The following is a 56959-nucleotide window of genomic DNA, read 5'->3' as shown; positions in this document are numbered from 1 at the left end:
GCACTGCTATGCAATATCATAATATGAAGCTGGAATTTAGGGATATGCTTAAAGAACACTTTGAAAAGATGGAGAAGAAATTTGACATAATAGTAATGGAAGGGGCAGGAAGTCCTGCAGAAATAAATTTAAGAGATAGAGACATTGTGAATATGGGTATGGCAGAATCAGTAGATGCACCAGTACTTTTAGCAGGAGACATAGACAAAGGAGGAGTATTTGCATCCATTGCAGGAACAATGTTGCTTTTTACAGAGGATGAGAAAAAAAGAGTAAAGGGTACTATAATAAATAAATTTAGAGGAGACAAAGATATACTGGAGCCTGGCCTTAAGATGCTTGAGGATATAGTAAAGGTACCTTGCCTTGGCGTCATACCTCATTTTAGATTGGCCCTTGAGGATGAAGATGGAGCTGTAGAATTCAATAAAAAGGTTACAGCACCTATTGACATAGCTGTAATAAAGCTGCCTCATATATCTAATTTTACAGATTTAGATGCACTTAAAAGTGAAGAAGACGTTTCCGTAAGATTTATAACATCTGTAGAAGAGTTTGGGAATCCGGATTTAGTCATTATTCCAGGAAGTAAAAATACTATAGAAGATTTACTTAAAATTAGGCAGTGCGGCCTTGAAGACCGTATAAAAGAATATAGTAAAACTGGACTTGTCATAGGACTGTGCGGTGGATATCAAATGCTTGGTAAAGTCATAGAAGATCCTTATGGAGTGGAGACAGATGTAGGAAAAGTAGAAGGTATAGGACTTTTGGACATAGAAACTATATTTGAAAAAGAAAAAGTTACAACTAGAGTAAATGCAAAAAGCGAAATTGACTTCCCAATGAAAAAGGACGGCGAATCCTTAACTAATAGAAAATTGGATGTATACGGATATGAAATACATATGGGAATATGCAAATATGGAAAAGATGCAAGACCATTATTTAATATAACTGATAAAAATGGTAAAAAGGTTGACACAGAAGATGGTGCCATAAATATGTCAGGAAATGTAATTGGATCTTATATACATGGAGTTTTTGATGGAATTGACTTTAGAGAATTCATTGTGAATAAAATAAGGGAAAATAAAGGATTAGGGTATAAAAAATCAAAAGCATATGAAAATCTCAGAGAAGGAGAATTGGATAAGTTAGCAAGCATAGTGCGAAAGAATTTAGATATAGATAAGATATATAGTATTATGGGCATTAAAAGATAATAATTAATATTAGAAAAGAGGGGTTAAATTTGTCCAGTTCTTTTGTATTTATGAATTTAATAGATATTGTGATAGCAGTTGTAATTGATTGGATAATTGGAGATCCCTATTGGTTTCCCCATCCCGTTATATATATAGGAAAACTTATATCTTATTTAGATAAAAAGGGAAGAAAGCTTTGTAAAAAAAATGAGAGCTTAAAGGCCTTTGGTGGTTTGATAGTATTTCTAGTAGCAATGGTTAGTTTTATTGTGCCTTTTGCAGTGCTGATGCTTTTAAGAAAAAATGTTATTTTATATAACATATTAAATACATTTATTATTTGGACAACTATTTCTGCTAAATGCCTTGCTGTAGAGGCGAAAAAAGTATCCTATGCCCTTAAAAAAGAAGATATTGAAGATGCAAGGACCAAGCTTTCTTATATAGTTGGAAGAGATACATCCTCTTTAAGCAGTCAGGAAATAATAAGGGCAGATGTGGAAACTGTGGCGGAAAATACTTCCGATGGAGTAATAGCACCACTTATATATGCAGCTATTTTTGGAGCACCACTTGCTATGCTTTATAAGGGGATAAATACCATGGATTCCATGCTTGGATATATGAATGAAAAGTATAGGTACATAGGATTTTTCCCTGCAAAGGTAGATGACGTATTTAACTTTATACCTTCTAGAATTACAGGGGTACTTATGTGTATATCAGCTTTTGTAGTAAAAGGAAATCCTTTTAAGTCTTTTAAAATAATGATAAGGGACAGGAAAAATCACAAGAGTCCTAACTGTGCCTATCCTGAGGCAGCAGCAGCTGGGGCTATGAGAATACAGCTTGGTGGCACAAATGTTTATTTTGGCCAAGTAGTATATAAACCTACTATAGGGGATAAACTTATGGAACTAAGTTTTAAACATATAGGACAGTGCATAATAATTATGTATTTTACTGAAATACTTTTTATGATTTTATGTGGAATAGTTATAATTGGATTACCCAGAGCGTAATTTAGAAAATTAATGATATAGGGATGTGTTATTATGGAACATGGTGGAGATATATATACAGAGGGACTTTTAAAGGGAAGAAAGCTTTTGGATTTCAGTTCAAATATAAATCCACTAGGAGTACCTTTAAGTTTCAAAGAAAATATAGAGAAAGCATTAAAAGATGTAGAAAAATATCCTGATGTGGAGTATAGACAACTTAAAAATTCAATAAAAGAGTACATAAATTTCTCGTTAAGTTATTTTTATATTGAAGAAGAAAAAATATCAAGCAGCATGGAAGATACAAACATTGTATTAGGCAATGGAGCTGCAGAAATAATAGATCTTGTAATAAGTTCTTTTAAAAGCATCTGCATTGTAGTACCTTCTTTTATAGAATATGAAAAAAATGCAGCAAAATGGAACTGCCAAATAATACATTCACATTTAAAAGAGAATATGGAGTATGATTATAAAGATATCAGACAAAAAATCACAAAGTCAGAAGCATTAATTATAGGTAATCCCAATAACCCAAATGGCGGCGTAATAGATAAAGAGAAGTTTAAAGAAATACTTGATTACTGTGAGGAAAATCATAAAACAATAATTATAGATGAAGCTTTTGTGGAGTTTACAGGAAAAAGAGGATGTTCTTTTTTAAGGGAAGTTCAGAAATATAAATGTGTATTTTTAATCAGAGCTCTTACTAAATTTTTTGCACTTCCGGGAATAAGAATGGGATATGGTCTTTGTAAAAATAAAAATTTAATAAAAAGTATAAAATCCAAACAAAATCCATGGAACATAAACTCTTTTGCGGAAATAGCAGCTGAGAATGTTTTTAAAGATAAGAAATACATAGAAGACTCCATTTGCTGGATAGAAAAAGAAAGAAAATTTATGATAGATGAGTTAAAAGAAATCCCTTTGTTTGAAAAAGTGTATGATAGCTACAGCAATTTTGTATTATGCAAAATGAAATATGAAGATTGTGAGAAGCTATATGATAGATGTTTAAAGGAAGATATTCTCATAAGAAGATGCAGTAATTTTAAGGAACTTGATAGTAAATTTATAAGATTAGCAGTAAAAGATAGGCGGAGAAATGAAAGAATACTACAGGTGTTAAAAAAAATAAGTAAAGATGTAACTACTTAAGTTTTAAGGGGAGAAGGAGAGATGAAGGTAAACAATTTAGAAAATAATAATATGCTTGTGTCACTGCTATCTCCTAAAATAAAAGTAATTATATTAGGTGGAGGACATGCAGCTTACATTAAATCAAAAACCTTTTCAAAAAAAGGATGCCAGGTTTATATATTGTCTAAAAAGTTTATGGATGATTTTGAAAATATATCTGGTCTCTCTAATGTAAATATAATTAATGCAGAGTATGAAAAGAAGTATATAGAAGACAAGCACCTTGTGGTAATAGCTACAGATGATGTGAAAGTAAACAACAGCATAGCAGAGGATTGTAGAAAGTTATGTAAAATATATATAGATGCAACTAAGCCTGAAAATGGAAATTGCATTACACCCTGCCAGAGAAATACTAAAAATATTTCAATTGGGATAAATACAAAAGGAGTATCACCTGTAACTTCTGTATTTATTGCAAACAAGCTGGTAAATTATATAAAAGGCTATGATGAATTTGTAGAATTTACTTCTCATATAAGAAACAGCATTTGTAGTATAGATGATAAGAAAAAAATTATGAAGTTTATATGCACAGAGGATTTTTACTTTTTTTATAAAAAGGGAAAGGCCCTAGATGTAATAAATATGTTTTTTACAACAGCAAATTTAAGGATAACACAGGATGGTGATAACATTTGAATTTTAAAATTGCAACTCGAAAGAGCAAATTAGCCCAGACTCAAACTGAAATAGTAATGGATATACTGGAAAAAGATTATAATGCAAAATGTGAAAAAGTGCTTATAGAAACAATGGGAGATAAGAGACTTGACATAGCTTTAAACAAAATAGGTGGAAAAGGTCTTTTCTTAAAGGAAATTGAACTGGCACTTCTCAAAGATGAAGCAGATGCGGCAGTTCACAGTATGAAAGATGTACCTTTTGATGTGCCGGAAGATTTTGAAATAGCTGCTATTATGCAGAGAGAAGATGTAAGAGATGCCTTTGTATCTAAAGATAAAGTACCTTTTAATGAACTTCCTAGAGGAGCTAAAATAGGGACAAGTAGCAATAGAAGAGCAGAACAGTTAAAGATATTAAGGCCGGATATAGAGATAGCTCCTATAAGGGGAAATATACAGACTAGAATAAGTAAAATAGAAAGCCAAAATTTAGACGGTATAGTTTTGGCAGCTGCAGGAATTAAAAGATCTCACTTAGATGAACTAGTTACTGAGTATTTTAAAGTGGAAGATATGGTACCTGCAATTGGACAAGGAGCTCTCGGCATAGAAACAAAAAAAGATAGTAAAAATAAGAGCTTTTTCAGTAAATTAGACGATGAAAATACAAGAATTTGTGTAGAAGCTGAAAGAAGCTTTATGAGGACATTAAATGGAGATTGTCATTCCACCATAGGTGCTTATGCAAAAATAGATAAAGATACTATAAATATCATGGGAATGTTCATGGTAGGAAATAAACTTATAAAAAAAGATGTAACAGGGAACAAGGAAGATTATATGGTTTTAGGTGAAAAACTTGCAAAAATGATATTGAAAGCTTAAGGAGGATACTATGGGTAAAGTTTATCTTATTGGTGCAGGACCTGGAGATGAAGAACTTATAACTTTAAAGGCAGTGAGAAAACTAAGTGAATGTACTGCAGTTATGTATGACAGATTGGCAGGCCCTGGAATTTTAAAATATGTAAATGAGGACTGTGAAATATATTACTGTGGTAAGGAACCAGGTTGCCATTATAAAAATCAAGATGAAATAAATAACATGTTAGTTGAACTTGCTAAAAAGGGACATGTAGTAGGAAGAATTAAAGGCGGAGATCCCTATGTATTTGGAAGAGGAGGAGAAGAAGCACTGGCTCTTTTAAAAGAAAATATAGAGTTTGAGGTCATACCGGGAATAACTTCTCCAATATCAGCCTTAAATTATGCAGGAATACCTGTAACTCATAGAAAGGTAGCTCGAAGCTTTCATATCTTTACAGGAAAGACTGCTGAAAAGCTGGATATAAATTGGGAAGCTGCAGCTAAAATAGGAGGAACACTGATTTTCTTAATGGGATTTAGAAACTTGGAAGTAATATGCAGCAAGCTTAAGGAAAATGGTATGGATGAAAATACTCCTTGTGCAGTAGTTATGAGGGGAACTACTTCAAAGCAGAAAAAAGTTGTAGGAAAAATAAAAGATATAAAAGAAAAAGCTGAAGAGGCAGGATTAACTTCTCCCTGCATAATAGTCATAGGAGATGTTATAAAATTCAATGATCAGCTTGATTGGTATGAGAAAAAGCCTCTCTTTGGGAAAAATGTATGTATCACAAGATCAAAGGCCCAGTCTCGTGAAATGAGAGAAAAACTTCTTGATTTAGGAGCTCAGGTTACTGAAATACATTCTATAGAAATAAAATATACTTCAGAAAATATCAAAGAGTATTTAGATAAATTGCCGGAGTATGATTATATTATTTTCACCAGTGTAAATGGGGTGAATAGCTTTTTTGAAAGGCTTCTAACTGAAAATTATGATATTAGAAATATAAAAGGAAAATTTGCAGCTATAGGTCCTGCTACAGAAAGAGCCATAAAAAATAAGGGAATTATACCTGAAATAGTGGCAGAAAAGTTTGTAGCTGAAAGTCTCCATGATAAAATGAAAGGTTTCATAAGAAAAGGAGACAAAGTATTTATTCCAAGATCTAAAAATGCAAGGCCTTATTTGGCAGAAGCCTTGAGAGAAGAAGGCTGCATAGTAGATGAATGTTATACTTATGAGACAATAGCTGGTAGCTTAACTGATAAAAATTGTTTTAATGATGTAGATACAGTTATTTTTACAAGTCCAACTACAGTTAGAAACATGATAGAACTTGTAGGACTTTCTGCTATAAGGGAAAAGCAGGTAATTTCTATAGGACCTATAACAGGTAAAGAGCTGAAAAAGCATGATATAGATTATGAAATGTCTGAAGAATATACTACAGACGGAGTTATAAAACGACTATTAGAAGGGAAGTAAAAAACATGTTTAGAAGACACAGAAGACTTAGAAAGAATCCAATTATAAGAGATATGGTTAGGGAAACTGTACTCAATCCAAGCGATTTTATTTACCCATTATTTGTGGTAGAAGGAGAAAATATTAAAGAAGAGATATCTTCACTGGACAATAATTACCACTATTCTATTGACAGACTTCCTGAAGCTGTAAAAGAAATTAAAGATGCGGGAGTAAAGAGTGTAATTTTATTTGGAATTCCAGATCATAAAGATGAGGTGGCAACTTCAGCTTTTGAGGAAAATGGAATAATTCAAAAGGCAGTTAGAAAACTAAAAGAATTAGACTCAGAACTTTATGTAATTACAGATGTATGTATGTGTGAGTATACAAGCCACGGCCACTGTGGAATACTCAACGGACATGAAGTAGACAATGATGAAACACTTAAATATATAGCTAAAATAGCACTTTCTCATGCACAAGCTGGAGCAGATATGGTAGCACCATCTGATATGATGGATGGAAGAGTTGAGGCTATTAGAAACATATTAGATGAAAATGGATTTAAAAATGTAGCCATAATGGCTTACAGTGCCAAATACTGTTCTGCATTTTATGGACCTTTTAGAGATGCAGCGGATTCAGCACCTAAATTTGGTGACAGAAAGGGTTATCAGATGGATCCAGCCAATGTAAGAGAAGCTATGCTGGAAATAGAAGATGATATAAAAGAAGGGGCAGATATAATAATGGTAAAACCAGCTCTTCCTTATCTAGATGTAGTGAGACTTGCCAGGGACAAATTTGATTTGCCAGTAGCGGCTTATAATGTAAGTGGAGAATTTGCCATGGTTAAAGCAGCAGCTAAAGCTGGTCTTATAGACGAAAAAGCCATAGTAAAAGAAATGCTAACTTGCATAAAGAGGGCAGGAGCAGGAATGATAATTACTTATTATGCTCTTGACATATGCAGGTGGATTAAAGAAGACTTCAAGTAAAAAATGAAATAGGGTGATGGGTATTGAAAAGTATTATTGTATCATCAAACAGTAGTGGAGGCGGAAAGACTACAGTAACTATTGGACTTATGAAAGCACTTATGAAAAAAGGTTATAAAGTTCAAGGTTACAAAGTGGGACCGGATTATATAGATCCTGCATTTCATAGAAGTATAACTGGAACTAGTTCTAGAAATTTGGATTTATACCTTATGGGAGAAGAGGGAGTAAAGGCTTCTTTCAGTAGAGGAAAAGGAGACCTAGGAATAATTGAAGGTGTTATGGGATTATATGACGGCAAGGGGATAGACAGCAAGTATTCTACAGCTAATATAGCTGAGGTACTGGACTTGCCTGTGGTACTTGTTATGAGCCCTAAGTCTCAAAGTACTACCTTATGTGCTGAAATAAATGGAATAGTGAACTTTGAAAATTTAAATATAGCAGGAGTTATATTTAATAATATAGGAGATAGTTACTATAAACTTTTGAAAGCTGCTGTAGAAAAAAATTGCAATATAAAGGTATTTGGCTACATTCCAAAGGATGAAAGGCTTTCCCTTAAGAGTAGACATTTAGGACTTGTCCAAAGCAGTGAAGTAGGTGACTTAAATGAAAAAATAGACCTATGCAGTGAACTCATTTTAAAAAATGTGGATGTTGAAATGCTGCTGGGATGTTTTAAGGAAAACAAGAACTTTAAGGACGACTATCATATTGAAAATAGGAAGATAAGAACGGCAGTAGCTTACGATAAAGCCTTCAGCTTTTATTACAAGGAAAATATAGAACTTTTAGAGGAACTAGGTGAAACTACATTTTTTAGTCCCCTTGAAGATAAAAAGTTACCTTCTAATATAGATTTTTTGTACATAGGAGGCGGATATCCTGAAGTTTTTATAGAAGAGCTTAGCAATAATAGATCTATGATGGAAAGTATAAAAACAGAATTAAAAGCGGGACTTAGGTGCTATGCTGAATGCGGCGGACTTATGTATTTGACAGAGGGTATGGAAAATGTAGATAAAAGTGCTGTTTTTGATACAGTTGGATTTTTTAAAGGAAAGGCTCACATGACTTCAAGGTTACAAAACTTTGGATATGCAGAGATAGAAGTGGCTGAAAAAAATAACATTTTACCTTTAGGACTTAAAGTAAATTGTCATGAGTTTCATAAATCTTATATTGATTCACAGGAACAAAAAATTTACAACGTCACTAAAGATACTTACGATGGAAAAATAAAAAAATGGAACTGCGGCTATGTTAAAAACAATACTTTAGGAGCTTATGCCCATGTCCATTTTTTCGGAAACTTAGATATGTTACAAAAGATTTCAGGGGCATCAAAAAAATAAAAATAAAAAAGTTTTAAAAAATGCGTTACTATTTTTGTGTTTTTAGTGTCTTATATAGTAAAGGGTCAATTTAATAATTTTAAAAGTAAATTTGGGGGTATGTATTATGAGTTTATTTGAAGAAACTTTAAAGTGCATAGAGGGAAAAGATGAAGAGGCTGTAAAAAAGGCATGGAAAAGATTGGACAGCTTGACAAAACCTATAGGAAGCCTTGGAAAACTTGAAGAAATAGCTGCCAAGATGGCAGGAATTACAGGAAAAATACATAATAAAATAAATAAAAAAAATATAGTTATTATGTGTTCTGATAATGGAGTAGTAGAAGAAGGGGTAAGTAACTGTCCTAAAGATCTTACAGTAACAGTTACTAAAAATTTTGCAAGAGGTATAACAGGAGTTTGTGTGCTTTCAGATTTTGCCAAGTCTGACATAACTGTAGTAGATGTAGGAGTGGATTATGACTTTGATGATCCTAAAATAATAAATAAAAAAGTAGCCTACGGTACTAAAAACATGGTTAAAGGACCAGCCATGACTAGAGAAGAATGCATAAAGGCCATTGAAGCAGGAATAGAGTCAGTAGATGATCTTGTAAAAAAGGGATATAACCTTTTTGGAACAGGCGAAATGGGTGTAGGTAATACTGCCACTAGTTCTGCAATTTTAAGTGCAATCACAGGTTTACCAGTAGACCTTACAGTTGGAAAAGGTTCTGGAATAACAGATGAACAACTTAAAAGTAAAAAGAAAGCTGTACAAGCTGCTATTGATGTAAATAAACCAGATCCAAAAGATATTATTGATGTATTGTCAAAAGTAGGTGGGTTTGATATAGCAGGAATGTGCGGGTGCTTTTTAGGAGCTGCAAAAAATAGAGTACCTATTGTAATTGACGGATTTATATCTTCGGCAGCTGCCTTATGTGCTTTTAAATTAAACGAAAAGGTAGGAGATTATTTATTTCCTTCTCATCTTTCTGCAGAACCAGCTATAAGCTATGTGATGAGGGAACTGGGATTAAAGCCTATGTTAAATTTAGATATGAGACTTGGAGAAGGTTCAGGATGTCCTTTAGAGTTTTCAGTAATAGAGGCCGCACTTTATACTATGGACAATATGGCAACTTTTGAAGAAGCTGATGTAAAAAATTCAGATAAATTTATAGATATAAGGGAAAAGTAGTTTTTAACTTCATATAAGGAAATGGAGAATAGATTATTATGGATTATATAAAATCACCTATGGGAATAGAGAAAAGAAGTTTTGAAATAATAGGAGAAGAAATGGGAGAATGTAATTTCCCTGAAAGAGAACTTTCTATAGTGAAGAGGGTAATACATACTACAGGAGATTTTCAATATAAAGATATACTCTATATAAGAGAAGGAGCTGTAGATAGTGCCCTGGAACTTTTAAAAAAAGGTGTTACCATATATACAGATACAAATATGGCTGCAGCAGGAATAAATAAAAAGGCTCTTGCAAAGCTAAACTGCAAAGTAGAATGTTTTGTAAGTAGAAGTGAAATAGCAGATATAGCTAAAGAAAAAGAAATAACTCGTTCTATGGCAGCTGTAGAAAAAGCTGTAGAAGAAGGTGTGGAGTTTTTTGTATTTGGAAATGCCCCTACAGCACTTTATAAATTAAAGGAGCTTACTTTAGCCGGAAAGGCAAAGCCTAAATTTATAGTAGGAGCACCAGTAGGATTTGTAGGAGCTGCAGACTCCAAAGAGGAAATAGAAAAACTTGATGTACCTATGATAACTATAAGGGGAAGAAAAGGTGGCAGTAACATAGCAGCTGCTATAGTAAATGCACTTATGTATATGATAACTAGATAATTTAGCACTTTTAGGTGGTGATATTGTGCTTGACATGTATGTAAATTGTGATGGAAAAAGACTTAGATGTGGATATACTACAGGTTCTTGTGCGGCAGCAGCTGCAAAGGCTGCTTCCACTATGCTGTATTTTAAAACTGATTTAAAAGAAGTGAAAATAGATACTCCAAAAGGTATTGAACTTGTGATACCTATTGAAAAAGTAAAGCATGGAAAAGATTTTGTAGAGTGCTGTGTTTTAAAAGATGGTGGAGACGATATAGACATAACAAATGGCATAGAGATATGGGCAAGAGCAAATAAAATATCTAAAGGATATAGATTAAAAGGCGGCATAGGGGTTGGAATAGTTAAAGGTGAAGGACTATATGTGAAAAAAGGTGAAGCTGCTATAAACCCTGTGCCTAGAAAGATGATTGAAAAAGAAGTAAAAGAAGTACTTCCCGAAAACTCAGGTGTAGAAATAACTATATTTGTGCCCGAAGGTGAAAAAATAGCAAAGAAGACATTTAACTCAAGGCTTAATATAGTAGGAGGAATCTCTATACTTGGAACAAGTGGAATTGTAATGCCTATGTCTGAGGAAGCACTTAAACAGTCTGTGGAACTTGAGATAAATCAAAAGATAGCTAAAGGGTGCAAAGATCTTATACTTCTCTTTGGAAACATGGGAGAAAATATGGCAGCTAGTTTGAAGCTGGATAAAAACAAGATGGTTATAATGTCTAACTATGTTGGCTTTGCACTGGGATGCTGTATGAACAAAAACATAAAGAAAGTACTTGTAATTGGACATATAGGTAAGATGAGTAAAATTGCTTCAGGATGTTTTAACACCCACAGCAGGGTATCAGATGTAAGACTTGAGACAATGGCACTGGAACTTGCTTTAATGGGAGAAGACTTGCAACTTGTAAAAAAAGTGTATAATGAAAAAACTACAGAAGGAGCTGTGGAACTTCTAGGAGATGGATATGACGAGCTTTATGAAAATATAGGTATTAAGGTAAAAAATAGAATAGAACAGTACACCTATAATTCAATCGAAGCAGATGTTATAATGTATTCAATGAAAAGAGGAGTTCTCTACAGCAGTCTTTCTAAGTAAAATTTTAATAGTAGGTGTGGTTATGAATACAAAGGTTTTTATAGTAGGCATAGGACCTGGAAATAAAGATTACATACTTCCAAAGGCTGCAGCTGTAATGAAACAGTCGCAGGCTATATTGGGTTTTGAAAGAGCAGTAGATAGTTTGGACTTTATAGAAGGCAATAAGATAAAGGTAAAAAAGTTAACGGATATACTTGATATTTTGCAATCTGGAAAATATGAAAGCGTATCTGTTACAGCTTCTGGAGATCCACTTTACTATGGTATAACAGAGTATTTAAAAAAGAATTATGATGGTGACATAGAAGTTATTCCAGGTATAAGCTCTTTTCAATATATGATGGCAAAAGTAAAACTTAGCTGGCAGGGAGCCTTTTTAGGAAGTCTCCACGGCAGAGAGGAAGATTTTTTAGGCATAGTGAAGGAAAATCATATTTCTATATGGTTTACAGATAAAAAACATTCACCAGATTATCTGTGCAGCATTCTAGAAGAAAATGCTGTAGATGCAGTAGTGCATGTAGGAGAAAATCTTTCTTACGAGGATGAGAAAATCACTTCAGGAAGTGCTGCAGAGCTAAAAAATAAAGACTTTGGAGGTCTTTGTGTAGTTGTAATTGAAAATAAAACTCTATAAAAGTGGGAGAAATTTTTATGAGATATATAAAAGATGATGAATTTATAAGAGGAAACTGTCCCATGACAAAAGAGGAAATTAGAATACTCAGCATTGCAAAACTTGGCGTTGAGTCAGATTATAGGGTGCTGGATGTAGGTGCTGGGACAGGTTCTGTAAGTGTGCAGATGGCTAAGATATGCTCTAAGGGACAGGTAGTTGCCATTGAAAAAAATGAAGAAGCACTTTCTGTAATTGAAAAAAATATAGAAAAATTCAATGTAAACAATTTAACAGTTGTAAAAGGAGAAGCACTTGAAGTAGAGAGCAGTATAAAGCCTTATTTTGATGCTGTATTTATAGGCGGCAGCGGAGAAAATATAGAGGAAATAATAAAGAGATATGGTGCAAAGCTAAAAGAAAATGGAAAAATGGTGCTCAATTTTATAACCTTAAATAATTTATATAAAACTTTGGATACTTTAAAAAGTATGAATTATGAAGTAGAATGCATACAAGTATCAATAAACAAGACCAGGGCAAATAGCTATATGATGACTTCTAATAATAGTATATTTATAGTAAGTGCAATTCGTAATTTATAATTTGTTAAATAACAAATAACAGATAATGACAATTTATCTTCTAATATCACAAAACATTAAAATTATAGATTTGCTGAGGTGCGAAGGAAGTCATCATTATTTGAACTTTGATATTTGGACTTTAAACTTTGTATTATGTAGTGAGGATGTGAAAACTTATGGAAAAAGATACCTTAAAGATGGGTACTCTCTATGGTATAGGAGTTGGACCTGGAGATGAAGAATTACTGACGCTAAAAGCTGTAAATGTAATAAAGAAATGTGAAGTAATAGTTGCACCTTCAGCAAAAGATGGAGATAGAAGCATAGCTTTTGATACAGCTAAAAATTTTGTAGATGAAAGTAAAGAAGTTATAATAAAACACTTTCCAATGGGTGGAAAAGAGCAGGAAGGAAAGATATTTGAAGCTTTTAAGACTATAGAGGAAAGATTAAATGAAGGTAAAAATGTTGCATTTTTGACTATAGGTGACCCTTTTGTATACAGCACCTATATATATCTTTTGGAGCATATTAAAAACAAGGGGTATAAAACAGAAACTGTGCCTGGAATAACATCTTTTTGTGCTGCTGCAAGTCTGGCAGGACAGAGCATTGTTATAGGAGATGAAAGGGTCTTGATCCTTCCTGCATCTCAGGTAGATAAGATAACAGATGAAAAATTTGTAGTAATAATGAAAGTGTATAGAAAAGAAGAAAATGTGTTAGATGTATTAGAAGAAAAAGGATTCAAGTATGTATGTGTAAAGAGAGCTTATAGAGAAGGACAAGAAATACTTAAAAATAGAGAAGATATACTAAAAAGCAGAGATTATATGTCTCTTATAATAGCCCAAAGAGATTAAAGGAGGAAGAACATGACAAATAAAGTTTACTTTATAGGAGCAGGACCGGGAAATGCTGATTTAATAACAGTTAAAGGAAGAGATATATTAAAAACTGCAGATGTGGTTATATATGCAGGTTCACTCGTAAGCAAAGATCATTTGGAATACTGTAGAGTTGGAGTAAAAATATATAATTCTGCTTCCATGACCTTAAATGAAGTTATCGATGTTATAAAAAAATATCATGGAGAAGGAAAGAAAATAGTTAGACTGCATACAGGAGATCCAACCATATATGGGGCTATAAGAGAGCAGATGGATGAACTAGACAAGCTTGGAATAGATTATGAAGTTGTTCCAGGAGTAAGTTCCTTTACGGCTGCAGCAGCTGCTATAAACAGAGAATTTACCCTGCCAAGTATAAGCCAAACTATAATTCTTACAAGAGTAGAGGGAAGAACTCCCGTACCAGAGAAAGAAAATTTGGAAAGATTAGCTTCTGTAGGAGCTTCCATGGCACTGTTTTTGTCTGTAAGCATGATAGACAAGGTAGTGGAAAAATTAAAGAAAGGCTATGGTAGAAATGTGCCTATAGCAGTTATTCAAAAAGCTACCTGGGAAGATGAAAAGTGTGTTATAGGAACTTTGGATGATATTGTAGAAAAAGTAAAGAAGGAAAATATAACAAAGACAGCGCAGATACTTGTAGGAGATTTTATCAATTGCAAATATGATAAAAGCCTTTTGTACGATGAAAATTTTACCCATATGTTCAGAAAGGCAAAAAATGAAAATAGCGGTAATTAGCGTTACAACTGCAGGAGATAAAATAAGTGATAAGATAAAAAAGCATTTTCCTATAGATCTTTATTCTAAAAATAATATGGAAGGTTTTAAACTTAAAGATGCAGCGGAAACTGCCATGTCAAATTACAAGGCAGTTGTATTTATAAGTTCTACGGGTATAGCTGTAAGAGCCATAGCAAGCTTTATAAAATCAAAAGATAAGGATCCTGCAGTAGTTGTCATAGACAGTTCCTGTAAATTCATAATCAGCCTTTTAAGTGGTCATTTAGGCGGGGCAAATGAACTTACATGCAAATTGGCAAATATCCTTAAAGCTGTTCCTGTAATAACTACAGCTACGGACAATATTGGGGTAAAAGCACCGGATGTTTTTGCAAAAGAAAATGGACTCATTATAAATGATTTAAAAGATGCTAAATACATAGCTGCCCTTTTGGTGGAAGGCAAAAAAGTAGGATTTATAGATGAGGATAAATTGTTGGATGCTCCCAAAGGTTACAGCATCAATTCAGACGATATACAAGGACTTTTGTATGTTACAAATAAATGTAAAGCCTTTGGCAAGGAAAATTTTAGAGATATAAAAACATTAAAACTCATAAGAAAAAATATTGTGCTGGGAGTTGGCTGTAGGAAAAATTTCGATTCGAAGCAGATGATAGAAACAGTTAAAAAGCTGCTTTTAGATTATAATATAGATGAAAGGGCTGTAAAGTATATTTCTACTGTGGAAATAAAGGCAAAGGAAGAGGCCATATTAAAACTTGCAGAATATTTCAAATGTGATTTGAAAATCTATTCTATAGAAGATATAAAGAAGGTACATCACAACTATAAAGGCAGTGACTTTGTTGAAAAAACCATAGGTGTAAGGGCAGTGTGTGAGCCTTGCACAGAACTTACGGGAGCATCTTTAATTACGGATAAAATAAAGGCAAATGGAATGACCTTGTGTATAGGTGAAGTACATCAATGAATCTTACTTAGTGGGAAAAGCAGATATCTCAAATCTTTGATTTGATGATAGTCGCTTTCTCTTTAGAGTTTTGTTTCTCCCACTAAGTTTAGATGAATTATCTAGGGGCGTAGCTACTGTTATCTCCCACTTTGATAGAAGTGGGAGTGTTACAGTAGGTAGCCATCAGATAAAAAAATTATTGATTTAAAAATTGTGCATTGTAAATTGTGAATTGTGCACTGGATAAAGGATGTGTGTAAAATGGGTAAACTTTATGTAGTAGGAATTGGACCAGGTGGATATGAAAATATGACTTTACGTGCTGTAAAGGTAATAGAAAATAGTGAAATAATTGTAGGATATACTAAGTATATAGAGATGATAAAAGATCTAATTAAAAATAAAGAGGTAATTTCAACAGGTATGAGAGCTGAAGTGGAGAGATGTAAAAAAGCACTTGAACTTTCAAAAGACCACGTAGTTTCCATAGTGAGTACAGGTGACCCAGGAATATATGGTATGGCAGGGCTCATCTTAGAAATGAGAAAAGATGAAGATGTAGAAGTAATTCCAGGACTTACAGCTTCTTCTGCAGCAGCTTCCATAGTTGGAGCACCTCTTATGCATGATAACTGTAACATAAGTTTAAGTGATCTTATGACTCCCTATGAGCTTATAAAAAAGAGAATTGAACTTGCAGCTTCTGGAGATTTTGTAATATCACTTTATAATCCTAAAAGTAAGGGTAGACCTCATTATTTAAAAGAATGTATTGATATTGTGAAAAAATACAGGAAAGGCGATACCCCTATAGCCGTAGTTAAAAATGCACTTAGAGAAGGTCAGGAGCATAAGCTTTTTACACTTGATTCTTTTGATGATAGCGTAGTTGACATGATGTCTGTAGTTATAATAGGAAACAGTAACAGTTATATAAAAGATGGGGTATTTATAACTCCCCGTGGTTACAAAATTCCACAGTAGAATTAAAAACTATTCTTAAAAGAGGTGATAAGATTTGAAGGAAGCAAAAAGAGGAATACTTGTGGTAAGTTTTGGTACGAGCATATTGGAAACACTTAAAAACTGTATTGAAGACACGGAAAATGAAATTAAAAATGAATTTAAGGGATATGCAGTTAGAAGAGCTTTTACCTCCGGAATAATAATTAAAAAATTAAAAAATCAAAAGGGAATTTATATAGACACAGTGCCTGAGGCCCTGGATAAAATGAAAAATGAAGGCTTTAGAGAAGTTTATGTTCAGCCACTACATATAATGCCAGGAGATGAATATGACAAGGTAGTTCGCTGTATAAATGAATATCAAGGGTCTTTTGGTAAACTGGTTTTAGGTCGCCCTGTACTTTATAGGCAAAGCGATTATGTAATAGCTGCAAGGGCATTAGAAAAGCAGCTTCCACCTCTTAGTCAAAATGAAGCTGTAGTGTTAATGGGACATGGCTCTTCGCATCATAGTAATTCTAGTTATGCTCTTTTTCAATATGTATTAGATGATTTGAAAATAAGAAATATTTTTATAGCTACTGTAGAGGGGTATCCTGAAATTGATAATGTAATACCTAAGCTGAAAAAAAACAATATTGAGAAAGTAACATTAATGCCTTTTATGTTAGTAGCAGGAGATCATGCCACAAATGACATGGCAGGTGAAGACAAGGATTCTTGGAAACAAATACTTGAATCTAAAGGATTTGAAATAGATACATATCTTCATGGACTTGGAGAAAACAAGGCTTTTCAGAAGATATATGTGCAGCACATTAGAGATTGTATAGAAGGCAATCCTCTTATGGATGAAAAGATGAAAGTTAGAATGTAAGGAGATTTTCATATGATAGGATTAATTCTTGGAACTTCTGAAGGTAGAAAAATACTTTCTTTGCTAAATGAATTTACTTCTGATATATTTGTATCTACAGCAACGGAATATGGTGGAGAGCTTCTTAAAGAATATAAATATGCTTATATGAATAATAAACCACTTGATCTTCATGATCTTATAAGTGAATTAAGGGAAAAAGGTGTAAAAGTACTAGTGGATGCCTCACATCCTTATGCAGTGGAAGTTACTAAAAATGTAATTAAGGCATGCAATGAGCTAAATATACAGTATATAAGATATGAAAGGCCCTCTTGTATAGAAAAATTTAAAAATGAGGCTAAAGTTGTAGAAGTAGAGGATTATAATGAGCTTAAAGTGAAGCTTAAAGAGATAAAGGGAACTATATTAAATACTACAGGTAGTAAGAGCTTAGATAAGGTGTTGGGCCTAAACCTTAAAAATAGAATAATTTATAGAGTTTTACCTTCTGTTAAAGTTATAAAGGAATGTAATGACAGAAAAATAGACCTAGGGGATATAATTGCCTTAAAGGGGCCTGTCAGCTATGAACTAAATTGTGCCTTTATAAAAGATTATGAAGCTGAAGCCATGCTGCTTAAAGACAGTGGAAGGGAAGGCGGAACTTATGAAAAAATAAGAGCCTGTCTGGATTGTGGAATATATGCTTTTATAATTGGAAGAAAAAAAATGAATTATGATAATATTAATGTTTTTTACAATGTAAATGAACTTGTGAAATATATAAAGACAATAAAAAATTTGTAAAGGGTGTATTTTATGGAGACTTCAACAATTTATCCTGGAAGTTTTGGAGAGATACTTCAGGGAAAAATAGAAAATAGAGATCTTTTATTGTCTTGTCCAGTAAATATTTATACTAAAGTTAAGCTTATAGAATGTAATAATCCCATAAGGAAAAGGTACTTAAAGAAGTCTTCTAGTTTTTTGTACAATATTCTTAAATCCTGGGGATATGAAAAGTATTTTGATAGTCTAGATATAGAAATAAACTCCGAGATTCCATATGGAAAGGGACTTGCCAGTAGTACGGCAGATCTTTGTGGAGTTTATTATTGTCTTATTAATATGTTTAATAAAAAATTCAATGAGGTAGAACTTGTGAAAAACTGTATAGATATCGAACCTACGGATAGTATAGTATTTAATAAGATGACTTTATTTGATTACAAAAGTGGTAATTATAAATTCACCATAGGAGATTATTTATCTTATAATATACTTGCTTTTGAAGGAGATAAAACAGTAGATACAGTTGAATTTAATCACAAAAATTTACCTAATTTATGTGATGTTAAAGACTTAGTTCCAATACTTAAAGAAGCAGTGAAAGAAAAAGATTTACATAAGCTAGCCTATGTATCAACTGAAAGTATAGTGAAAAATCAGGAGCGGCTTTATTATGACTTTTTAAACTTAGTGATGGATATAAAAGAAAAAACTTCAGGCCTTGGAATAATAGGTGCACATAGTGGAAATGTTTTAGGAATAATATATGATGATGCAGAAAAGTTTAAATTTGAAGAAAAGTTCCTAGGAGGATTAAATTTAAAAAATATAAAGATATATAAAGTAAAGGCTTTAAGTGAAATTTTACTGCCAGTGGAATGTATTTAGTATGATTATGTGATTGAAAAAATTCTATTTATAATAATTATTGACATAATATATGCATACTAATAAACTTAAAGTAAGAGAAAGAATTTAGGCATTTGAAAGAAAATAACTTATTATAAGGAAGAGGGTTGTTTGTTATGGATAAAGGATATATTCAAGTTTATACTGGAAACGGAAAAGGTAAGACTACGGCTTCACTAGGTTTATCTCTTAGAGCTGTATGTGCTGGTAAAAAAGTATTCTTTGGACAATTTGTTAAGGGAATGGAGTACAGCGAGTTAAAGGCAAAAGAATATTTACCTAATTTTACATTAGAACAGTTTGGAAGAAATTGCTTTATATGCGGTAAACCAAGCAAAGCTGATATAGAAGCAGCTAAAACTGGACTTAAAAAAGTTGAAGAAATAGTTACAAAGGGAGATTATGATGTAGTAGTATTGGATGAAATAAATATAGCTATATTTTATGAGCTATTTACAGTAGATGAAGTTTTGCAAATTTTAGATAAAAAGCAGGAAAAGACTGAAGTAATACTAACTGGAAGATATGCAGATAAGAGAATAATAGAAAGAGCAGATTTAGTTACAGAAATGAAGGAAATAAAGCATTACTATACTGAAGGGGTTCCAGCAAGAGTTGGAATAGAGAATTAACCTATAGAGTTTCTAAACAAAAAATCAACTTATACAGGTCATGTAATGACAAATTTTAGCACCATAAAAACTTTTAATAAGTCTAGAGCTTGGTATTTTGAAAATCTAAGAACCTTAGCTAAACTCGTGCCTCAAACATATCTAAGTTCCTAAGATTTTCTAAAATACCTCGCTAAGACTTATGGAAAAGTTTTTAAAGGTGCTTTCAATTTTGTCATTACATTTTATGTATAAGTTTAAATTTTAGTTAGAAGCTCTATATAAAGTTTACAAAACAATAGCATTTCTAAGATTATCAATTAAAACTATTCGATGAGCAATTTCTTACAACCTTCAGCTCGTTAAATTTTTCCCTAAGACTTATATACAAAGTATTTAAAAGAGCTTCACTATTGTAAAAATATTTCTACGTATAAGTTGATTTTTAAGTTAGAAGACTTATATAGAGTTTTTAGCTTAGTCGCAATATAAGGTTTACAAAATAGTGATATCAGTTTATAATTGATTATGAGAATTAATATCAATTATAAATTGAGGAGGAATTAATTTATGAGTATTTTAGTAGTAGGAGGAGACCGACTTGGAAATATAGAAGATAAATTGAGAGAAAAGGGATTTAATGAAATTGGCCATGTTACAGGAAGAAAAAAAGGTGATAGAAAAATAAAAATTCACGAAAATACAGATTTGGTATTGGTGCTTATAGATTATATAGGACATAATATGGCTAACATAATAAAAGAAAGATCAAGGAGAAATAATGTAGAAGTAATGTTTTGCAAACGTTCCTGGCCAAGTATAAGAGAGAATATAGAAAATTATACTACAAAAATAGTAAACCAATGAGCTTAAGATATGCGTAAGTATTTAAATTTATAAATACCTAAACATATCTGAGAACATAGAAAGTTATTTATTGAATAACCTTTTACCTATAATAACAACTAAAAGCAATACAACTGAAGTAATTGCTATAGTACCACCAGGGGCACTATTTATATAATAGGACAAGAATAATCCAATCATTATATCTAGAAATCCAAATATTATTGAAAATAAAAATGTAATTTTAAATCCTTTGTGAAGTTGAAGGGCTGCAGCCACGGGCATAGCTATCATGGATGAAATTACAAGAATCCCAAGAATTCGTATAGAAACAGAAATTGTAGCACCTACCAAAAGGGCAAATATGTAATTTATAAGCTTTACTTTTATTTTGCACACTTTTGCTCCATTTTCATCAAAGGTTATATACAATAATTCATTATGTAAAAGAGTTAAAGTTATAACAGAAATTATGCTTAATATAACTACTGTGTAAATGTCATTTTCAGATACAGTAAGTATACTTCCAAAAAGAAAGGAGTTTACATCTGCATTGGCTTTTCCAGTACTTATAAGTACAATGGCAATACCAACGGATAATGTAAGGACTATAACAAGTATTAATTCAGCGTATTTCTTATAATAATCTCGTAAAAACTCTATTACGAGTCCTGCAATGGAAGTAAATATAAAAGCAGTTAGTATTGGATTGAATCCGAAAACTAGACCTATTGCAACTCCAGCGAGGGATGAATGAGATAGGGTATCTCCAATCATAGAATATCTTTTTAAGACTAAAAATATGCCTACAGCAGGACAAAGTATAGATATAAATATACCTGCAATAATTGCATTTTGCATAAAACCGTATTGTAACATGATTTTCCTCCAGTAAAATTTAATTAAAATCAGATAGATTATGTACTTGTTGTTTGTATTCTTCAACAGTATACATTTTTAAATTGCCATCCTTCATGGTACAGATATGGGTAGAATTTTCCAGAGCAGCTTTTAAGTTGTGTTCTACAGCTAGAACCGTTATGGATTGGTGCCTATTTAAATGTTTTATTATACTGTATATTTCTTTTTGGCTTGGAACGTCTATTCCAGTAGAAGGTTCATCAAATATTAGGAGTTTAGGGTAGCCAATGAGAGCTCTTGCTATAAATATTTTTTGACGCTGGCCGCCAGAAAGATTCCCTATCAGTTTATTTTTAAAATCGCTCATTCCAACAGAACCAAGACATATATTTGCAGATTTTTTATTTTTTATTTTTAAAACTTTACTATGACATCTCATTAGTTCTGAAACTGTAATTGGAAATTCAGAATTAAAATTATCTACTATTTGAGGTACATATCCAATTCTTTCAGCTGCTATGTGTATACTGCCGCTTAAAGGACTTAACAGTCCTAAAATCAATTTTACAAGGGTGGTTTTAGCGCTGCCGTTTTCGCCTAAAATTGAAACATAGCTTCCGTCTTGAATATTTAAGTTTACTTTATTTATTAAATAAGGACATTTACCTGTATAGGAAAATGTCAGATCTTTAATTTCTATCATTAATGATTTCCTCCATTTATATTAAATGTACACGATAGGTGCAGTACATATAAGACCGACATATACTATTATATAACTAGTTGCGAACTAGTTGCAACTAAAATATTAATTTCTAATTCAATCTTTAATGTTTTTAATTGTGTATCTAGAATGGATGCTATCTAAAATAAAGTTTTTAGAAAAAATATTGAATAAAAAATGAAAAAAGTGTTGACTAATTGCTGATCAGGATATATAATATTAAATGTTGATTGCGAAAATTAAATATGGTCCCTTGGTCAAGCGGTTAAGACGTCACCCTCTCACGGTGAAATCAGGAGTTCGATTCTCCTAGGGACTACCAAAGATCAAAGAATGGCTTAACTACAATAGTTAAGCCGTTTTTATTTTTTGATTTAAGGTGTGCTTTTTTAAAATTTTACACCATTTTTACACCATAGTTTTAATGTCAGGTAAAATATCAGCTCATTTCTCTTTTTCTTTTTTTAAAACATGAGTATAAATATTAGCAGTTATTTCAATACTGCTGTGACCTAATAGCATAGAAATAGTTTTTAAAGGCATATTATTTTCAAATTGCTTAGTAGCATATGTATGTCTTAAAGCATGAAATTTTTTGTGAGGAATATTTAAGGACCTTAAGAATTTTGACCATGTTTTGTCCAAATTTCCAGCGTTAATTAAGTTACCTTGTTCACTTAGAAATATGTAGTCTAAGTTGTCTTTGCAATAGCTACTACCAGCTTTTAGTTTTTCCGATTTTTTAATTTTAATTGAAGCTTTGATTATTTCTACTAATGATGCTGGAAGTGGAATTGTTCTTTTAGAGTTTTTGCTTTTTGGTTCTTGAACTATAGTTTGTTTACTTTTTTTATTGTTATTATCAAAAATTGTAGTAGTTGCCACAGATCTTCTAATATGAATTTCTTTTAACTTATAGTCAATGTCATTTTCTTTTAAGCCAATTATTTCTCCACGCCTCATTCCTGTTGATAAAGAAAATAAAGCAATGTATTTAATTTTAGAGCTTTCAGCTTTAACTATTTTTGTTAGATCTTCATTATTGAATACAAGGATATGCCTTTCAGATACTTTATCTGAGTTCTCTTTTGGAATAGCAATCTTTTTCCCACTACATGGGTTCTTGAGAATATATCCACAGTCAACCGCATAATTTAAAAATTGTTTTAAAAATTTATTTACATAGTTAATTTGATTGCTGCTTTTGCCTTGCCTAAATAGCTTATTATAATATCTCTGTATTTGTATTGACTCCAATTTATCTAAACTCATACATCCTATAGGAGAATTTTCTATGTAATTTCTATGTAATTTCTATGTAATTTCTATATAATCCTTCATATCTTGCAAATGTAGTTGGTTTTATATTACCAGACATTTTTACAACTTCAAATAACCAACTTTTTAATGTTTGTGCAAGCCACATATTTTTTGTATCTTTTAAACCAGCATTCATGTTATTTATGTAGTCTAGTTTCTTTTTTTCAGCTCCTTTTCTACTTTTACCAACAAATTGTTTCCTAATTCTTTTCCCATCAGCATTCATACCAATATCATAGTTTATTCTATAATACTTTTTCCCATTAGAAATAAAGTTTGTTTTTGTTGCCATTTAAGTACCTCCTTGATATAATTTTTGTTCGATATAAAATTAAAAAATATATAGGAGACATTGCTCCTGATAAGATTTTTACTTATGCATGGATTTTTGTTCCATTTCAGCATCATAGTAAAGCACTTTTTCTGATTTAAACCCCATAGGAGGAGGCTCACCTAACTAACGGCCCGTTTTGCCAATTCAATCATATTATCACGTACACGTTCAGCAATGGTTTCACGCTCTAATTGTGCGAATACAGAGGCTATATATACCATAAGCCTTACCCATAGGAGTACTTGTGTCAAACTGTTCCTTTATGCTTATAAAAAATATATCATGCTGTTGTAGTAGTTCAAGAGTGGTAGAAAAGTCAGCAACATTTCTACTTACACGGTCAAGTCTATAACATACTAGAGCATCAAATTTCTCATTCTTTGCGTCTTTTATCATTTGTTGAAACTGAGGCCTGTCTACATTTCCACCACTAAAACCTTCATCTTCTATATAATAAACTCAATTTCTTCATCAAAATTTTTATTGCAGTATTCTTTACACATTTCAATCTGATTTTCTATAGATTCACCTTTACTAGTGAATTTTGATTTCCTGCTATATATTGCTGCTTTCATTAGTAAATACCCCCAATATTAGTATTTAATAAGTTAATTCTAGCAAACACTTGTTTGCATGTCAAAATAGATTACGTAATGAAAGTTATATATAAAGCCTTACCTTTTATATATAACAGTGTGTTTTGATAAGCATATAAAGTAATATAGAAAAATAATTAAAACGTTAATTGGAAGCCAATGAAATGTATGGAGTGCTTAGAAGTATTGCTTACAGGATAAGAAAAGAAGTTATAAATTACATATTAGAGTTAGGTGTGGTCAAAATGACTACGCCTAAAGTTATTTGAAGAATAAGCAGACATTTATTTTAGGTAAAAATTAGAACAATATAAAGATATATAAATACAATGATATTAAAAAACAAGTCATATGTTGACGAACGAAAGTTAAAGGATATTGATTCATATTGTAGAAATATTATCTAAAGAGTTGATGTAGGTAACATTATATATGAGTATAGAATTTGGTGAATAAAAGATAACCTTAAAATAGAAAAATTATTTTTATATACTGAATATTAATTTTTAAGAGGTGAGTAAAAGTGTTTCTGAAAATTGAACCAGGAAATGGAGCTGTAATAGGTGCTATAATAGCTGCAGGAATTTCTCTTATAAGTGCATTTATAAATATTTTTATTGTAATTAGCCAGTCTAAGAAGCAAAGGACTGCTGAAATTATAACAAGTAATAGAGTTGAATGGATGCAAAAACTTAAAGATTATATATCTGAATACTTAAGTAAAGTTAGATATTTTTATGATACGACTTTTCCTGAAAATCTTAATGAGTACTTTGGTGACTTGGGAAATATAACTGCAAAAATTGAATTACATTTAAATTTTAAAGGAAAACAAGATAAAAAAATTATAAATATAATTCAAGAATTAAATAAGTCTTTAGAAACATTTCTACAACTAAAAAAGTATAATATTTACAGTAATGATGAAAAAAAGAAATTTGAAGGACGCAAAAAACTTATTCAGTTCTATTTTTATAAGGATAAAGATTTGGAAATGACAAAGAAGACGTTAGTTAATGTATTAATAAAGAATAAAATTATTTTTAAGAGTGAAAAAGAATTTAAACAATATATTAAAGATATTGTTCAAAAAGAAGACTTTGGTAAATTGGGTTTTGATATATGTAATGAATTGGCTAGTTATATTAATAATGATATAAAAAAATGTGTTAAAAAAGTAAAGTATAGTTCACAATTAATAATGCTATTAACTCAAGTATATTTAAAGACTGAGTGGGAAAGAGTTAAGGTTGAATCAAAAAAAGGAGATGCAAGTAAATTTAATTTTGATGAAAAATATAATGAAATTAAGCAAACAGTAAAAGATAAAATTTCAGAGTTGGAAAAATTAGTAGAATGAATTGTAGGGTACTCTTGATGTCTCAAAATAAATATGAATGGAACCAATATATATATTATACATATTGGCAAGGAATTAAGAGTACGTAAAAGGAGATCATATTTAATGAAATTTTTGAAATAGTAAGGATATTACAAATAAGGCCTAGAGCAGTGGATTTGTTTTAAGTTTTATTTTTTTGTAAAAATTATCAGGAATATATAAATTATTGGAGAATATATGTTGATAAAGGGGGGTATTTATTATGAGTAATTATTTTGAAGATGATGTACCAGAAAAATTAGAAATAGGTAAAAGTTATACAGAAAAGGAATTATTGATTTTTGTTGTTGAAAATGAAGACTCAGTTATTCTTTGTGAAGATATTTCAATGTTTGATGAATGTTCAACTCGAAAACATACTGTTAAAAATATAATAAAGGCATATCCTCATTACTCTACAGGGAGGAATTATCAAATTGTATCTAAGCCAAAAACATATTATGTTATTTAAATCTGAAATATAGTCAGGGAAAATAAATAGCCACTGACTACGTTCGGAATTAGTGCTGACAACTACCAATACAATGTGTACAATTATCATAACCCTGTAGATGAGTTTGAGATAAAGTATCTGTATAGAATGTTCTTATATGTTCAGTCTTGATATTATTTATTTAACAATCATCTTGGTTAGTATCTAAATTATGAACTTCCATTGTATTACGATTGCCAATAAAATGGTTACCATTAAAAGGAGGAGAGACATGAATTTAATAGATGCTATAGTGAAATGGTCATTTATAATAATAATAGTCTATACTTGTTATGAGGCAATTTTTAAATGGTATAAGAATATGAATATATATGATATTATGAATTATTATCTAAAACATTATGAAAAATATGTTATGTGTATAAGTGCCTTAAAAGACATTGATATATCAATAAATAATGCGAATGAACTTATATCAGAAATTATAAAAATATATGGGGAGAGAAAAGAAAAAAAATTAATTATATTAGATAAACTACAAATTAAAAATATTATTAATAATTTAAATAATACTAAAGTTTCAATAATACCTTGGATATGCTCATTGATAACTATTGCTGTATCTATTGGAACAGCAATTTTAAATACAAGTACATTTAAAAGAATAGATGATAATACTAAGATTCAAACTTTGATTTATCTAGTTATAGTTATCATGGTTGGAATTACTGCAGAAATAATAGCAAATGATATTAAGGAAATACAGAGATTTAGCACCTAAATTCCAGTGAAAATTTTATTTTTACTGGAATTATATTTTTTTACACTTATTTAAAGGTCTGGTAAGCCCTTAAACCGGTAGATCGTAAAAATTGTTATACACTCCCCTACCCCTAAAAATCTTAATGCAAAGTTTCCAGTTTTTATTTTAAAATTACGTCTTTATGAATAGTGGATTATCCCAATCATCTTCTATAGTAAATCTTTCATCTTTTATATCTTCAATAATATCTATTTGGAGCATTTTTTTCTTCCTAAAACCTCTGATACACCTAAAAAAATATAACTGCATTAAATTAAATGCTAGTATCATAAACATTAAAACTGTCTCTACCCCTGTAGAACTGTGAAGAAAACAATGATCTAAATGCCATTCAGTTTTCAACTGATGAAATACATTATTTTCAATATCCCATCTTTTATGCATTATTTTCCATAAAGTTTCTACTGATATAAATTTATCTGTTGTTATGATCCATTCTTCTTTAATTTCTGCTTTATCTCCAGTATGAATTTCTTCTATAAATTTTATGAATCTTACTTCTATACTTGAATCAGACATTTGAAAATTATCATCATCCCACGCTTTAATCTTTCTATAGGTATTTACATTTTCCTTTACAGTCCAATCTTTATCTGCCTCCCGGCATTTAAATAGGGCTAATGCATCTTTTACAATGTGCAGCCTTTCATCTTTTACTCTTACCAATGCATCCATTCCTATAGAAAGAACTTCTTTTATCCAAGTAGATTTACAGTAAAGAGCATCAGCCACTATGATGTCAGCGAAATGATGATACTTCTTATATAACTTCTTAATTAGTCGTTTACTACCCGTAATTTCACCTTCATCTTTACTTGAACTATCTTTTTTAGGTTCAAGCATCTCTTGACCTAAAATAATATGTGGGTCTGATCCTACTGTTGCACACACTACAGATCTATGAAAATAATGGGTAGTTCCATCTCTATTCTCTCGAGAAAGGCATTTATTGCAACATTTTTTAGTACTTTCAAATAACTCTACACCATCTATGGCAGCTACTTTTAAACCATCAATAGTACCATTTCGAAATACTTTGTTTTTTATAGTTGTTTTTATTATGCTGATATGAATGTTTTTCAAGCCATCCATATCAAAGTTACTTAAACACCGCCTGACTGCGTCAATGTGCAGCATTTTAGTATTTTTAGGTAACACTTTTTTAAATTTATTCTTTTCAATCCAATGTTCTAATCTATTGAAACTTCTTATTTGAAGCATGAATCCAAATAACACTACGAAAACTATTGTTGAAACTTTTACTGGAGATTTTACTCTTTTATCTTTTAAACTATTGATTTTTTCACCTATATCATATACTTTATTAATATAAGTAAGTAATTGTTTTAAATAACTTTTACTCATTTTATCAGCATCCTTTTATTTTTAGTTTTCAGCAAAACCATTATAAAAAGGATGCTTTTATTATGCAAATTTTTTCCGTATAATTTCCAGTAAAAATCGGAATCTATTACTTCTACTGTAAATATTCATAAGACTTTATAATCCAAAGGACTACCGTCCTAAAAATTTTTTAAGTGCTAAACTTCTGAAGGAAATAAGTGAATCTAGAAGATTAAGTTTTTATCAATTGTGCCTAGAAATAATTGATGATGTGGAAAATAGTAAATTTAATGATGAAAAATTAGAAATAATAAGTTTTTTCTGAGAATGATAATTTTGATAGTGAGTATTATTATACTTATCTTTATTTTGAAAGGAGTTGAGCCTAAAATTATGAATTCCTTATTAGGAGCTATTGTTGGTGCACTAGTTGGTGGCGGTGTTACTTATTTATCTCAAAAATATTTTAGAATAATTGATGATGAAAAAAAAGAAAAACATTATGCTTCAGTGTTATATTATGATCTGGTAAGTATTGAAGACTATATAAATAATGAAAGGGGATCTGTGGATATAAGATATTTTGAAGATTGGCAACATATAGTTGCTAATTGTAATTTCTTAGAGTCATCAGATGTACAAGTCATTTACAGATTGTATGATCTTGTTTATAATTTTGACTTTGAATTTAAAGAGCGTAAACGTAACAGTGATGTTAGAAAAGAAAACATAGATGCATATAAAGAGTTAAAACATCTCTTAAACAATAAGCTCTTAGAAAATAGTGATACTGAAAAATTTTATGATTATAAAAATATGAAATCCAAATTACATAAAAAAAGTATATAAGAGGTTATTCACAAATTGATTTATAACCTCCTGGTATATATAGTTAATCTAAAATATGGAATTTTATGCCTAACACACCGAGTTGTTTTTCATCTGCAGACGAATAGATAGAAGATAACTCCTGTAAAAAGACATTTTTATCTTTTTTACTGATCCCCAAGTCTTTAATGTCAATTTGAGATAATAAACATTTAAAAGAAGAAAATTTAGTTATTTTATCTACAGATACTTTAATAGATTCACTGTGATTGGACATTTTAAAAAATATGATAATATCATTTATTGATAAAGATTTTCTTTTTGTATCGTTTAGTCTAACTTCGATTATTTTGCGATTTAATCTAATAAGATCAAAATATTTTTCTTGTAATCTCATGGTATGAACCATATGTATTCCTCCAATATATAATTAATAAATGATTATAGCATAAAAGGAACATATGTTCAAAAACAAATTTTACTAACTGTTTAAAGACTCTAATTTCTTAGATAACAGAAAGATTGAGGGGCCTTGAAGTCCGGTAATATGCTTGATGGATCTATAGGATGATCATATATCCATAAGTCATCTATTTTTAATGCGTATGCTACAGAATTATTTTTGAAGTATTCCTTGTAGTATTTGTATGTTATGCCAGCTTTTTTATTAGTTTTTGACCAAACTTTATCTACATCACCTGATACAATTTTATTTACTTTAAATTCACCTATAAAGACACCTGCAGGTTTTGTAGAATATATTATAACGGATTCAATATTTTGTTTAAAAACTTTTTTTCGAAATTCATACTTTTTTTCGCATGATAGAATTTTATTTACAAATTCAGGTTTAATGGATAATATAGCCTTCATTTACTTCACCTATTTCAATTATTTTTTTTAGCTGATTAGAATTTAATTTAAAGAATCCCCAATATGAGGATGAATCTAATCCTACATTTTCAATTAAATCTTTGTTAATTATACGTCTTTTTAATGCAACATTATATGTCATTTTTATTATATAATAACCGTGCTTTGAATAGAATATTTTTTCTAACCTATCATCAGGAAAAACGCTATAATTTTTACAATACTTTTTAAAGTCCATAAAGTTATTAAATGTTTTAGTAGATTTAACATCTTCAACAGTACATATACTAGTAGCAACAGAGCGAAATTTTGCAAGTCCTGGTTTATCTGAAGTTCTATAGATTAATAGTAAGTCGTTTTTCCTTAAAGAGGCCACCTGTCGCATTTTACAAATATATATTTTTTCTATGCTATTTGTATGAGATACATCTTTAACTATGTCAAAAGGTTCGTTATTTAGCTTAGAATCTGGAAATAAATTAGTATGGTATTTTGGATAAATGCCTAATAAATATATATTGTTAGTATTTGGATTTATTCTAGGATAATCTAAAAGTGTATCATTATTTATTGATTCTAGGTCTTTTACTAAGACAAATTCTATTCCATTTGAAGTTGTTTTTTTACCATATTTATAAAAACCATATTTTTCTAAAAGCTTAATAAGTTCGGGATGACTTTCAAAAACAGTTACATAAATTGTATTAGCTTTAACATCTATTGCATAATCAATACTTTTTTTAATAAATCTTTCTCCTAATCTAGTTCCATGTGGGTTAATTTTTAATGTACCGATTTTGATTGCTGATTGAACATTTAAGATAGGATCAACATCTTTTATAGGTCCTTTTTCTATCTTTAGATATAAAAATCCTTCAATTTTGTTATTGATTTTTTGAATATATGCTTTTTGATTTTGCAATGTTTTTCTATGGAACCAATCTATAAATTCCTTATAATCATTTTTTAATGAATCAAAAAATGGATCATTTAAATTTATACTTGCAAAGTATTCGTAAGAAAAACTTTCTGACATAATATAGCCCTCCTTCATAGTGTAATATTGTTAATATTTATTAGATCTATGCTAACTAAGTTTTACATAAATTTTCTAATTCCTTCAAAATTATAAAAAAATGCTATGAGTACGAGTAAAATGATTATGTAGAAAAATAAGTAAATATGTGGTAAAATATTATTTAAAAGGAAGGATAAAAGTTGGAATACTTAAAGAGTGAGAAAATTAAAAAATTATATATATCTAAAAGTAAAAATTACAAAAAACTAGGATTTAACCTTGTACAAGCCTTAAAGATATTACTAGATGAGGCAGGTATTAGTTATCTTACAGTATGTTATAGAATTAAAGATACTAACTCATTTATTGAAAAAATTGAAAGAAAAAATTATTTAAAACCTTTTGAACAAATTGAAGATATTTGTGGAATTAGAGTTATTTGTTATTATAAAAGCGATATAGATAAAATATGTCAAATAATAAACAAAGAATTTAAAGTCTTAGAATCTCAAGATAAAGAAGAATTATTAAAGCCAGATCAGTTTGGATATAGGTCATATCATTTTATAGTTAAAATAAAAGATGAGTGGTTGTGTACTCCTAATTATAAGGGACTAGGTGATTCAAAAGCAGAAATACAAGTAAGAACTAACTTAATGCATACATGGGCTGAAATAGAGCATAAATTAGAGTATAAAAAAGAAGAAGATATTCCTAAAGAATTTAAAAGGAAGTTCTCATTTTTAAGCGCAAAGCTTGAAGAAGCCGATGAACAATTTGAGTCTTTAAAGGATGATATTACAGATTATAGAAATAAATATAAGGAGAAAATATTAGATGCTGAAAAAAATAATATTGATCTATCTGAGTCAAGTGATGAAGTAAATCTTGATAACTTGCAAGCATTTTTAGATTGTTATTTTAGCGATAGAAAAGGAAATGTTAGAGGTGTAAGTGTAACAGTTTCTGAGCTTAACAGATATAAAATCAATATTGCGATGTTAACTAAGTTTTACAATAAATACAAAGATACGATATTTCAAATAGAAAGAAATCTATTTACGTCTGGTAGAAGAATTATATTTCTTACCCAGGTAGGAGCATTAAGAATACTATTAATGTTAGCTGATAATGAATATTTTAAGGATACTAAGTATTTTTTATATTATAAAAATGAAATTAGTAAATATAAAAAATGATAAAATAGGTAAATAATATTTTGTTAAAAAATTAGGGGTGATAGGTGTAGAAGATAAATTAAGAGTATTTAAATTGGAACAATTAAAAAGTATGGATACACCATGTTTCAATGCCTTTGTTTGCATATTAGAGAATAAATATAAGTTGATTTTATATATTATAAAAAAGATACATATTTTATGAACTTAAACAGTGAGGATGATATAGATGAGCAAAAAACAAATTTATAAGTACAAAGATTATGTTGATATAGAAGGAATTTTAATAAGTAAAGAGCAAGGTTATAGATATTCATTATTTATACCATTTAAAGAAGCTAGAAACAATAAATATGTTATTGTAATAATGAAAAACCCTAGTGAAGCAAATAAAACTATATCAGATAAATCTATTAATAATGTGCTTAATTTTTGTTATAATAAATATGACGGAGTTTATATTGCTAATTTATACCCATACTGCACATCTAATCCTAATAATTTGAAATATTTTATAGAACTAGAATCATATGGTGAAAAAATGAAAAAAAATCTTCAAGTTTTAGATACATTATTGAAAAAGACAGATGAAGTAATTGTTGCTTGGGGAACTAGCAGTAAAGGGAAAAAGTGTGAACAAAGTTATAAAAGTATTACAAAGATTCTTTCAGATAAGTTAAGTGAAACTAAAAAGAAAGTTTATGCTATGCGATTTATATCAAGTAAAAATCCTTGGCATCCACGAAATTGGGAAGAGGGTTTTAACTTAGAACTTTATGAGTTGAAAAAAATAGTACGTTAATTACAATTTCGGTTGAGAGTAAATAATAAAAATGGATCTATAACCAATATAGCTCCATTTATGATACATGGCCATTATATAACTCATCTACCACAATTCTATTCTTATACATATACTGCGTGTCCAAGCCCTATGATATAATATATTTTAGACATAATTTGTAATTCATTCTGTTATTTATATAAAGACAATGGATTAAAGAAAAATTCACAGTTGTAATTTATTGTATAAGAAACTAAAAAGGAGGTTACTTCTTATGGATTCAGATATAACTCCATTTGTAATAGGAGCTTTAGGCGGCATTTTAATGATAATTTTAGGTTATATAAGCAATAAAGAGGATGAAAAAGAAAATAAAAATTGATACGTATTTTCTTATATTGTTTACTAACTAAGGCCACATCAAGATATTAATTCCAGCATGTGATCTATTTTTATACATATAAACGTTCATTTTAACATTGATTAAAATTTATAAAGAATTTTAGCCAAACCAAATTCATTAAATATAAAGAAACGTCCTAAAAACATAGCACAAATAAATATAAAAGGTTCTATTTCCAAATAACTTGTCTTTATATCTTTCTTTTGCACTCTATTAAGCATCTTATATAAACAATAACCTACTATTGCTCCCAAAGTATTCAGTATGAAATCATCAATATCCGTACATCGAGTATTGAAAAGCTGACTTAATTCTATTAATATAGAAAAAGAACTTCCAATAATTAGGGACTTCCATTTGTTCCAACTTGTCCAAATTAGTGGAATTAAAAATCCAAGAGGAATAAACAATATGATATTTAAAACATACTCTACTATATCTATATTTCCAGAAAAGGGTATTAAATTAATTTCATTTGGGTTTATTTTCAATCCATACATTTTAATATTATATAATGTTCCAGCACCCGTAAAATGTAGAACTCCAAAAATATAAACTGCAAAAATAAAATTCCAAATTAAATTTCTTTTTTTATTTCTCATTTTATCTTTTTTAAATACTGCATATAGAATCACATATGTGATAAAAAACGGAATTAAAACAGAAAGCATTTCATATCCAATCAAACCCCAATTACGTATATCACTCATTATAGCTCTCCTATTAATATCTCGTGTAGCATATGCTAAACATATTGATTTTTATAGCTTTACACATAGACTACATATAAACAATGTACTTTATATTTTTTCATATAATTTACCTCTGAGAATTTCTAATTGTTCTTTTAACTTCTTGTTTTCTTCTTGTAATTCATTAATCTTTTTACCTTTAGCCATTATAATAATGTCTTTTGATTTATCAGTTTTATCATATTTAAGTTTTTGTTTTATAACTTTTTCTGTTTGTTTATCTCTAAGTTCCTCAATTCTTTGCTTAATTTCAGCATTATTATAAAGAAAAGTTTTAGATACACCACTTAGATTGCAAACACTATTGAAATTAATTTTTTCACCTTTCAAGGAAAGCTCTCGAATAGATTTGTCTACTTTTTCTAAAGTAGCTTCTGTTTTGTGTTTTGCATATTCTTTTAATCCTTTTGTACTTCCCATTCTAAGCTTCCTCCCTTGATTTACCGTTTTTATGAACGATTTTCTGTTCCTTAACTCTTAATAAAGTATCTTTTAACAGTTTTAAATATGTTTTATTTTTCTCAGCCCATAATTCTCTACCACATCTTTCACTAACCTCTATCTGCTTCTTAACATGGTCTATTTCTTCTTCATATTCTGGTATATTTTCAACAGTGGTGCAGAAACTTGCACAGGTTAAACAATGATTCATTTGTTGCTTACAAGGTAATTTAGAAGGTTTAAAGCATACACCAAAAGGTACTCTAACTGCATCCAGATTCTTCTTAACATACTCATATCTTATTAGGTTTTCTCCATCATCAGAGTTTAAATCTACTTGTTCAAGTTTGTTGGTTTCAGTATTAACTCTAAATAAGTCTAAGTCCTCAGTATTCTTCCATTTCTCGTAGAGTATATTTTCTGTTACAGTAGCATAATGAACTGTCATTTGGAGACTCTGATGACCTAAAATTTGTTGTATGATACTAATCCCCATACCTTGTTCTACATATTCCTTAGCTCTTGTATGCCTTAAAGAATGAAGTCTAAAATAATATAACTCACCATTAACATCCCTAATATCCTTTTGCTCAATAAGCCTTTTTATAGCGTTTAGTAAAGATGTCTTATTTAATGGCTTTCCTTTTAATTTACCTTCATAGGTATTAAACAAATATTTCTTAGGATTATTTTCTTCTGTACTAAGTTCTTTAGATTTATTAATAGATTTTTGAACCATTTCAGCAACCTTATCCCTAATTGGAATTTTAAGTTGTGCTATACCTGTTTTAGTTATTTCACCACAAAGATAATAATTGTATTTGTCTTCTTTACTATTCCAAATCTGTTCTAAACAATTATCATATCTAAGATTTAGTATATCCGTACCTCGCCACCCAGTTTCTCTAAGAAGAATATAGATAGGTATATACTGTGGTCTATCTAATTCCATAATATTGTTATCTAATTGCTTTAATATAGGCTCTGGAATAAATTTAACTCTTCTCATTTCGTCTCGTACAAATTCTCTTCTCGGAATATCATCTTGAAATATTAAAAATGACACTTCTTTTTTAGGTGCTTTATCATATTGAGCTATTTGAATATATTCTAAAAATGTTCTTATAAAACTTACATACTTTGAATTTTCTGTTCTATTTTTACCTTTTCTGTCATTGCCTATATAGTATAAATACTTTTCTATGTCATTTCTATTTAAATTTTCAATAAACCCATCACTATAACTATTAGAATAAAAATAGTTAAAAAAGTAATTTAAATATTTTAAAGTATTATTACATGATGACCAATTCTTTTTAGTTATAATAGTTTTAAAATACCTTTTAACTTCATCACGATAGTATTGTGGTATAGCTGTGAAGTTAATAGATAGATACGTTCCATGGCTTGCTCCACTTGCAGGAATTTTAGCACCTTTAATATTCTTTGAATACCATATATCTTTTTCGGTTTCTTCTCTATTATCGTAAAAATCTTTAACAAAGTCTAAAACACAATCAAAAAAGTTATAGTATCTTGTATTAGACTTTCCACCATTTATACCGTTAGTTCTTAAAAAAACTTTCCACTTTATCTTAGACTTCTCTAAGTCAAATTCTAAAAAGGACTTGTATTTATCCGTAAATAATGCTAACTTTTGAATACTCGGATTTAAAGGTGCTATTGTAGATTTCTTTATATATTTATTTTTTAAGTTATATACAATATAAAACTTAACTTCGTTCTTTAATTGCTCATAGTTAACGTTACTAAAGTCTAAATACTTAAAAATATAGCTATGCTTTTTTCCTATAAAAAATTCTTTAGTTAAATCCCATTTATCATTATCTAACCAATAACTATTATCTTGTTTCAAATATTTAATTATTTCTTCATACTTATTTAATTGGCCAGTTCTAATTTTTTGTAAATTGTTATTCATTGATCTTCTCCCCCATTATATATATCCAAATCTAAATTAGGTTTAGTCTTTTCAAATGCTTTCGTTATATCTTCTTTTGAGGGATGAATATATGTATTTAAAGTAGTATAAATATTCTTATGGCCAGCCCTAATTCTAAGCAGCTCTGGTTGCCATCCTGCCATTCTGAGTGTAGTTAATGAACTATGTCTAAACATATGTGGTGTAACATATATTCTTGTTTTCTTTTTAAGGGTTCTAAACAAGTTATCTATATTTACATAGTCCATAGCTTTGTTTTTGTTTTTTCCACTAATTTTTATAAAGATATGATTGGTTTCAACTTCTTCAGTATGATATTCAGCTATATATTCCATAAACATATCGGCCAAATTCTGAGATATATCTATTCTACGAGGACTTGAAACTGTCTTAATCTCTGCATTATTTTCAAGTTGGCCACGATCTTTGAGATCAATTACCATATCACTTATATCAATATCTTCAATCCATAATGATAAGGCTTCGCCTATTCGTAATCCTGTCTCATATAAGAGTGATAATAAAAATTTATCTCTAAAGTTATTGCAAGCATTTATAAGTATAGTTATTTCTTCTTTAGTTAAAGTTTTAGGTTTAGATTTTGGAACTTTAAGTTTTAATATATTACTTGTAACTTTCTTTTGTTTATAGTCTATGCCAAATAAAAATCCTTTGAAGTTTCTACTTGGAGTAGAAACAAATTTTTTAAGTCTATCTGAAATATTATTGCTATACTCTTCATACCTTAAAACATAGTCATAAAACATCAAAACAGTATTTACTACAATATTTATGGTTCTTGGACTCCTTGCTGAATCAACCTTATTAGTTGGTATTACTTTTAAACTCTTATAAGGATTTTGCAACCAATTCACAAACAACGCCAAATCATCTATAGTAACAGCTTGAAAATCCAATTTTCTTTGCTCTAAATATTCAAAGTATAATTTTAAATGCTGGCAATACATCCTTAACGTATTTCTTGCATAATTAGTATTATCCTTAAACCTTATAAATTTCAATATTGACTCTATAGGTAATCCATTATCATCTGCAACAAAGTATCTCTCTTTATTATCTTCTGTCTTTACCTTCACTACTTCCATACTGTTATATATCCTCCTATGATTTACTTATTTCAATCATAGTTTCTACTATACTCACTTTAATTATTCTAACTATTTTTATAGTAATTTAAGTTATATTCTTATATAAAAGTAGTACATGAAATACTATAAACACTATTTGTTCTGATAGGTAAAACTTTGATGTTATCTCCACCTTTTCCCCCAGTTAACACCGTACTTGAGACTTTCGAACTCATACGGCGCCCCAACAATTTATTACTTTCTAATTAAAAATAACTGAATTTCCTACTAACTTTCTTAAAGAATTGACACGATTTAACCCTTTTTCATCAAGGGACAATAAACCTAGATATTTGTTTATAGTATCTTGTTTAGTACTATGAATAAGCTTGTGGGCTTCTCCACATATCCAAACAAGATTTTTATATTCATTTGTTCCACCATCACATTTTTGTTTTTTATGATGACATTCCATGTTATCTATTTCCAAGTCTAACCCTGTAATATAACATTTACCCTGTTGTCCAGCAATCAAAGATATTCTATTATCGTCAAATTCAGCAGTTTTATTTCCATTTGTTGTTCTTAGTAGGTGGTTAATTAAGTGTTTATAGCCTCTAAGATTTTTATGGATTTTTTCTCTGCCAAGTTTTGTATAATTACAGATATCTTGACTAAAACTCATAGGTGGTTTTGTTTTACAACCATAGATTGGAAATATCGTAACATCATGAATCGTTCTGATTTTTCCATTGTAGTTTCCATATAACCGTTCATAGGTTTTCGAAAACTTAGGTTTATCTGATATATAACTCCTTAAACGTATTTCCAAGGTTTTTATAACTAAGAAATTTATTTCTCTAAAGTCTAATGATACATTTGTAGCACTATTATAATAATTGTGACTTCCTAATATCATTGAATTCAATTTATTTACTTCTATACCATTGCAATGCTTTTGGATTTTCTTAATTTGCTTCTTTAGCTTGTCAACAGTATTCTTTTTAGCTTTATCACACATTCTACTTTGACATACATATTTACCTCTCTTGGGTTTTAGTGTTAGTTTAAATCCTAAGAACTCTGTGTAATTCTTTCTTAAGTTGGTTATCTTAGATTTATCAGGACTTATATCTAAATCCAATCTCTCTTTTAACCATATTTTTGTAGCATTATAGATTTTCTGTGCAGTTTTATAGTCTCTACAAAAAATTTTAAAATCATCTGCATATCTTACTAAGAATATTTCCTTGAGATTTGTTTTCTTTAATGCTTTATCTTTGTTATTTTGTGTGTAACTATGTTTTGTTTCAAAAGTTTCCCATTGTGAACTAATCCACCAATCCAGTTCATTAAGAACTATATTTGATAACAATGGACTAATTATGCCACCTTGTGGTGTACCCTTTGTTGGTATTCCTATTCCTTGTATTTCTGATTTTAGTATTTTTCCAATTATGCTAAGCAAGTTTTTATCTTGAATTCCTAAATTCCACATTTGTTTTTTTAATTTACTATGATTGACGTTATCGAAGAAACCTTTGATGTCTATATCTACTACGTAGTGTAGTTTATTTATATTCATTAGATACATGCTTCTTGCTATTGCATGGCTTGTTGACCGATTAGGTCTAAAACCATAACTATGTTTATGGAATTTGGCTTCACATATAGGCTCTAACACTTGTTTAATACATTGTTGGATAATTCTATCTTCGATACATGGTATTCCTAGTGGTCTAGTTTTACCATTTGGTTTAGGAATTTCCACACGTCTTATACTTTTTGGTATATAGTCTGCTAGTTTATTTCGGATACGTGTAACAAATTTGTCTGTTTTCATATCCTTGAAGTAGCTTATATCAAGATTGTCAGTTCCAAATGTTGTTGAACCTTTGTTTTTCTTGATATTTCTATATGCCAGTAAGATATTATTCTTAGAGGTTATATACTGCATTAGGTCTGTAAACTTTTTATTGTTACAAGATTGATTATACAGATTGTCAAATGTGCCTTGAATTGTGTAATATTCATTATTTCTTAGTAACTGTCTTTTCTCTAATTTTAAGCTTTCCTCCAAGTCTGTTTTCTCCTTTAACGGATTTAACATCTCTTAGTCTTACTCGAACCTTGGTTTTATTCAGTATTTAATTTTCATATAACAAATTGTCTAGTGGCTATTACTAATCTATCATTACGATAGTTATCTTTGCTTCATGCCACCACCATCACTTAGATTAAGATAAGTTATAGATATACTCTTTTCCTTACCACTACTTCATAGGTAGTAAAACCTCCATATTCTAAGCTTTCCTTGTTCCGTTATTATTATCTTTACATATATCCTTAGGTTGTTGGTATAAGCCTGTAAGTTTGATAATGCCTATAACACTATATGGATTTTCATAGTAACTAATTTTACTCATCCACACTTACCACACATATGTGTTATATCCATTTCTAGATATTTGTAGTTTAGACCTGTACATTCCCAACTTTGTCAGTTGCTAAGCAACATCCTAACCATAGATATTTTATAGACACCCGTCCTATCACCACTCGACTACCTCTAGTTCGCATTTCGTGTAGGGATTATTTCATCTACTTACAGTGGCTCTCAGTCGTCTTCACCGAGCTTTCAACCTCTTAATATTTACTTATTAAGACGCTAATCGGAGTATTAGTGGAAACCCTTCAAGGCGTTACTCTATCATTTGATTTCTCGTAATAACAGTTCTAATTTCTGAATTTAATCAGCTAATTAGTCTAAGCTTTTTACTTAGAAACAAGTCGCACAATTATCTACACTATATTTCTTTTCTCATACACATCAAACATGTATGCCATAACATAAGTAGCTTGTACCATATAAGTACATTACATGTCCAAATCCTATATGTAATACTATTTTGTTTTATTGTTACTCAAAGCTATTCCTAAAGCAGCACCAATTGATATTCCTAAAGCAAGATTATGGAATGATGTCCCAAATACAATTCCTAAACTTATTCCAACAGCTAAATAATTATAACTTTTTTTATTTTCTCCTTCATTCTGTTCCATAAAAAAATTCCTTTCTCAATAAATCAATTGCCCTATTTATTAAATTTATACTCAACTAATTTTTCGGTAACTCCAAAATATGATGCAATTTGACCTTTACACATATTTTCTAAAGAATATTTGTCAATGTCTTTTTCGTCAATTAAAAGTTCAGCTGCAAACTTGTTTGCTTCATTTTCAATTCTCCCCCTGGGAAATAACGTATATTCTCTTATAAAGCAAGTGAATCTATGGTAGTGAAGCAGAGCATGTCCTAATTCATGTGTCAATACAATAACTTTTTCAATTTCTTTCAATTTAGAGCTTATTACTATATATTTATTTGTTATTAGACTAATGTAAAACCCCTTAGTATTTTCCCCTATATCTTCATACCTTAAATCTATTCCTAAATATTTAATTATTCTTTCAGGATCTCTTGTGTTATATCTTTGGATAAGGTGTTTTACTCTCGCATGAATGTTTATCATAAAAAAACACCTCTATCATTTTTTTTCTTCCAAATTTTTCTTTGTTTTTAGCTTTTGCATCCCAGTATAGCTTATTTATTACTGTAACTAATTTTTCTTTATCTTCTTCACCAACTTCGTCATCCATCATAAAAGCTTCAGCGTGTTTTATCACCTCATTATGCTGTTCTATATCTTTTTTGGTGACTTTATATTTATCTGAGTATTCTTGTGGAATATTAATTTTAGGTTCTTTGGTATCAGTAAGTCCCATTAAATAATCAAGAGAAATACCAAAATATTCAGCTATTTTTTTCTTAACAGTATCACTAGGAACTCTTTTATCTGATTCATATTGAGATAATGTAGTGTTGCCTATATTAAGTATCTTAGCTAATTCTAATTGACTTATTGATTTTTCTTCACGCAGATTTCGTATTCTAGTACCTAATGTATAGTTTTTCATTTTGTTAACTTCCTTTCACAATTAGTGAACTTAAGTTTATTATACCAAATTGATTTTTATAAAATATACTTTTTCACAATTGGAACGGAAAATAAATCAAATATGGAGGGATGGAGATTGTATAAAGTATTAGCAAAGACTAAAGATATGACCGAATTAGAATGGTTAAAAAGCAGACAGCAGGGTATTGGCGGATCTGATGCTGGAGCAATTCTTGGAGTAAATAAATAGAGAACACCATTTCAGGTATATATGGATAAAACTCAAGAAATAAATGAACCTAGTGAGTAGAGTGAAGCTGCTTACTGGGGAACTGAACTTGAGGATCTTGTTGCAAGAGAATTTTCAAAGAGAACAGGTAAAAAGGTCAGAAGGAGAAACGCCATACTTCAAAGTATTAAATATCCTTTTATGACAGCTAATTTAGATAGAGAGATAGTGGGGGAAAAGGCATTACTTGAATGTAAAACAGTAAATACTTTTGGAGCTAAAGAGTGGGACTCCGAAGAGATACCGGCAAGTTACTTAGTACAAGTCATGCACTATCTAGCAGTAACAGGATATGAAAAAGCATTTATAGCTGTTTTAATAGGCGGGCAAAAGTTCCTTTATAAAGAAGTAGATAGGGATGAGGAGCTTATAGAAATGATTGTAAGTGCGGAAAAGGATTTTTGGGAAAACTGCATAGTTAAGAAAGTATCGCCTCCACTAGACGGATCTAATGCAGCAGAAAAATATGTAAAGGAAAGATATAAAGATTCTGATTCTGGAATTAGTGTAAATCTAAAATCTGAATATAAGGATAAAATTAAGAATTATTTTGAACTTAAAAACACGATTAAGGAGCTGGAGGCACAGGCATAATGGCTAATCCAGCATTTACAACACTTATGGACAGTTTAAACGCACAGATACAGGCTTTAAACAAAACTGGTTTTAAACTTTATGATGAAGATAATCGTGAGTGTTTTATAAATAAAGTTAAATATGATGGTGATGATGATAAATTAATTTGTGAATTTGAGGAGGAGAACTAATGGCCACAAATAAAAGCTTAAAAATGAATTAACTAAGAAAGAAAAAGAGAAACCACCTAAGGATCCGTTTAAAGCATTACTTTATTCTCCAGGTATAAAGAAAAGATTTGAAGATATGCTTGATAAACAGGCAAATGGATTTATAACTAGCTTACTTAATTTAAAGCAGGATAAATTAAAGGGCTGTAATGATATGACAGTATTAGGAAGTGCCTTAAAGGCTGCTTCCTTAAAACTACCAATAGACCCGAACCTTGGTTTTGCATGGATAATACCGTTTAAAAATCATGGAAAGTTAGAAGCACAATTTCAGGTTGGATACAGAGGATTTATACAGATGGCGCAGAGGTCAGCACAGTATAAAAAACTTAATGTAACAGAGATATATGAAGGACAGCTTAAGAGTTTTAACCCACTTACAGAGGAATTGGAGCTTGACCTGGACAATAAGCAATCTGATGCAGTAGTAGGATATGCGGCATATTTTAGGCGCTTAAATGGATTTGAAAAGATGGTTTACTGGAGTAAAGAAAAAGTAACAGCACATGCTAGAAGGTTTAGTAAAAGTTTTGGTAATGGACCATGGAAGACAGATTTTGATGCAATGGCTAGAAAAACGGTGCTTAAAAATATGCTTTCAACTTGGGGAATTCTCAGTATTGATATGCAGGAAGCAATTACAAGTGACAGTAAAATAATTAAGACTACCGAGGATGATTATGAATTGCTTGAAGAAGGCACAGAAGATGAGAGTAACGCAAATGTTACTGATGTTGAGTACACAGAATCAGATGAAAGTGGAAAAGAAGAGGATGGTAAAGATCCATATGAAGGTACTCCATTTTCAGAAAACAATACAGAGTCATAAGGAGTTATTGAACTATGGGAGAAGGTGATTACATTGGCTAGACCTCAAAAAGAAGGATTAGAATATTTTCCTTTAGATGTAGATATGGATCAAGATGATAAAGTTGCACTTATAGAAGCACAACATGGATTAGTTGGTTTTGGTGTAGTAATTAAGCTATTAATGAAAATTTATAAACACGGTTATTTCTATGAGTGGACAGAAAAACAGCAATTATTGTTTTCAAAGAGGGTTAATGCAGACATTAACTCAATTAATGTAATCATTAATGATTGTGTTAAGTGGGAATTGTTTGATAAAAATGCCTTTGAAACTTACAACGTACTTACCTCCAAGGGAATTCAGAAGCGTTATATGGAGGCAGTAGGTAGAAGACAAAAGGTAAAAATATACAAAGAATACCTGCTTTTAGATGATGAAACCATTAATGTATACAAAAACTTAGTTATTGTTGACATTAACTCTAATAATGAGGTAGTTAATGCAAACATTAATCCCCAAAGTAAAGTAAAGGAAAGTAAAGTAAAGAAAAGTAAAGAAGAGAGAGAAGAAAAAAAGGTTTCTGATGGCAGAAACTCTCTCTCTGAAAAATCACTAGAACTTTGTAAATATTACCAAACATTGAAACCAGGTGAAAGTATAAGCAAAGATGTTGGAGCTCTAAATGTTTTTATAAAAACTTATGGGTATGACTGGTGCAGGGACGCACTGCAGATTACCGTTATGAATAAAAATGCCTTTATAAAAGGCTATATGAGCAAGATACTTGAAAACTGGGCTAAGAATGGGAGAAGTGAACCCAAAGGGAATAGTTATCACAAAAAGGAGAGCACCTTTAACTTTAAAGGTCGCGGTTACAGCAGTCAGGAAATAAAGGACATTGAGAAAAAACTTCTAGGTTGGGAGGATGGTTAAAACGTGAAACTTAAGGATTTTATAAGGGGTGAGAGTAATGCCAATGTTGCTAGAAAGAAAAGCAAGAAATGATTTTGTGAAAGCTAACTGGGGTATCATGAGGCAGAAAGACATTGCGGCTAAATTAGGCTGCAGTCCAACGCTTGTAAACATGATTGGATCTGAAATGGATTTAGTAAAATCCCGTAAATCTTCAGCAGAGGTAAGAAGTCAATATTGTCCTATTGAAGCTGTTAAGAAAGTGGCCAAGTTATTCAAAATAGGCCAAAAGATAAAGCTAAAAGTAAGGTACGTGTATGGAACGTATACAAATGTGAACTGTAATAAATACAGAACAGTGAAAGGTACTGTTGCATATAAAACAGAGTGGCTTGTGGTAGTACAAAGTAAGAATCATAGAGAGAGTTTTAAATATATTGATTTCTGTATAGGAGATGTACAAGTTTTGGAGGTATAGAAGGTGAGTGTATGAATAAATCAGTAATTATAAAAAATGCAAAACCTATAAAGTTTGGAAATCAGATAGGAATGATGATAGATGAATTGGACACAGGATCAGTACGAAGCATATCTGAAAAAGAGGGGACAGAAGCTAGAAAAGCCAAAGGTAAAGGTTCAGAAATACAAAAATAAGGGCGTGTGGTATGACGGATTGTACTTTAGAAGTCAGTTAGAAATGAAAAGGTACTGCCAGTTGGAGATCCTGTTTTATTCTGGAGAAATAGCTGGATTTATAACTCAGCCGAGGTTTGTTCTTCAGGAAGGCAGCAGTGAGGAAAAGGCAATAACATATAGTGCGGATTTTTTAGTATTGCACAATGATGGAAGTTATGAAATTGAGGATACTAAAGGGTATGAATCCGAGCAGTGGAAAAGGACGTACAAGCAGTTTAAGCTGAGATATCCAAGTATTGATTTAAAGGTGTTAAAATATGTGTGAGTTAATACGTAAAATGAAATTTAGGTGAATTAATCAATAAATCTAAATATATAAATGTTCTTTGAAAATTGAATAATGCAGTAAATTTATAGAATAATACTATTTTACGTTTATTAAAAAAGTATGTAATATTTGACATATAAGCATAGCATAATTATCATAAAGTTAAAACATAGTTTATTATGAATTAAAGTTTTTTTATGGGAGGGTATATCAAATGAAAAAAATAGAAAAACAATCAAGTAAATTAATTTTAATTATAATAACATTTGTATTTGTTATTATGGGTAGTAAAGTATATGCATTACAAATTACAGATAACAGAGTAGTAGATAAAAACAAAGATTGGATTGTAAAGTTCTCAGATAATATCTGTTTAGATGATTTAACTAAAAATGCAATAGCAATAAAAGACATAAGTGGTAATTCATTAAATTTAAACATTAGCTTGTGTGACGATGGCAAAAGTATTTTAATTGCTCATCCATATGATGGATATACACCTGGAGCTTATACCTTATATTTAGGAACCAATATACATTCATTAAGCGATAAAAAATTAAAAAAACAACAAGTTTTACATTTTGGAGTGCCAAGTTTACCTATTGAGGAGAGTAATGTTGACAAAGTAATATTATATGGGAAAAGTGGAGAAGAGGATATACCTAAAGATGAGCAAGTAAAGATTATAGAATTATTAAATAGTATAAAAGTATATGATTATTTTGATTATGCAGCTGCTTTCCATTCATGGCCATCACCTATGTCTGCAATAGAGGTATATACAAAAAATAATAATAATATTGAAATTACGAATGGAGGATCTAAGGATGGTATTTGTATAAACTATGAATACTATGCTAAGCAACCAGAATTAAAACAAATATTAAACGAACGTTGCAAGTAAACTGGGTTTTATAATTTAAAATTCACACCCTCTATTTTGCTTTTTATAATTATTAAGAAATGTAATATTCTATAGAACACTGTATTATTCAAATTTGAATTTTATAGTGCTTTTTTTATTCGTAAACCAAACAAATTATGACCTCTAGGAGTGGAAATATGATAATAACTGAATTTTACAGGCAAAAATTAGTACAGTTAAATAGAGATATTCAAGATGCTGAACTAGAAAGAGATTTTAAGAAAGTAGCCAAGTTGCAGGCTAAGAAAGCTGACATTGGAAAGAGAATCAAAGAAGAATAAAAGCCGGGGGGATAATTCCCTGGCAAAAAAATAATTAAAGAGGAACTAATATTGAAGTATCTAATATTATAGACATAAATGGATTATTTATACATGAGATTTAAGGAGTGATGCTGTGAAAGTGTTAATGGAATTTGCATGTTTATATATTGCATCCATGGGCGTATTTGTAGGAATAATAGCTGTGGGTGTACATGTATTTAAAACTAGGAATAGAGAATAAAGGTTTTGAGGAGGAAACGCAGTGTTAGACAAAGAAACATTTAAAAATGCAGAAGGAAAGTTGTATGGATATTTTAGAGATTTGAATGAAATAAGTATTCTCGAAATCGAGTGTAAGGATCTTGAGGATGAACTTGAATATGTTGAAAGAAAGATCTGCGGAAACAGGAAAAGAATAAGGCAATTAAAGAGAAATACAGCTCGACTGAAAAAAGTGCTGACGATCCCTCCGATGTCAAAAGAAATGATGGACTTTACTACTTATAAATACAAGTTAAATAAAAGTGTTGATTGGATATCCAATAAAATGTACGGAGGAGTTAGAAGTACTGCTTATAGGAGGTGTGGAGAGATTTTGGAGGATGTAGTTAAATGGACGGATGTACATGCGATAGCTGAGTAAAAGCTGTCGTTTTTTATTTATAATTTAAAATAGCCTGAATACGTATAATACGTATGATACAATGTAATTGTTAGGAGGGAAAAATAATGACAAGTAAGGAAATTATTAAACTTGCAGAAGATAAAAGCTGGGAAATAAAAAAACAGCGTGGTTCACATATTAAATTAATACATAAAGATCTTCCTAAACAAGTAATCATACCTTATCATGGAACTAAAGAAGTACCAAAAGGAACTTTGAATTCAATACTTAAACAGCTAGGACTTAAATAGTTCTAGCAACTAAGTTTAATATATAAAATAAATAATATAGAAAGCAGAGATAAAAAATAAATAAATTAAATTGAAAGGAAGATAAGTATGTATAAAGATATTTATATATTTCCTGCGGTAATAACTACTTTAGGGGAAAATGATTATAATGTTAAATTTCCAGACTTTGATGAGATAGTAACTTATGGAGAAACATTAGAAGATTCCTATAATATGGCTGAAGATGCATTGAAACTATGCTTATTTGATTTATATCAAGACAAAAAAGATATACCAGAAGCACAAAAAATAAATAAAATAAAATTAGAAAAGGATCAAGTAGCTATACTTGTGAAAGTTGAGTTAAAAAAGGTTATAAGAGAATATGACAATAAGGCTGTTAAGAAAACTCTAACAATACCTTCATGGCTTAATACGGAAGCTGAAAAGGCACACTTGAATTTTTCTCATGTTCTTCAGGAAGGACTTAAGAAGCAGTTAAATATTAGTGAATAGATTTATTTTTAATAAGAAAAATAAATAAAAAATAGTGGCACAAAAGTAAGACAAATTTGAAACAAAATTAATGTAAAAGTGTTACATACTATATATAGTCGATAAATAAAATTTAATATATTGTATAAACGAAGATAAGCACTGGCTAAAGTTGGTGCTTATCTTAATATTATTTACAAAATATTAAAAAAATAGACAATTAGTTTATTTATAGGACATTAAATTGTAACAAATATTTTGTATAATTATAATATCATAAAAAAAGTAAAAAGCTATCTGTGTCTGCGGTTGCAAGGCACATTAAACTTAAATGCAACTACCACAAAAAACATATAGATTAGATTCCCTTTATTATACTGTGAAATAGGTATCCGTCATTTAGGGTGCCTATTTTACGTTATAAAAAGATGGATATGTTTAATTATCACATCCATCTTTTAAGTTATCCATTAATATTAAGTTTTTGTTTAAGTGCAGTTTGGATTGCTTCACGATATAGTGGCATATAAACGTCAACTAATAGTGGTGAGTTCGTGGCAAAGTCAAAATGGGATACTGTAAAAGATAAATTAGTATTAGTTGAAGGTTGGGCCAGAGATGGACTCACCGATGAACAAATTGCAAAGAATTTAGGAATAAGTAAAGTTACTTTTTATAAATATTGTAAAGAAGTATTTTAAATGGACAAATGTGAAAGCGGCTCAAAAGGTTAAGAAAATTGTAGTCTCCGTTTGTTTGCATAAATATATAATTATCTGCCTCAATAATAAGTTGTTTATGGTATTATTTATATTATAGGTAAGTTATAAATGTAATTTATGACGAAGGAGTTAAATTAAATGAATAAAGATAAAAATATAAAAAAATCAAATGTTTTATATTTAAGTATTTTTGTATGCTTATAAATTAATAAAAATAACTACAGCCTATTAGATGCCCTAAAAGCCAATAAGGATAACATCTAATAGAGTGATTGGAGGGAATATATATGGCAAAATTACAAGAAACTAAAACACCTTTAGTAATGAATCTGCAATTATTTGCAGATACTAAGCCGCAGCAAGGAGATCCACCAGAACAGCAAAATGAAGCATTTATGAATAAGTTCTATGAAAATTAAAGGTTGTGTAAGGGATGCTAAATCCGATTACACAACCTAGAATATACGGTATTGTGAAATAGTTGTATAGGTGAAGACTATTTCACAGATTTTATATTATTAATCAAGCTGTCTGAAAATACCCCTGTACCTCCTAAGATATACGTGTTTGTTATCTTCGTTGAACCAATTAACCAGCGTTTTTTACCTACACCGCCAACAAGATTTGGAGAAGAAGAAGGAGAGATATTAATAATATCAATTATTTTAAGTATATTACTATCTAAGTCAGGCTTAAAGTTCCAGAAGTAACCACCATCTCTGTTTTCAGGAAGAGTTAACTGTATAATATCACCACTTTTTAATTTTATACTATGGTTATTATAAGACTTATCAATCTTTGTAGCATTTGCATTAATTGTAAAAGTCATGCACTGTGGCTTAGATAGAGGATATCCTGAAGTTGCTTTAATTCTGTTAGTAATGTATAAGTAATATGCATGTGCTAGTAAGCGAAATTAGGTACTACTTTTACAGATTTTTTCATATAAATCCCCCTAGAAAATTTATGAATTTTTAGAATATTGTTCACATATATAATAAAATAAACTAGTTATTATGAAAAGATATTTTAGGATTAAATATAATAAACTAGTTCTTATTTTTATGAAGTTTACAAAATGTTCAAAAAATGGGGAATTAATTTACTTATATGACATCAAATTGTAACAAATGATTTATATACTTAAAACGATGTAAAGAATTGTTTTAATGATAATAGTTTATTCATATGTAGAGGGCACAAAAGTAAAATAATATCCTGTCTGTGTCTGCAGTTGCAGGGCACGTAAAATTTAAATGCAACCATCACAAGATAATATATTAATTGATTTCCTTTAAAGCATTCTAATACAAAATAGGCGCCTATCATTTAGGGTGCCTATTTTGTATTCTGGATTGTTTCACGATATAGTGGCATATAAACGTTAACTAATAAAGGTAGATGGAAAATTACTTAGGCCATATAAGTTTTTACTGTGACTTTTATAAAATAAAATATGATTTAAAATAATAAATTGTGGTTTAATATAGTTAAAAGAAGCCATTGCGGTTTTAGTTTAAAATTTTTTAGAGATTGAGATTAATTAAAATGCACTTTCTGAGGGGTGCATTTTAATTTTTTGAGTTTTTATCTTCGGCAGTTATAGAAATTTCATTTTCAGTTAACTTACCAATTGAAGATTTACCCTTGATTACTAATTTATCTTTTAAATATGTTCCTATTTAGTACGAAATATTTCGAAAATATGATAATATTAACTCATAGGATTGGTATATGAAAGATTTTATGGGGGTGTAAAATGAAAAAGATAGTATTGGTAATCTTATCTTTGTTTATTATACTTACTGGTTGCTCTACAACAAAAACACAACAGACTAGTTCGCAAAAACAAGCATCAGAGTCACAGCGGTTATTGCAACCTAAGCAAGTAGTGGAAAGTTATTTTAAGTATCTTAATGAGAAGAATAAAAAGGCTTTGTTTACAACAATAACTGAATGGCAGAAGGCGCCAAATGTGGAATGGGGATTTGATATTCGTGAATATATTAAGCTTATTTCTGTTAACGAAGAAACAAATCCTGTCTTTAAAGAGGGGTATCTATCTAATGGTAGAGGAAGTATTAATGGTGTCAAGAAAGAAAATGTAAAAGTATATAAAGTTGACTATGATGTAAAATACAAAGAAGATGCTATTACAGCTGAAGATAATGGAAAAAATACATCATGGTTCTTCGTAGTTAGAAAAGATAAAAATTCACCTTGGCTTATAGATTCACAAGGCCAGCCTTAATTTTATGTAGAACCAAGAGTTGATGGTAATATGGAAAAATAGCTGGATTTGTACTTCAACTGAGGTTTGTTTTCCAGAAAGGTAGCGGTGAAGAAAAGGCAATAACATATAGTGCAGATTTTTTAGTATTGAATAATGACGGAAACTATGAGTTTGAGGGATACTAAAAGGTTGTTTCCCAAAAACTTAAGTAAAGAATATTTTATAATTATTAAAAAATTTCTAATTCGTGCTAAATAGAAATTTATATTGAATAACTAATGGTATTAATTATTTCTTGTTATTGAGAACAAGTTTTGCAAAAGCTTCATATGATGAGTCATCAATTACTTTTACATCCCTTAGTTCTTCAGAAACAGCCCTAAAAAAACATGATGGGAGTGCACCATCATTTAGACAAATTTTAATGCAGAGATCACAACCTTGATCATGATTACGTGGGTTAAACTTACAACTATAATTTTTACATGTACAAAAATCAGTATTAGCCATAAAAAGTTCCTCCTTAAATGAGCAGCACGAATTAGTTAAGTATGAAAGAAAAGTATAACAAATTAGAAATGATTACTCAATTATATAACAATAAGTTGTTACGTTTTTTTCATAAAAGGTATTTAAAATACTATATCAGATGTATAAATACTAACTATAATATTATAAACTGGTTATTATACAATGAAATTATCTAAATGAATTTTAATTCTCACAGCAATGTAATATTTTTATCAATAAATTTGCAAATCGGTGTTTTTACGCAGATGAAAACATGATTAAACAAAGATAAGCACTGGTTAAAGCTGGTGCTTATTCTTATATTATTTACAGGATATTCAAAAAATAAATAGATAATTTACTTGTATGACATTAAATTGTAACAAATACCGTATATACTTATAAGTGTCCTAAGGAAATAGCCTTAGCCAAAATGAAAATAATGCATTTACATATATGAAAGAAAAGTGAAGGTAATTATCCTCCTCGTGTCTGTAGTTGCAGGACACGTTAAACTTAAGTGCAACTGCCACAAGAAAGTATATAAATTAGATCCCCAATTATTTGTAGAATAGGCATCCGTCATCTAGGGTGCTTATTTTGTGTAATAAATAAAAATGAAATAATAATTTAAGGGAAGCTGAGCCTCCCTTTTTGGTAGCTATACTTTAAATGCTTATTTTTAAAAAATGCATTTTATATGCTGGCCATGAACTTTGGTATGGTATGTTTAAGGCCTCAAAAGAATGATGAGATATTAGTGGCTTATTGTGTAAGAGCGATGTAACTATTGTAGAATGGAAAATAGAGCCTTTGTTATCTTCAAAAAATATAAGGTCGCCTGGTTTAAGCAAAGAAACATTTTGAACTTCTAAACCTTTGGCACCGGGCAAGTGTGAGGTCTGATTTATTTTCAAGCACCAGTAAAGAGAATTTGCTACTGCCCAAGATATAGACCAAGTATCTCTATTTATATTTATGCTACTATGTCTATACCACCATGGGTTTCTAGTACTATAATTCATAGGTGCACCACCGGCGTGTAAACATTGAGAGATAAAGTTAGCACAATCACCACTAGTGTTATTATTTGTTAGAGGAAAATATCTATAAGCAGGGTTAGGTTTAAGCGCATATATAATGGCGTATTTTACAGCATTAGCCCTGGAATATTGGTTTTGTCTAAATGAGTTCATATTAATCTCCATAAAATTATTTATAATTATATTTTATGTAGCAATAGAATATTTTTGCGTACTAAGATGTTAAGAATTTGGGATATATCGAAGGCTTTTTTAGTACGAAATATTTCAAAAATATGATAATATTAACTTATGAAATTAGTATATGGAAGATTTTATGGGGGTGCAAAATGAAAAAAATAATGTTGGTAATTTTATGTTTTGTGGTTGTAATTACTGGCTGTTTCATAGCAAAAAGAAAAGTTTCAAATCCGCAGAAGCAGTCGATAGATCCTGCTCAACAGGTAGTAGAAAATTATTTTAAATATCTTAATGAAAAGGATTTAAAAGGAATTAATTCAACACGAGTACAGAAATGGCAAGACATGGATAAAAATCTTAAACATGTTAAACTTGATAGTATATCTGAAGATAAAAGGCCATCACAAAAAGAAGCTTATATGAAATATGGCCGTGGTACAATAACTCATGCAAAAGCTGAAAACATAAAAATTTATAAGGTTGAGTATACAGTTAAATATAAAAAAGATGGAATTGGTCCTGAAGATAGTGGAAAAGATGTTAAATGGTGTACTCTTATTAGAAAAGACAGGAATTCACCATGGTTAATTGATGAAATTGGAGAGGGATAATTGATAATAAACAATTCTTTATTGCTATTTTTAGAGTTATTCTTATATTTGAGGATAGCTTTTTCTTTTGAATGTGCAAGTACAGCCAAAGTTCCCAATATAATTATTGTAAATTTCTAAAATATATTATAAGTGCAGATTATTATCAGGTAAATTTTATGGGAGGCGGAAAATGAAAATAGCAAAACTTATGTTAATTTCCTTAACTGGTGTGCTAGATGTGCTTTTAATTGCTGCTCAAATATTAATAACAACCACTAACTTTAAATGGTCACCTTGGTATGACCTCGAAAACGGTATGGGAATATTTATATTGACATTTCAACTAAAAACAATTGTAATTGTTTTATCAATTTTGTGTATAAACTTTCTTATAAAGGAGACAAGATTAAATGTTAAAATGCTTTTGATAAGCGTAGTAAATCATATTGTATTACTTTTTAGTTTTAGTTTATTAGATGTAAGTTGGCTACTATTTAATATGGTTCTTATAGGAATTATAGTAGTATCTATTGCACTTATAATTAAAATACTCTGTAATACTATAAGAGGTTTTTATATTTGTAAATCAGTATTTTATGGAAGGTGCAATTTGCCGTGGAAAAAGTAAGTGACTTGTCAAACAATAGCTTTAATTTAGAAAGAAACTTAAAGCAGCAGGGAAATACAAAGTATGATTATATCTTATATAAATAAAGATAAGCACTGGTTAAAGCTGGTGCTTATTCTTATATTATTTACAGGACATTCAAAAAATAAATAAATAATTCACTTGTATGACATTAAATCGTAACAAATACCGTATATACTTATAAGTGTCCTAAGGAAATAGCCTTAGCGAAAATGAAAATAATGTATTTACATATATGAAAGAAAAGTAAAGGTAATTATCCTCCTCGTGTCTGTAGTTGCAGGGCACATTAAACTTAAGTGCAACTGCCACAAGAAAGTATATAAAAAAATTAGATCCCCAATTATTATTGTAGAATAGGCATCCGTCATCTAGGATGCCTATTTTGCATAATAAAAAAGATTTTCTTAATGATACCCTAAAAAGTGATGCGCATTTCGTATATATATATGAAAATACATAAGAAATAACCTTAGCGAAAATAAAAACAATTATTTGAAAGGGTGAGTAAGGTGTATAATTTTCCGAATTCTATTATAACTTATAGTGCAAATAAATTAGAAGATATAGAAAATAAAGTAGAAGAAATAAAACTGGAACATAACAAATTAAATAGAGATTGTGTAATTGAAGTAATATCTGAACCTAATCATGAAATGATTACTTTTGATGGACATACAAATATATCATTTGAGCTTTCAATATATATTAGGCATTTAATGTATGTTTCGAATATATAATTAGAGGTGATAAAATGAGAGTGCATCCGATTATCAAATCTAATAATGAATTTTGTAGGAATTTAAATAGTGAACGTGAAAATAGACATAAAAAAAATAATGGGACTGGTATGTTGTTTTATGAAATGTTAGAAAAAGATATATTAGAGAACATATGTGAAAAAATGGAAAATGCGAAAAAAGTAATAGAAAGTTTATATTAAGTTAAACTAGATGCTCACAAGATTATATTTGCCAGAATAGAATGAAGAATTAATGAAATTTATCGAAGAATAGAATTTAAAATTCCTATTAAAGTGTTGTAATTAGTAGATTTTGATTATGTACCACCAATTATTGACAAATTGGTGGCTTTAATATTTTGTGTTATGCAATGTTTTTTATGAATGGTAGTTTTTGTACTGACTTAATCCAGAAGCTATTTTTTCACATTCGTCAAGACAAGTAGAAACTTGATTTAACTGAGTATTTATTTGATTTTTAATATTAGAATTTTCCACTTCATCTGCAGCCATTTGCAAACCTTGCTGAGCACTTTTCAATGATTCTTTTACTTTATGAATATTATCTCTTGCTTGTGAATTCATCTATCAATTCCTCCCTTACCTTCTTGTTTGGTTAATATTATTTACAATATAGAAAATATAATACTAAATTTTTTGACCGAATTCACGCTAATTTATATTGAGTAAACTGTACCCTTTGTCAAGGACAAATAAGAGAAAAGCTAAAATTACGTAATACTAGATCGAATGACCATTTTAATAGTACAATGGCGCGGTGATGCCGTAGATGAAAAATAAAAATCCTATATGAACAAATTAAAAGTTTGGTGAATACTCTAAATTGAGGCATTGGTATATTTAAAGCCGGATATTTAGAGAATATTATTGAACAACTAGGATAAGCAGAGTTCTTAGCATCAGATGGAGTTTTAACTCCACCTGATGCTTATTAACAGGATTCTTAGTGCTTCAGCACTTAGAAGGCGTTATCCTTTAGGAAAAATCGTTATCCAGGGACGTAACTGCTCTTTACTCCCACTTGGAGAAGTAGGAGTATTAGAGCAGGTAGTTATCGGATAAATTTAAAGTGGAGGGAAATGGTATGATTAGCGTAAATGATATTGTAGCCATAGGTGGAGTATTAGTTGGTGTAATCGGAGGCATATTTGGGTTAACACCTTATTTGAAGAAAAGGAATATTAATGTAGACAAGGTATTAAACACAACAGAACAAGTTTTAACTGCAGCAGAACCACTTATAAAAATTTCAGAGACTTTCCCTGCTCTAAAACCTGCTGGAAGTTTAATAGATTGGATGGAACAGAAAGCAAAAGTAGGTGTAAAAGCAGCTGAACAACTATACCATTCAGGAATATTAGAAACTGATGAAGACAGATTTAAGGCAGCTCAGAACACAGTATATGCTGCACTTAAGGAAATTAATGTGGAACCTACAATGAATCAAAAAAAGCTTATTAGTGATTTTATCCAAGAGGCAGTAAATGACTTAGGACATGCTAATCCTACAGAAGCTGAAAAAAATGCACAAATTCAAAAGGCTCAGCAAGATTTAGTTGAGGTACAGAAAGAAAACGAAAAGTTGAAGCAAAAACTAGCTAATATACAGAATACTGTAACTCCTGTACAAAAGACTGATACATCAGATGAAGGTAACGTATCATAAGATATAGTTCAATAAGAAATAAGATCTAGAGTAGTGTAAAAGCTATTTTAGGTTTTATTTTTGTATATTAATTATAATGATTTCTTTGAAAGAGATAAACAGAGTTCTTGGTTTCAGGTGGAGTTTTTTTCTCCATCTGAAACTTAGAAATCGTTATCCAGGGGCGTAGCAGCTGTTATCCCCCACTTTATAAGAAGATGGGGGTATTACGGCTGGTAGCCATCGGATAAATTTTGGAAGAGGAATTTTTAATTCAATATAGAATACTATTTAATACAAATAACAGATAATGTTATCATTATAAGCTAAGTGACAGTCAAATAAAGGTAGGATTTAGTATAGTAACGTACACTAAATATATTAAGGGGATGGATAATATGATTTTAGGAATTAGTGCAAGCGGCAGAAAAGATGGAATTACCAGCAAGACAGTGAAAGCTATATTGGAATCAAGTAATTCAGAGTATGAATACATTTCATTGTCAGGCAAGAGAATTAATGGTTGTATTGGATGTACACTTTGCGCTGCCGATAATAAGTGCAAAGTTAAAGATGACTGGAATGAAATAGCAGAAAAAATGCTAATGGCAGATGCAATTGTTTTTGGTGCACCTAATTATGGAGGGACTATAAATG

At 30.0% G+C, this 56959-nt stretch carries 68 protein-coding genes, 1 tRNA gene and 3 pseudogenes (2 of these 72 only partly in view); 50 read left to right on the top strand and 22 right to left on the bottom strand.

Going from position 1 to position 56959, the window contains the following annotated elements; all coding sequences use genetic code 11:
- The 22 genes from B5S50_RS05450 to B5S50_RS05345 all read left to right on the top strand — a co-directional run.
- Positions 1–1226: the 3' portion of a cobyric acid synthase gene (locus tag B5S50_RS05450; RefSeq protein WP_217303296.1), read on the top strand. 292 nt of this gene lie to the left of the window's left edge; only the last 1226 of its 1518 coding nucleotides appear in the window; its start codon lies beyond the left edge, outside the window; its stop codon occupies positions 1224–1226.
- A 50-nt stretch (positions 1227–1276) separates the two neighbouring features.
- Positions 1277–2230, top strand: a complete 954-nt coding sequence (cbiB, locus tag B5S50_RS05445) for an adenosylcobinamide-phosphate synthase CbiB (protein WP_065076780.1) — start codon at positions 1277–1279, stop codon at positions 2228–2230.
- A 33-nt stretch (positions 2231–2263) separates the two neighbouring features.
- Positions 2264–3373, top strand: coding sequence for a histidinol-phosphate transaminase (locus tag B5S50_RS05440; RefSeq protein ID WP_065076706.1), 1110 nt, complete (start codon positions 2264–2266; stop codon positions 3371–3373).
- A gap of 21 nt (positions 3374–3394) precedes the next feature.
- Complete coding sequence (locus tag B5S50_RS05435; protein ID WP_065076705.1) at positions 3395–4057, top strand: NAD(P)-dependent oxidoreductase; 663 nt, start codon at positions 3395–3397, stop codon at positions 4055–4057.
- The gene (gene hemC, locus B5S50_RS05430; RefSeq protein WP_065076704.1) at positions 4054–4926 is read left to right on the top strand and encodes a hydroxymethylbilane synthase; all 873 of its coding nucleotides are present in this window, start codon (positions 4054–4056) and stop codon (positions 4924–4926) included. The genes B5S50_RS05435 and hemC overlap by 4 nt, the downstream gene beginning before the upstream one ends.
- A 10-nt stretch (positions 4927–4936) precedes the next feature.
- Positions 4937–6397, top strand: a complete 1461-nt coding sequence (cobA, locus tag B5S50_RS05425) for a uroporphyrinogen-III C-methyltransferase (protein WP_065076703.1) — start codon at positions 4937–4939, stop codon at positions 6395–6397.
- A 5-nt stretch (positions 6398–6402) separates the two neighbouring features.
- Positions 6403–7377, top strand: a complete 975-nt coding sequence (hemB, locus tag B5S50_RS05420; RefSeq protein ID WP_065076702.1) for a porphobilinogen synthase — start codon at positions 6403–6405, stop codon at positions 7375–7377.
- Positions 7378–7400: 23 nt separating this feature from the next.
- Positions 7401–8735 (top strand): cobyrinate a,c-diamide synthase, encoded by a 1335-nt coding sequence (locus B5S50_RS05415; RefSeq protein ID WP_065076701.1) that lies wholly within the window; start codon positions 7401–7403, stop codon positions 8733–8735.
- A 106-nt stretch (positions 8736–8841) separates the two neighbouring features.
- Complete coding sequence (gene cobT / locus B5S50_RS05410; RefSeq protein ID WP_023162145.1) at positions 8842–9918, top strand: nicotinate-nucleotide--dimethylbenzimidazole phosphoribosyltransferase; 1077 nt, start codon at positions 8842–8844, stop codon at positions 9916–9918.
- A gap of 38 nt (positions 9919–9956) precedes the next feature.
- Positions 9957–10577, top strand: coding sequence for a precorrin-8X methylmutase (locus B5S50_RS05405; protein WP_013239823.1), 621 nt, complete (start codon positions 9957–9959; stop codon positions 10575–10577).
- A gap of 25 nt (positions 10578–10602) precedes the next feature.
- Complete coding sequence (gene cbiD, locus B5S50_RS05400; protein ID WP_217303295.1) at positions 10603–11685, top strand: cobalt-precorrin-5B (C(1))-methyltransferase CbiD; 1083 nt, start codon at positions 10603–10605, stop codon at positions 11683–11685.
- Between the two features lie 22 nt (positions 11686–11707).
- The gene (gene cbiE / locus B5S50_RS05395; RefSeq protein ID WP_065076699.1) at positions 11708–12325 is read left to right on the top strand and encodes a precorrin-6y C5,15-methyltransferase (decarboxylating) subunit CbiE; all 618 of its coding nucleotides are present in this window, start codon (positions 11708–11710) and stop codon (positions 12323–12325) included.
- A gap of 17 nt (positions 12326–12342) precedes the next feature.
- Entirely contained in the window at positions 12343–12909 is a 567-nt protein-coding gene (gene cbiT, locus B5S50_RS05390) for a precorrin-6Y C5,15-methyltransferase (decarboxylating) subunit CbiT (protein ID WP_217303294.1), read from the top strand.
- A 179-nt stretch (positions 12910–13088) separates the two neighbouring features.
- The gene (locus B5S50_RS05385) at positions 13089–13754 is read left to right on the top strand and encodes a cobalt-factor II C(20)-methyltransferase (protein WP_065076779.1); all 666 of its coding nucleotides are present in this window, start codon (positions 13089–13091) and stop codon (positions 13752–13754) included.
- 12 nt (positions 13755–13766) lie between these two features.
- Complete coding sequence (gene cobM, locus B5S50_RS05380) at positions 13767–14543, top strand: precorrin-4 C(11)-methyltransferase (RefSeq protein ID WP_023162139.1); 777 nt, start codon at positions 13767–13769, stop codon at positions 14541–14543.
- Entirely contained in the window at positions 14524–15519 is a 996-nt protein-coding gene (gene cbiG / locus B5S50_RS05375) for a cobalt-precorrin 5A hydrolase (protein WP_217303293.1), read from the top strand. Before cobM ends, cbiG begins: the two co-directional genes overlap by 20 nt.
- A gap of 243 nt (positions 15520–15762) precedes the next feature.
- A complete protein-coding gene (gene cobJ / locus B5S50_RS05370) occupies positions 15763–16485 on the top strand; it encodes a precorrin-3B C(17)-methyltransferase (protein WP_023162137.1) in 723 nt (240 codons plus the stop codon).
- 34 nt (positions 16486–16519) lie between these two features.
- Positions 16520–17344: a sirohydrochlorin cobaltochelatase gene (locus B5S50_RS05365; protein ID WP_065076696.1), complete on the top strand. Its 825-nt coding sequence runs from the start codon at positions 16520–16522 to the stop codon at positions 17342–17344.
- Positions 17345–17356: 12 nt separating this feature from the next.
- The gene (locus B5S50_RS05360) at positions 17357–18133 is read left to right on the top strand and encodes a cobalt-precorrin-6A reductase (protein ID WP_065076695.1); all 777 of its coding nucleotides are present in this window, start codon (positions 17357–17359) and stop codon (positions 18131–18133) included.
- 12 nt (positions 18134–18145) lie between these two features.
- Complete coding sequence (locus B5S50_RS05355; RefSeq protein WP_122059954.1) at positions 18146–19003, top strand: kinase; 858 nt, start codon at positions 18146–18148, stop codon at positions 19001–19003.
- A 137-nt stretch (positions 19004–19140) separates the two neighbouring features.
- Positions 19141–19656, top strand: coding sequence for a cob(I)yrinic acid a,c-diamide adenosyltransferase (gene cobO, locus B5S50_RS05350; protein ID WP_023162133.1), 516 nt, complete (start codon positions 19141–19143; stop codon positions 19654–19656).
- Between the two features lie 549 nt (positions 19657–20205).
- Positions 20206–20502: a DUF2325 domain-containing protein gene (locus B5S50_RS05345; protein ID WP_065076693.1), complete on the top strand. Its 297-nt coding sequence runs from the start codon at positions 20206–20208 to the stop codon at positions 20500–20502.
- Between the two features lie 63 nt (positions 20503–20565).
- On the opposite strand, the gene B5S50_RS05340 is transcribed toward B5S50_RS05345, so the two are convergent.
- A complete protein-coding gene (locus B5S50_RS05340) occupies positions 20566–21360 on the bottom strand; it encodes a metal ABC transporter permease (RefSeq protein WP_013239810.1) in 795 nt (264 codons plus the stop codon).
- Positions 21361–21379: 19 nt separating this feature from the next.
- On the bottom strand, positions 21380–22045 hold the full coding sequence (locus tag B5S50_RS05335) for a metal ABC transporter ATP-binding protein (protein WP_065076692.1): 666 nt from the start codon (positions 22043–22045) through the stop codon (positions 21380–21382).
- Between the two features lie 268 nt (positions 22046–22313).
- Between B5S50_RS05335 and B5S50_RS05330 the strand changes: the two genes are divergently transcribed.
- Positions 22314–22388, top strand: a tRNA-Glu gene (locus tag B5S50_RS05330).
- Between the two features lie 122 nt (positions 22389–22510).
- On the opposite strand, the gene B5S50_RS05325 is transcribed toward B5S50_RS05330, so the two are convergent.
- From B5S50_RS05325 to B5S50_RS05320, 3 genes and pseudogenes are all read right to left on the bottom strand, one after another.
- Positions 22511–23338 (bottom strand): site-specific integrase, encoded by an 828-nt coding sequence (locus tag B5S50_RS05325; RefSeq protein WP_254306716.1) that lies wholly within the window; start codon positions 23336–23338, stop codon positions 22511–22513.
- A gap of 31 nt (positions 23339–23369) precedes the next feature.
- The gene (locus B5S50_RS21510; RefSeq protein ID WP_254306715.1) at positions 23370–23678 is read right to left on the bottom strand and encodes a hypothetical protein; all 309 of its coding nucleotides are present in this window, start codon (positions 23676–23678) and stop codon (positions 23370–23372) included.
- Between the two features lie 81 nt (positions 23679–23759).
- Positions 23760–24295, bottom strand: a pseudogene (locus B5S50_RS05320) (recombinase family protein); the annotation flags it as partial.
- A 544-nt stretch (positions 24296–24839) separates the two neighbouring features.
- Here B5S50_RS05320 and B5S50_RS05315 point away from each other — a divergent pair.
- From B5S50_RS05315 to B5S50_RS05305, 3 genes are all read left to right on the top strand, one after another.
- A complete protein-coding gene (locus tag B5S50_RS05315) occupies positions 24840–25676 on the top strand; it encodes a hypothetical protein (protein ID WP_217303292.1) in 837 nt (278 codons plus the stop codon).
- A gap of 244 nt (positions 25677–25920) precedes the next feature.
- On the top strand, positions 25921–26169 hold the full coding sequence (locus B5S50_RS05310) for a hypothetical protein (protein ID WP_065076689.1): 249 nt from the start codon (positions 25921–25923) through the stop codon (positions 26167–26169).
- Between the two features lie 253 nt (positions 26170–26422).
- The gene (locus tag B5S50_RS05305) at positions 26423–26932 is read left to right on the top strand and encodes a hypothetical protein (protein WP_217303291.1); all 510 of its coding nucleotides are present in this window, start codon (positions 26423–26425) and stop codon (positions 26930–26932) included.
- 153 nt (positions 26933–27085) lie between these two features.
- Here the strand turns inward: B5S50_RS05305 and B5S50_RS21505 are convergent, their stop codons facing one another.
- A complete protein-coding gene (locus tag B5S50_RS21505; protein WP_254306610.1) occupies positions 27086–28339 on the bottom strand; it encodes a transposase in 1254 nt (417 codons plus the stop codon).
- A gap of 372 nt (positions 28340–28711) precedes the next feature.
- On the opposite strand from B5S50_RS21505, the gene B5S50_RS05295 reads away from it, so the two are divergent.
- Positions 28712–29167, top strand: coding sequence for a hypothetical protein (locus B5S50_RS05295; RefSeq protein ID WP_217303290.1), 456 nt, complete (start codon positions 28712–28714; stop codon positions 29165–29167).
- Positions 29168–29210: 43 nt separating this feature from the next.
- Here B5S50_RS05295 and B5S50_RS05290 read toward each other — a convergent pair whose 3' ends face one another.
- The 3 genes from B5S50_RS05290 to B5S50_RS05280 form a co-directional block, all read right to left on the bottom strand.
- Positions 29211–29555 (bottom strand): ASCH domain-containing protein, encoded by a 345-nt coding sequence (locus tag B5S50_RS05290; RefSeq protein WP_065076687.1) that lies wholly within the window; start codon positions 29553–29555, stop codon positions 29211–29213.
- Positions 29556–29644: 89 nt separating this feature from the next.
- Entirely contained in the window at positions 29645–30019 is a 375-nt protein-coding gene (locus tag B5S50_RS05285) for an ASCH domain-containing protein (protein WP_217303289.1), read from the bottom strand.
- The gene (locus tag B5S50_RS05280) at positions 29997–31055 is read right to left on the bottom strand and encodes an N-acetyltransferase (RefSeq protein WP_122059958.1); all 1059 of its coding nucleotides are present in this window, start codon (positions 31053–31055) and stop codon (positions 29997–29999) included. Before B5S50_RS05280 ends, B5S50_RS05285 begins: the two co-directional genes overlap by 23 nt.
- Positions 31056–31237: 182 nt before the next feature.
- Here B5S50_RS05280 and B5S50_RS05275 point away from each other — a divergent pair, with 182 nt between their 5' ends.
- Complete coding sequence (locus B5S50_RS05275) at positions 31238–32236, top strand: GTP pyrophosphokinase family protein (RefSeq protein ID WP_217303288.1); 999 nt, start codon at positions 31238–31240, stop codon at positions 32234–32236.
- A 208-nt stretch (positions 32237–32444) separates the two neighbouring features.
- A complete protein-coding gene (locus B5S50_RS05270; protein ID WP_065076683.1) occupies positions 32445–33017 on the top strand; it encodes a DUF1643 domain-containing protein in 573 nt (190 codons plus the stop codon).
- Positions 33018–33482: 465 nt separating this feature from the next.
- Here the strand turns inward: B5S50_RS05270 and B5S50_RS05265 are convergent, their stop codons facing one another.
- The 9 genes from B5S50_RS05265 to B5S50_RS05230 form a co-directional block, all read right to left on the bottom strand.
- Positions 33483–34112, bottom strand: coding sequence for a VanZ family protein (locus B5S50_RS05265; RefSeq protein ID WP_217303287.1), 630 nt, complete (start codon positions 34110–34112; stop codon positions 33483–33485).
- Positions 34113–34202: 90 nt separating this feature from the next.
- Positions 34203–34574 carry a DUF6262 family protein gene (locus B5S50_RS05260; RefSeq protein WP_065078866.1) on the bottom strand — a complete coding sequence of 124 codons (372 nt, stop codon included), beginning with the start codon at positions 34572–34574 and terminating at the stop codon, positions 34203–34205.
- Position 34575: 1 nt separating this feature from the next.
- Positions 34576–36537 (bottom strand): tyrosine-type recombinase/integrase, encoded by a 1962-nt coding sequence (locus B5S50_RS05255; RefSeq protein ID WP_122057631.1) that lies wholly within the window; start codon positions 36535–36537, stop codon positions 34576–34578.
- On the bottom strand, positions 36534–37664 hold the full coding sequence (locus B5S50_RS05250) for a tyrosine-type recombinase/integrase (protein ID WP_065078868.1): 1131 nt from the start codon (positions 37662–37664) through the stop codon (positions 36534–36536). The genes B5S50_RS05255 and B5S50_RS05250 overlap by 4 nt, the downstream gene beginning before the upstream one ends.
- Positions 37665–37908: 244 nt before the next feature.
- Positions 37909–39726 (bottom strand): group II intron reverse transcriptase/maturase, encoded by a 1818-nt coding sequence (gene ltrA, locus B5S50_RS05245; protein ID WP_254306596.1) that lies wholly within the window; start codon positions 39724–39726, stop codon positions 37909–37911.
- A 223-nt stretch (positions 39727–39949) separates the two neighbouring features.
- Positions 39950–40072 (bottom strand): hypothetical protein, encoded by a 123-nt coding sequence (locus tag B5S50_RS21785; RefSeq protein ID WP_302180668.1) that lies wholly within the window; start codon positions 40070–40072, stop codon positions 39950–39952.
- A gap of 478 nt (positions 40073–40550) precedes the next feature.
- Positions 40551–40709 carry a hypothetical protein gene (locus tag B5S50_RS05240; protein WP_167351545.1) on the bottom strand — a complete coding sequence of 53 codons (159 nt, stop codon included), beginning with the start codon at positions 40707–40709 and terminating at the stop codon, positions 40551–40553.
- A gap of 32 nt (positions 40710–40741) precedes the next feature.
- Entirely contained in the window at positions 40742–41179 is a 438-nt protein-coding gene (locus tag B5S50_RS05235) for an ImmA/IrrE family metallo-endopeptidase (protein ID WP_217303286.1), read from the bottom strand.
- Positions 41133–41624: a helix-turn-helix domain-containing protein gene (locus B5S50_RS05230; protein ID WP_217303285.1), complete on the bottom strand. Its 492-nt coding sequence runs from the start codon at positions 41622–41624 to the stop codon at positions 41133–41135. The genes B5S50_RS05235 and B5S50_RS05230 overlap by 47 nt, the downstream gene beginning before the upstream one ends.
- A gap of 354 nt (positions 41625–41978) precedes the next feature.
- On the opposite strand from B5S50_RS05230, the pseudogene B5S50_RS05225 reads away from it, so the two are divergent.
- The 14 genes and pseudogenes from B5S50_RS05225 to B5S50_RS21780 form a co-directional block, all read left to right on the top strand.
- Positions 41979–42488 (top strand): annotated as a pseudogene (locus B5S50_RS05225) (YqaJ viral recombinase family protein); the annotation flags it as partial.
- A complete protein-coding gene (locus tag B5S50_RS05220; protein ID WP_217303284.1) occupies positions 42488–42661 on the top strand; it encodes a hypothetical protein in 174 nt (57 codons plus the stop codon). The pseudogene B5S50_RS05225 and the gene B5S50_RS05220, both read left to right, overlap by 1 nt.
- Before the next feature lie 76 nt (positions 42662–42737).
- Positions 42738–43529, top strand: a pseudogene (locus B5S50_RS05215) (recombinase RecT); the annotation flags it as partial.
- Between the two features lie 33 nt (positions 43530–43562).
- Positions 43563–44444, top strand: coding sequence for a DUF4373 domain-containing protein (locus B5S50_RS05210; protein WP_217303283.1), 882 nt, complete (start codon positions 43563–43565; stop codon positions 44442–44444).
- A gap of 37 nt (positions 44445–44481) precedes the next feature.
- Positions 44482–44901 carry a hypothetical protein gene (locus tag B5S50_RS05205; protein ID WP_217303282.1) on the top strand — a complete coding sequence of 140 codons (420 nt, stop codon included), beginning with the start codon at positions 44482–44484 and terminating at the stop codon, positions 44899–44901.
- Between the two features lie 11 nt (positions 44902–44912).
- Complete coding sequence (locus tag B5S50_RS21500) at positions 44913–45077, top strand: hypothetical protein (RefSeq protein WP_242872164.1); 165 nt, start codon at positions 44913–44915, stop codon at positions 45075–45077.
- A 19-nt stretch (positions 45078–45096) separates the two neighbouring features.
- Positions 45097–45384 (top strand): DUF1064 domain-containing protein, encoded by a 288-nt coding sequence (locus B5S50_RS05200; RefSeq protein ID WP_254306714.1) that lies wholly within the window; start codon positions 45097–45099, stop codon positions 45382–45384.
- A gap of 217 nt (positions 45385–45601) precedes the next feature.
- On the top strand, positions 45602–46291 hold the full coding sequence (locus B5S50_RS05195; protein WP_217303280.1) for a hypothetical protein: 690 nt from the start codon (positions 45602–45604) through the stop codon (positions 46289–46291).
- A 158-nt stretch (positions 46292–46449) separates the two neighbouring features.
- Positions 46450–46593 (top strand): hypothetical protein, encoded by a 144-nt coding sequence (locus tag B5S50_RS05190; protein WP_217303279.1) that lies wholly within the window; start codon positions 46450–46452, stop codon positions 46591–46593.
- A 244-nt stretch (positions 46594–46837) separates the two neighbouring features.
- A complete protein-coding gene (locus tag B5S50_RS05185) occupies positions 46838–47218 on the top strand; it encodes a transcriptional regulator (protein WP_217303278.1) in 381 nt (126 codons plus the stop codon).
- An 86-nt stretch (positions 47219–47304) separates the two neighbouring features.
- Positions 47305–47490, top strand: coding sequence for a type II toxin-antitoxin system HicA family toxin (locus tag B5S50_RS05180; RefSeq protein WP_065077946.1), 186 nt, complete (start codon positions 47305–47307; stop codon positions 47488–47490).
- Between the two features lie 87 nt (positions 47491–47577).
- Positions 47578–47985, top strand: coding sequence for a type II toxin-antitoxin system HicB family antitoxin (locus B5S50_RS05175; protein WP_083985608.1), 408 nt, complete (start codon positions 47578–47580; stop codon positions 47983–47985).
- Between the two features lie 533 nt (positions 47986–48518).
- Positions 48519–48665 (top strand): hypothetical protein, encoded by a 147-nt coding sequence (locus tag B5S50_RS05170; protein ID WP_242872111.1) that lies wholly within the window; start codon positions 48519–48521, stop codon positions 48663–48665.
- Between the two features lie 308 nt (positions 48666–48973).
- On the top strand, positions 48974–49105 hold the full coding sequence (locus tag B5S50_RS21780; RefSeq protein ID WP_275507573.1) for a hypothetical protein: 132 nt from the start codon (positions 48974–48976) through the stop codon (positions 49103–49105).
- A gap of 77 nt (positions 49106–49182) precedes the next feature.
- Here B5S50_RS21780 and B5S50_RS05165 read toward each other — a convergent pair whose 3' ends face one another.
- Positions 49183–49515 (bottom strand): protease inhibitor I42 family protein, encoded by a 333-nt coding sequence (locus B5S50_RS05165; RefSeq protein WP_065077945.1) that lies wholly within the window; start codon positions 49513–49515, stop codon positions 49183–49185.
- Between the two features lie 930 nt (positions 49516–50445).
- On the opposite strand from B5S50_RS05165, the gene B5S50_RS05160 reads away from it, so the two are divergent.
- Entirely contained in the window at positions 50446–50937 is a 492-nt protein-coding gene (locus B5S50_RS05160) for a DUF4829 domain-containing protein (protein WP_065077944.1), read from the top strand.
- A gap of 270 nt (positions 50938–51207) precedes the next feature.
- Here B5S50_RS05160 and B5S50_RS05155 read toward each other — a convergent pair whose 3' ends face one another.
- Both B5S50_RS05155 and B5S50_RS05150 read right to left on the bottom strand, forming a co-directional pair.
- Complete coding sequence (locus B5S50_RS05155) at positions 51208–51429, bottom strand: DUF6485 family protein (protein ID WP_065077943.1); 222 nt, start codon at positions 51427–51429, stop codon at positions 51208–51210.
- A gap of 668 nt (positions 51430–52097) precedes the next feature.
- Positions 52098–52625 carry an amidase domain-containing protein gene (locus B5S50_RS05150; protein ID WP_065077942.1) on the bottom strand — a complete coding sequence of 176 codons (528 nt, stop codon included), beginning with the start codon at positions 52623–52625 and terminating at the stop codon, positions 52098–52100.
- Positions 52626–52801: 176 nt separating this feature from the next.
- Between B5S50_RS05150 and B5S50_RS05145 the strand changes: the two genes are divergently transcribed.
- From B5S50_RS05145 to B5S50_RS05130, 4 genes are all read left to right on the top strand, one after another.
- The gene (locus tag B5S50_RS05145; protein WP_065077941.1) at positions 52802–53263 is read left to right on the top strand and encodes a DUF4829 domain-containing protein; all 462 of its coding nucleotides are present in this window, start codon (positions 52802–52804) and stop codon (positions 53261–53263) included.
- A 172-nt stretch (positions 53264–53435) separates the two neighbouring features.
- Positions 53436–53873, top strand: coding sequence for a hypothetical protein (locus B5S50_RS05140; protein ID WP_217303277.1), 438 nt, complete (start codon positions 53436–53438; stop codon positions 53871–53873).
- Between the two features lie 533 nt (positions 53874–54406).
- The gene (locus B5S50_RS05135; RefSeq protein ID WP_065077939.1) at positions 54407–54634 is read left to right on the top strand and encodes a hypothetical protein; all 228 of its coding nucleotides are present in this window, start codon (positions 54407–54409) and stop codon (positions 54632–54634) included.
- 14 nt (positions 54635–54648) lie between these two features.
- The gene (locus tag B5S50_RS05130) at positions 54649–54837 is read left to right on the top strand and encodes a hypothetical protein (RefSeq protein ID WP_065077938.1); all 189 of its coding nucleotides are present in this window, start codon (positions 54649–54651) and stop codon (positions 54835–54837) included.
- A gap of 177 nt (positions 54838–55014) precedes the next feature.
- On the opposite strand, the gene B5S50_RS05125 is transcribed toward B5S50_RS05130, so the two are convergent.
- Positions 55015–55221 (bottom strand): hypothetical protein, encoded by a 207-nt coding sequence (locus tag B5S50_RS05125; RefSeq protein ID WP_065077937.1) that lies wholly within the window; start codon positions 55219–55221, stop codon positions 55015–55017.
- A 520-nt stretch (positions 55222–55741) separates the two neighbouring features.
- On the opposite strand from B5S50_RS05125, the gene B5S50_RS05120 reads away from it, so the two are divergent.
- Positions 55742–56323, top strand: coding sequence for a hypothetical protein (locus tag B5S50_RS05120; protein WP_217303276.1), 582 nt, complete (start codon positions 55742–55744; stop codon positions 56321–56323).
- A gap of 377 nt (positions 56324–56700) precedes the next feature.
- Positions 56701–56959, top strand: the start of a protein-coding gene (locus B5S50_RS05115) for a flavodoxin family protein (protein ID WP_065077935.1). 374 nt of this gene lie beyond the right edge of the window; 259 of the gene's 633 nt are visible here — the first part of the coding sequence; the start codon lies at positions 56701–56703; its stop codon lies beyond the right edge, outside the window.

Source organism: Clostridium sp. 001, assembly GCF_019056555.1.
GTDB classification, from domain to species: Bacteria; Bacillota; Clostridia; order Clostridiales; family Clostridiaceae; genus Clostridium_B; species Clostridium_B ragsdalei.
Note: the sequence above shows the minus strand (reverse complement) of the source record. Positions and strands in the feature narration are given on the sequence as shown.

What these genes read in the sequence shown, in the direction of transcription:
- cbiB (WP_065076780.1), top strand. Translation starts at nt 1,277, where the DNA reads ATGAATTTAATAGATATTGTGATAGCAGTTGTAATTGATTGGATAATT.
- B5S50_RS05440 (WP_065076706.1), top strand. Translation starts at nt 2,264, where the DNA reads ATGGAACATGGTGGAGATATATATACAGAGGGACTTTTAAAGGGAAGA.
- B5S50_RS05435 (WP_065076705.1), top strand. Translation starts at nt 3,395, where the DNA reads ATGAAGGTAAACAATTTAGAAAATAATAATATGCTTGTGTCACTGCTA.
- cobA (WP_065076703.1), top strand. Translation starts at nt 4,937, where the DNA reads ATGGGTAAAGTTTATCTTATTGGTGCAGGACCTGGAGATGAAGAACTT.
- hemB (WP_065076702.1), top strand. Translation starts at nt 6,403, where the DNA reads ATGTTTAGAAGACACAGAAGACTTAGAAAGAATCCAATTATAAGAGAT.
- cobT (WP_023162145.1), top strand. Translation starts at nt 8,842, where the DNA reads ATGAGTTTATTTGAAGAAACTTTAAAGTGCATAGAGGGAAAAGATGAA.
- B5S50_RS05405 (WP_013239823.1), top strand. Translation starts at nt 9,957, where the DNA reads ATGGATTATATAAAATCACCTATGGGAATAGAGAAAAGAAGTTTTGAA.
- cbiE (WP_065076699.1), top strand. Translation starts at nt 11,708, where the DNA reads ATGAATACAAAGGTTTTTATAGTAGGCATAGGACCTGGAAATAAAGAT.
- cbiT (WP_217303294.1), top strand. Translation starts at nt 12,343, where the DNA reads ATGAGATATATAAAAGATGATGAATTTATAAGAGGAAACTGTCCCATG.
- B5S50_RS05385 (WP_065076779.1), top strand. Translation starts at nt 13,089, where the DNA reads ATGGGTACTCTCTATGGTATAGGAGTTGGACCTGGAGATGAAGAATTA.
- cobM (WP_023162139.1), top strand. Translation starts at nt 13,767, where the DNA reads ATGACAAATAAAGTTTACTTTATAGGAGCAGGACCGGGAAATGCTGAT.
- cbiG (WP_217303293.1), top strand. Translation starts at nt 14,524, where the DNA reads ATGAAAATAGCGGTAATTAGCGTTACAACTGCAGGAGATAAAATAAGT.
- cobJ (WP_023162137.1), top strand. Translation starts at nt 15,763, where the DNA reads ATGGGTAAACTTTATGTAGTAGGAATTGGACCAGGTGGATATGAAAAT.
- B5S50_RS05360 (WP_065076695.1), top strand. Translation starts at nt 17,357, where the DNA reads ATGATAGGATTAATTCTTGGAACTTCTGAAGGTAGAAAAATACTTTCT.
- B5S50_RS05355 (WP_122059954.1), top strand. Translation starts at nt 18,146, where the DNA reads ATGGAGACTTCAACAATTTATCCTGGAAGTTTTGGAGAGATACTTCAG.
- cobO (WP_023162133.1), top strand. Translation starts at nt 19,141, where the DNA reads ATGGATAAAGGATATATTCAAGTTTATACTGGAAACGGAAAAGGTAAG.
- B5S50_RS05345 (WP_065076693.1), top strand. Translation starts at nt 20,206, where the DNA reads ATGAGTATTTTAGTAGTAGGAGGAGACCGACTTGGAAATATAGAAGAT.
- B5S50_RS05340 (WP_013239810.1), bottom strand. Translation starts at nt 21,360, where the DNA reads ATGTTACAATACGGTTTTATGCAAAATGCAATTATTGCAGGTATATTT.
- B5S50_RS05335 (WP_065076692.1), bottom strand. Translation starts at nt 22,045, where the DNA reads ATGATAGAAATTAAAGATCTGACATTTTCCTATACAGGTAAATGTCCT.
- B5S50_RS05325 (WP_254306716.1), bottom strand. Translation starts at nt 23,338, where the DNA reads ATGAGTTTAGATAAATTGGAGTCAATACAAATACAGAGATATTATAAT.
- B5S50_RS21510 (WP_254306715.1), bottom strand. Translation starts at nt 23,678, where the DNA reads ATGGCAACAAAAACAAACTTTATTTCTAATGGGAAAAAGTATTATAGA.
- B5S50_RS05310 (WP_065076689.1), top strand. Translation starts at nt 25,921, where the DNA reads ATGAGTAATTATTTTGAAGATGATGTACCAGAAAAATTAGAAATAGGT.
- B5S50_RS05305 (WP_217303291.1), top strand. Translation starts at nt 26,423, where the DNA reads ATGAATTTAATAGATGCTATAGTGAAATGGTCATTTATAATAATAATA.
- B5S50_RS21505 (WP_254306610.1), bottom strand. Translation starts at nt 28,339, where the DNA reads ATGAGTAAAAGTTATTTAAAACAATTACTTACTTATATTAATAAAGTA.
- B5S50_RS05295 (WP_217303290.1), top strand. Translation starts at nt 28,712, where the DNA reads ATGAATTCCTTATTAGGAGCTATTGTTGGTGCACTAGTTGGTGGCGGT.
- B5S50_RS05290 (WP_065076687.1), bottom strand. Translation starts at nt 29,555, where the DNA reads ATGGTTCATACCATGAGATTACAAGAAAAATATTTTGATCTTATTAGA.
- B5S50_RS05285 (WP_217303289.1), bottom strand. Translation starts at nt 30,019, where the DNA reads ATGAAGGCTATATTATCCATTAAACCTGAATTTGTAAATAAAATTCTA.
- B5S50_RS05280 (WP_122059958.1), bottom strand. Translation starts at nt 31,055, where the DNA reads ATGTCAGAAAGTTTTTCTTACGAATACTTTGCAAGTATAAATTTAAAT.
- B5S50_RS05270 (WP_065076683.1), top strand. Translation starts at nt 32,445, where the DNA reads ATGAGCAAAAAACAAATTTATAAGTACAAAGATTATGTTGATATAGAA.
- B5S50_RS05265 (WP_217303287.1), bottom strand. Translation starts at nt 34,112, where the DNA reads ATGAGTGATATACGTAATTGGGGTTTGATTGGATATGAAATGCTTTCT.
- B5S50_RS05260 (WP_065078866.1), bottom strand. Translation starts at nt 34,574, where the DNA reads ATGGGAAGTACAAAAGGATTAAAAGAATATGCAAAACACAAAACAGAA.
- B5S50_RS05255 (WP_122057631.1), bottom strand. Translation starts at nt 36,537, where the DNA reads ATGAATAACAATTTACAAAAAATTAGAACTGGCCAATTAAATAAGTAT.
- B5S50_RS05250 (WP_065078868.1), bottom strand. Translation starts at nt 37,664, where the DNA reads ATGGAAGTAGTGAAGGTAAAGACAGAAGATAATAAAGAGAGATACTTT.
- B5S50_RS21785 (WP_302180668.1), bottom strand. Translation starts at nt 40,072, where the DNA reads ATGAGTAAAATTAGTTACTATGAAAATCCATATAGTGTTATAGGCATT.
- B5S50_RS05240 (WP_167351545.1), bottom strand. Translation starts at nt 40,709, where the DNA reads ATGGAACAGAATGAAGGAGAAAATAAAAAAAGTTATAATTATTTAGCT.
- B5S50_RS05235 (WP_217303286.1), bottom strand. Translation starts at nt 41,179, where the DNA reads ATGATAAACATTCATGCGAGAGTAAAACACCTTATCCAAAGATATAAC.
- B5S50_RS05230 (WP_217303285.1), bottom strand. Translation starts at nt 41,624, where the DNA reads ATGAAAAACTATACATTAGGTACTAGAATACGAAATCTGCGTGAAGAA.
- B5S50_RS05220 (WP_217303284.1), top strand. Translation starts at nt 42,488, where the DNA reads ATGGCTAATCCAGCATTTACAACACTTATGGACAGTTTAAACGCACAG.
- B5S50_RS05205 (WP_217303282.1), top strand. Translation starts at nt 44,482, where the DNA reads ATGCCAATGTTGCTAGAAAGAAAAGCAAGAAATGATTTTGTGAAAGCT.
- B5S50_RS21500 (WP_242872164.1), top strand. Translation starts at nt 44,913, where the DNA reads ATGAATAAATCAGTAATTATAAAAAATGCAAAACCTATAAAGTTTGGA.
- B5S50_RS05195 (WP_217303280.1), top strand. Translation starts at nt 45,602, where the DNA reads ATGAAAAAAATAGAAAAACAATCAAGTAAATTAATTTTAATTATAATA.
- B5S50_RS05190 (WP_217303279.1), top strand. Translation starts at nt 46,450, where the DNA reads ATGATAATAACTGAATTTTACAGGCAAAAATTAGTACAGTTAAATAGA.
- B5S50_RS05180 (WP_065077946.1), top strand. Translation starts at nt 47,305, where the DNA reads ATGACAAGTAAGGAAATTATTAAACTTGCAGAAGATAAAAGCTGGGAA.
- B5S50_RS05175 (WP_083985608.1), top strand. Translation starts at nt 47,578, where the DNA reads ATGTATAAAGATATTTATATATTTCCTGCGGTAATAACTACTTTAGGG.
- B5S50_RS21780 (WP_275507573.1), top strand. Translation starts at nt 48,974, where the DNA reads ATGGCAAAATTACAAGAAACTAAAACACCTTTAGTAATGAATCTGCAA.
- B5S50_RS05165 (WP_065077945.1), bottom strand. Translation starts at nt 49,515, where the DNA reads ATGACTTTTACAATTAATGCAAATGCTACAAAGATTGATAAGTCTTAT.
- B5S50_RS05160 (WP_065077944.1), top strand. Translation starts at nt 50,446, where the DNA reads ATGAAAAAGATAGTATTGGTAATCTTATCTTTGTTTATTATACTTACT.
- B5S50_RS05155 (WP_065077943.1), bottom strand. Translation starts at nt 51,429, where the DNA reads ATGGCTAATACTGATTTTTGTACATGTAAAAATTATAGTTGTAAGTTT.
- B5S50_RS05150 (WP_065077942.1), bottom strand. Translation starts at nt 52,625, where the DNA reads ATGAACTCATTTAGACAAAACCAATATTCCAGGGCTAATGCTGTAAAA.
- B5S50_RS05145 (WP_065077941.1), top strand. Translation starts at nt 52,802, where the DNA reads ATGAAAAAAATAATGTTGGTAATTTTATGTTTTGTGGTTGTAATTACT.
- B5S50_RS05140 (WP_217303277.1), top strand. Translation starts at nt 53,436, where the DNA reads ATGAAAATAGCAAAACTTATGTTAATTTCCTTAACTGGTGTGCTAGAT.
- B5S50_RS05130 (WP_065077938.1), top strand. Translation starts at nt 54,649, where the DNA reads ATGAGAGTGCATCCGATTATCAAATCTAATAATGAATTTTGTAGGAAT.
- B5S50_RS05125 (WP_065077937.1), bottom strand. Translation starts at nt 55,221, where the DNA reads ATGAATTCACAAGCAAGAGATAATATTCATAAAGTAAAAGAATCATTG.
- B5S50_RS05120 (WP_217303276.1), top strand. Translation starts at nt 55,742, where the DNA reads ATGATTAGCGTAAATGATATTGTAGCCATAGGTGGAGTATTAGTTGGT.